The following is a 53,376-nucleotide window of genomic DNA, read 5'->3' as shown; positions in this document are numbered from 1 at the left end:
CGAAGGCGAATTTCCCATCTCCGCCTATGCCGAAGCGGCACGGCAGACCAGCAGTATCACCGCAGCCATCCGCATCCTTTCCGACGCCGCACGGGCAAAACGCGGGGAGGGGTTCTGATGCGCAACTTGACGCTGGGCGGACCGCTGGTTGCCGTCGGCCGTGAGCCCGCGCCGGCTCCCTGGCATGGCCTCTCCTATGCGCCGTTGCAGGCAGTCGCGATCCGCTATGCCGCCGCTGGCGCCGAGATCTGGAACATCCCTGGCGTCGAAACCATGCCCGCGCCGGCCGAAAGGAGGATGGCACCATGAGCGGTCGGCCTCTTCTCCAGCTCTATACCACTTTTGCCGAGTTCGAGGTCCTGCATGAACGGTACGATCGCACGCGTAGCACCAGCAAGACCGTCACCGTCGATCGCCAGGCGCTCATCCATATCCTCATGGATCACGCCCGTATGCTCGACGCGCTGCGCAAGGCTGGGCGGGTCGATGTCGCCGAGCCGCATTGAGGCCGCCGGCCTGCGCCGGCGCGGTGCCGCGAGAGGCAGAGGGGGGAGGGGAGGGTTCCTGACGGGTTTGGAGGTTCGGGGAGAGACCCTGGGCCGCCCGTCATGGAGACCCTGACCATGGCAAAAAGCGCCATTCAGAAGATCGCAATGAACCCCTCGGAGAACATCGCCTACGACAAGCTTGTGTTGTCGCAGGAGAATGTCCGCCGGGTGAAGGACGGTGTAACCATCGAGCAGCTCGCCGAGGACATCGGTCGGCGCAAGCTCTTGCAGAGCCTGAACGTCCGTCCCGTGCTCGACGCAAACGGCGAGGAGACCGGCACCTTCGAAGTGCCCGCCGGCGGCCGCCGCTATCTCGCGCTCGGCATTCTGGTCAAGCAGAAGCGTCTCGCAAAGCACGAACCGATCCCCTGCATCGTAAACCGCAGCGGAACGACGTCGGCTGAAGAGGACTCGCTTGCCGAGAACGTGCATCGCGAAAACCTTCATCCGCTCGACCAGTTCCGCGCATTCAACGCACTGAAGGAGCAGGGCCTTGACGTCGAGGAGATCGCCGCCAGGTTCTTCGTGTCGTCGGCGACCGTGAAGCAGCGGCTGAGGCTCGCCTCGGTCTCGCCAAAGCTGCTCGAGCTCTACGAACGCGATGAAATCCGTCTCGAACAGATCATGGCGTTCTCGATCTCCGACGACCATGCCCGACAGGAGCAGGTCTGGGAGCGCATCTCCGGCAACCCGAATATGCAGGAGCCTTATTACATCAGGCGCCTGCTGACGGAGACGACCGTTCGTGCCGACGATCGCCGTGCGGTCTATGTCGGCGCCGAGGCTTACGAGTCCGCCGGCGGCGTCATCCTGCGCGACCTGTTCGAGCAGGATTCCGGCGGCTGGTTCCAGGATGCGGCGCTTCTCGAGCAACTGGTCTTCGATAAGCTCAAGGTCGATGCCGAGGTCGTTCGCGCCGACGGCTGGAAGTGGGTCGAGGCGGCAATCAGCTTCCCCTATGGCCACACCTCCGGCATGCGGCGCGTGTACGCCGAGCCCGAGGAACTGAACGCCGAGGAAATCGCCCGCCATGACGCGTTGAAGGCTGAGTATGATGCGCTCGACGCCAAATATGCCGAGATGGAGGAGGCCGACCAGGAGATCGAGGACAAGCTCGATCAGCTCGGCGCCGAACTCGACGGCTTCAGTGATCGTCCCCAGGTCTATGATCCGATGCAGAAGGCCATCGCCGGAGCGTTCGTCACACTCGGCGCCAACGGCCAGCCGCAGATCGAGGCTGGCTTCGTCCGTCCCGAGGATGAGCCCCGGGCCGAGACGGACGAGGATGACGACGATGCCACCGGCGGGGATCGCGACCCGTCGCAGGCAGACGATGACGGCGCCAATCGCGTCGTCGTCAACGGCCGGCCCGTGAACGGTGCATCCGAGGGCGCCGAAGAGCCCGAGGATGAAGGCATCAAGCCGCTGCCCGAACGGCTCGTCTTCGATCTCACCGCGCAGAAGACGCTCGCGTTGCGCAACGCGCTCGCGAGCGACGTGGACATCGCCTTCGTCGCGGTTCTCCATGCTCTCGTGCTGCAGGTGTTCTACCGGTTCGCCAAGGACAACTGTCTCGAGGTCAGCATGACGAGCAACAGCTTCGGCCAGGTCCAGGGTCTCGCCGAAACTGCCTGGGCGAAGGAAATTGCCGAGCGACACGAGGCGTGGGACCGAGATATGCCGGACAGCGACAGACTGTGGGAGTTCCTGCTCGGTCTCGACGAAGCGAGCCGCAAGGCGCTGTTCGCGCACTGTGCGTCGCTCTCGCTCAACGCAGTCGTCGAGCCCTGGAACAAGCGGCCAGGCGCGCTTGCCCATGCAGATGCGCTCGCAGCAACGCTCGGCTTCGACATGGTCGAGGCTGGCTGGTCGCCCACGGTGGACAACTATCTCGGCCGCGTCACCAAGGCCCGGATCGTTCAGGCGGTGCGCGAGGCTCGCGGCGAGGACTCCGCGCAGCTGATCGACCACATGAAGAAGGACCTGATGGCACGTGAGGCCGCGCGTCTTCTCGAAGGGTCGAACTGGCTGCCCGAACCGCTGCGCCTCGATGGCGGCGACGTTGTCGACGCCGGCGAAACTGGCACGGAGGATGTGGCGGACGAGACGGCTCCCGACGGCGATGCCGCCGAGCTGCCGGCCTTCCTCGCCGACGATGCCGTCACTTCCTCCGAAGTGCCTGTGACCGTCAGCGACGAGACGACGGAAAACCTCCAGGCGGCCGAGTAATCGGCCTCCCGCTTCGCACCGGGCCCGGCATCTCCGCCGGGCCCTTTTTCGTATTCCGACATGGAGAAATACGCATGTCAGCTCATACTGTCTACGATTCCGCCCCGTTGGGGAGCCTCATCCGCTACTCCGACGGCACTCCGAAGCCGCCCGCTCGTTTCAGAAAGAAGCTCTCCGCCTGGGAGAGCCGCAACGGCACCGGTCGCCTGATCAGGAAGGAGCCGCCACGGTCGCGCGCGACCTATAGCTCGCCAGCATGCTTCACCTTGCATGAAGGTGATTTCGGGGAGGGCGGGGTCATCGTCGTCTCGGTCCGGCACACCTGGTCCGTCGAGAGCGACCTGCGTTTTGTGATCGTCGAGCGCCCCGCCATCGGCATGGTCCGCGTCCTGCAGGACCTCGGCGACAGCCCGGAACTCCTGCATCTCGCCAGGGATCGGGACGCGGCAGAACGCTGGCTCGCCAGCAATCCGTACAGCCGAGCCTATCTCAAGGAGGTCTCCGCCGACGAGGTCGGCGCCGATTTCGTCGAGGGCCGCGCGGCCGCCTGACCGTTTCACCACACAGAACCAACCGACGACAGGCCCGGGGTCGCGCGAGCGATTGTCGGGCCTGTTCCACTTCATGGAGATCGACATGTTCGACTGGAACAGAAGCTGCTCCTATGACGAGCAGCAGAAGAGACGTTTTCACACGACAGCCCGTTCGCGGCTGAAGAAACTCGCCGCCGAGCTTGCCTTGCCGCCCGGCAGCTATGACCTGCGCTCGAACAAGGCAGGTATCGCCGTTTCAGGCGAAGTCACCCTGCACCATGACCGCGCCTATATCCAGGTCGGCCAGTTCGGTCTGTCCTCCGGGCACGGCATTCTGATCCGCACCTGCAAAGGCCGTAAGGACTATACCGGTGGGCCTAACCACTTCGTCGCGCTCACCATGCTCGACGACATTCCGGCGCTCGCCGCGGCCGTTCGCGCCATCACCGGCGTCGGACGGGGTGCCACAATTCCCGCGGATCGTCGCGCCGCCTGAACCCGCCACCTCGGGCATCGGAAGCCTGCGGCGTCGCCGATGCAAACCGCATGTCGCCCAGAGCCACCCGCCACGAACACACCACACCCATCACCTTCGAAAGGACGAGGAGATGAGCACGCACAGGATCAGGATCATCCAGGTCTTCAAGACAATGCGAAGCATCGAAATTGATGTCGAGGCAGAAAATGAAGACCAGGCCTTGGAGGAGGTCTCGTCCGGCGCCGTCGACACGCCCGAATTCGACGATCCGCGCTGGCTGACCGGCTGGGATCTCCAGAACGAGGAGGTAGAGCGGGCATAAAGCGTCAGCGCAGGTCGAATACGAACCTCGGTGCCTGTCGTCACCGGGGTCTAGTCGCAATTTCTCGACAATGGCGCCGGCGATCCCGACCGCTATCTCCTTTCATTCCATCAACACCACGGAGCTCCCCGATGGCCACGCTCGAAACCCGTCGTTTCGTCGTGATCTCCACGGCGCATGTCTCGGAGACTACGGCCAAGCGGCTCGACAATACGCCGGCCAAGGAATGGCCCTGCCTCGGCGGCCCGTACGGCGAATATGGCTGGTTCCTCCACGCGCATGACGAGAACGCCGGCGTCTGGCCCGACGCCATTCCTGACGAACTCTTCAACGTCATGATTTGGGCTCGCAGACAGCGCTTCGACTACATCCTGTTCGATTGCGACGCTGACCAGATCGAAGAACTACCCGCATTCGACTGGTAGGCGCCGGCATCGTCTTCCGATCCGCGGCGCCGCTTCAGCCGTTGCGGGAGGGGGAGAGGGGGGCCGGTTGCGGGTGGGCGCTGGTGCGGCGGGGAGGCGTGCCTTGTCCGCGGCGTCTCGCATTGCGTCGATGATCGTCGATCAGCGGCGGCAATTGCGACAGGCGGCCATGCTCACAGGTCCCCCGCAGGACCAGCATCCAACATCACCATGTTCATTCATCCGAGCCCGGCCTTAGCGCCGGGCTCCTTCGTTTCAGGAGGCAAACATGCAGTCACCGCACTTCGCCTTTGGCAGTCCATCACCCGATCAGGGTGCCCTGGAGAATAGGGAAGATCAGATCATGGCGCTTCTTGGCGCTCTCGGCATCGAGGAGATCGAATTCTCACTCAATGGAGGTGGCGATTCCGGCGACACCACGCTCGAACATGTCCGCTATGCCGATGGCCACGACGAGAATCGTCTTCCGGACATCCCCATCGGCTTTCACCCCCATGGTGAGGCTTACACGCTGGAACGTTACCTCGAAAGCCTCGCATCCGATCTGCCCGAAGGTGACTGGGTCAACAATGAGGGCGGTTACGGCGAGGTCTTCCTCAGGCCAATGGCCGATGAGGACGAACGGTTCGAATGCAATATGACTTTCCGCGATGAGGATGAGTACGAGGACGAAGACGACTTCGACGAAGATCTCGATGATGCCGACGAGGCCGACACCGTCCACCCGAAGCTGACGGGCGAAGATGCCAAAGCGGAGGAGGACACCCGATGAACACCGCCTCCTCTGCCTCAAACTGGGCCGACCTGCACGCCCGTTCCGCCAAGGAGCTGTTCGCCAGTGTGCCGGCATTTGCCAAATGCGGCACGCACCCCGCCATTGCGGCGCTGACAGTCCTGTCGGCCTTGGCAAAAACGGCGATTGCGGCCAAACGTTCGGACAACAGCGTCGCTGCCCGTGTCGTCATCAGCCCAAAGCCCGATGCCGATCCTGCTGTCCTGCGCCTCATCAGACATATGGGGGCAGCAATCACCGGGAATGCATGCCATGCCCGCAACACTGTGCCCTTCGATCCCGGTACCTTGCTCGAACGATCCGGATATCTCGAACTGCTGGCCAAAGCGATCAAAGCCGGGGCGAACGAGTCCGAACTCAGCGACATGGCCGGCATGATCTCGAAAGCCATCGCGAAACTGTCATCGCAGGTCAGCCATCTGGCCGACACGCATCTCGATCGTCTCTTGCGCCGGGATCTGCCCCAGATGGACGAACGCCCGACGGGGCCTTCCTCGACGCTGGAGTGGCTGCTGGCGGTGGATCGCTCGGGCGAGATCGAGCGGCCGAACCTCTTGATGCGTCGCTGGCAGGCCCTTGGGATCTATGCAGCGCTCTCGACGGTCCTGCGCGAAAAGCCGATCACGCTCGCCATAGATGAGGGCCGACCGCTCAATCCGACCCTGATGGGTCGGCTCGGAACCTCGGCGGCTGAACTGAGAGCCCTTCGTGGCGCACGGACCTTCTCGAACGCGCTCCGGGCGGGCGTCGATCTGGAACACGCCGTCGTCGAGCTCAAGGCCCATAGTGTTCCGCTCACTGAATGGCCGGGCCGGGGTGAACCTGATCAGGCCCAGGCATGGCTCCAATCGCCCTGGGCCGGTGTTCATCGCAACACTATCATCAGGGTGGACTATGTCGGCAACCAGCATTCACGCGATGCCATCGGCGCGCTCGCCGAGGATATTCTACGGCCGCTTGCCGTCCATCGCGCTGCGATCGCAAAACGCGGCGATCTTGCTTACAGCTTCCTTCAATCGTTCGAATTCCCGGCTGGGTTGAGGAATAGCGAGGACCGACAGACGTTCCTTGCCGTCCTCAACAGCGCAATTATCGGCCCACGCGGCATCAAGGCCTTCGAGGAGGCGGTCGAAACATGGCATCGCCGCGTCGCGACAATCTCGGCGGTTCGCCACGAGCGCAGGGCCGACCGGCCCGGCTGGCCGTCGATCTGTCCACCATGGCACTGTGAGACGGGCGTCTACGAGATCGAACCCATCACTTCGGCGGCAGGGCTGGTCGAGGAGGGCAACAGGCTCGACCACTGCGTTGGTGGCTACTATCAGCAATGCCGCTCCGGAGCCGTGCAGATACTGTCGCTGAAGCGAGACGGAACGCACGCCGCGACGATCGAACTCAACCTATCCGGAACGACAGCCGACCCGCTGTCCTTCAGGGTCGGTCAGTTCAAGGCACATCGCAACAAGAGGCCGGACGACGACTTGCATGACGTCCTTCGTGCCTTTGTTGCTGCCCTGAACAGCGGTACCCATCCGATTTTCGGAACGCAGCTCGCGGCCCATCGCAAACGCATGGAGCGGGAGGGCGACTATCTCTGGAGTGCGCGCGCACTCCCGATCGCACATGCTCGGGAGGTGTTCCCGCTCTATCTGCCGCTGTTACCGCGCGGCACACCCACTGACCTCGATACCTGGGCCGAACAGACCGGCCTCACTGCCGCCCTCGATCGCGCCGTGACGCTGCTTTCACGCTCGGCCTGATCCGGCCATTTCCATTCCATTCCCATAAGGAGGACCGTACGATGCATCCGTACGACCATGCCCGCTCGTCCGCGAAAATCCACGGCGGCTGCTGGAGCGACTATTTTTCCATCCATGCCTGGTTCGACGCCAGCAAAGCCGTCCAATGCCGGTTCACGCACAGGGCGCTTCGACATCATGTCGAGGGCGTCGCGGAGGCCGTTTCGATTTTCGGGCCCTCCGTCATCAATAGTAATGGCGTGAAGGTCGCGACCGAGCAACTCGGCATGCAGCACCTTGAAGAAGACTGCACGTATCCGCCTGAAGCGACGGTCTGGCTTATAGATTTCGATCCACCGGGCTGGCTGCCGACCTCGGAACCGGACAGCGCCGAACTAGCCAATGCCAGCGCTGCCCGATTCGGCGGTGACCCGGGCGCCTATTTCGCATTGCACGCTTGGTTCCTGGAGACCCGGAACTGGTCGGACGGGCCGGAGCACCTTGCATTCAGGCACCATGCCTTCGGCATCTTCGAAGCCGAAGCGCGATTCAGCCCGGTGATCGCTTTGGATGGCGGCAAGGCCGTGCCGACGCGCGTGGTGGCCGAGCACCACGTACAGCAAGTTCTCGGTCGCGTTCCGCCCGCCAACGACTTCCTCAGGCGCATCAAGGGCGAGCGCTGGATGCTGCAAGCGACATCGCCTCGCAAGCTCGGGCTCGACTGATCCCCTGACCCACCGCGGCCGGCCAGCTCGGTCGGCTTTCACGACACCCCAGGCAGTTGCGACGACGCGGTTCACGCGGCGCGGCGTCGACCTGCGCTCAGGAGAAGCCTCATGACCACGCATCCACCCTTCAGGAAAGTGCTCGACGGCGTCGCCACGCGCGAAGAGATGTTCCAGCTGTTCAACCACCACCAAGATAACCCCGATTTCGATCCCCTTTCCGGCAAGCCGTACGCCGGCGAGTGGTTCGAGATCGAGGCGACCCAATATCACTTCATGCTCGGGCTGCTGCCACCGCTCTTCCAGAGAACCGGCATGTTCGGCATGTCCGAATACAAGGCCGGCAACGTCACGAGTGTGTTCTTCGCGATCAGGATCCGTGGGCGCGAACACTGGTTCCACGGCTTCTGCGACCTTACCGACAGACAATCCCCGGACAAGATGCGCGCCGCAATCATCGCACACGAAACGGGCGCGACCGACAGCATGACCCGCGAGGAAAAGCTCGAGGCGATCTGGAACGCGACGCACCCGGACTTCAAGGGCATCTCCGGCGAGACCAATCCCGAAGCCTGGCCGCCGGAGCATCACGGCAAGCGAACCATTCTTGCTTACGCCGTCGGGCAGGGCACGATCCTCAAGCTTCTGGAGGATCTGTCCGACGAAGAGATCGACATCCGAATGCCTGCAATCCGAGCACGATCCAGGAAAGGAGGGAAAAACGATGCGGACCCATCGTAAGCAACCGCCACAGGCGCCCAAGCACACCTATGAAGCCCACTCGACCTATACGGCCGGCCTTGGTGTGCCGGATCGTCGCCAATACCGACGCACGCCGCCAGGAGCGCCAACCGCTGCCGATCTCGTATGGCCCGGCGACACGGTTGCGACCACCTACAACACCGGTGGCGTCGTCATAGAGGTGAAAGAGTATTTCTATGCCGCACCCACCGGCGAGACCCTGTCTCACTTCACGATCGTCTATGTCCCGGCCGACCGGGCAACAAAATACCGCGATACCGACCACCACTGGATCAATGAGTGCGTCGCCGTCGACGGCCGCATCCTGATGTTGTTCGAGGCCAACGCGGATGAGGTCTTCGTTGTCGACCGTGCCCAATCGGTCGAACCGCGGCGCTCCAGGACCATCCTGATCACAGAGGGCACGCCGATGAGGACGTCGTGACCCGATCGACGGGATATCGGGATCATCCCAATTGAAAAGAAAAACTCATGATAACTCCAGGTCGCATACGCGCAGTCAGGCAGAATATCGAGTCCTTCGGGCAACACCTGTTCCAGGTGTTCGGCGACGGACCGGACCGGGCTTCACCTATACGATCGGCAACACCGACCGTGGTCTGCCCGAGCTTCTTCTGATTGGCGACTTCCCATCCCACATCGCCGCAGGACTGCTCAACGAGCTCGGCGCCAAGATGCGGGAAGACGGCAAGCCGCTTGCCACCGGCCTTGTCGATATCGGTTGGTCGATTCCGGTCAAGGTCCGCCAGGCCGGTCCGCTTGCGCGCTCGCGCTACACCATCCAGGTCGGTGAATATCTTGGCCATGACCGCTACAGCGTTCTGCAGGTCATGGTCTGCGACGAGAATGGCCGCTATCCCGGCGACGCCGGCTGCGCGCCACGCTGCGACGTAGATCGGTCGTAACCCACCGCCGCTGCCGGTTTGCCGGCGCATTCCCCACACCCATCCGCGAGGTCAAACCGATCGCCGGTCATTCGGCGGACTGCGCGCGATCTATTCCGGAAAGGAAACATCCATGGCCAGAAAAGCGTTCTTCGCCGCCTTCATCATCGATGAAGACAGCTATACACCCGAGCCCGATCCGGTTGACCACCATTTCGTTGCCGCGGACCTCGCCCAGTCGAGTTTTGGCGAGCAGTCCGGCGTTTCGAACATTATCGTCTGGAGCTCCGCCGACGAACTTGTCGCTTATCATCGTCAGCGCGGTCTCATAACGGCCGACTACCTCATTGGCGAACAACCCGGACACAGCGAGCGGTTCCTGCACACGCCGGAGGCCTGCCCCTCGAACCACTGGAACCGCAGCGACATCTGCGCTGACTGTGGCGCCGATCTTAGCACGACGGACAATGACAGCGCGACACCGCCTGCCGATGCCGCGCCATCGTTCCGCGACCAGCTTTCGTCACCGATGCGCGACACGCTGGCCTTCGAATATTACGAGGTAAGGCCCTGCATCGAGTGCGATCGTCAGGTGACCTCCTACCGTAACGAGGACGAGTTCGGCGCCGAACTTGCCAGATCCCAGAAAGCGCGCCGGGAGTTCCGTGCGTTCTGGTCGCTCTATGAGGTGGATCGGAACGCCACCACCGCGATCGGCGACTTCGTCTCGAAAGATGCCGCGCATGAGGTGATGAACGCGATCCTTGCGGTCCCTGCTGCGGTCCGCAACGCTCTTCAGGGTGCACGACCCGCAAGAAACGAGGACCGGGACGGCATCGAGCAGACTGCACGATCTGCCGCCGACTGGCTCGATGACATGATCAACCAGTCCTCGAACGATCAGCGGATCTGATCTCGCCAGGTTCCGCACTTTCCCTGAACAGCTCGTCGAAGCTCGGCATCGCCGGGCTTTCGCATTTCCAGGGCCTGCGCGAGCGGTCCTTCAACCAAGGAGAACCCCTATGTCACGCCTCAACGATCCGGAGAACTTCCGCGGCCGCGTCAACTATGCGGCCCAAGTCATTGCCTATGGGCGACGTCCGACGCGGGCCTTCGATAGTTGTTTTGAGAACTATGATGGTGACGAAGTTGCGACCGCGATCCTGCGCCGCTCGAAAAAGAACGCCCGTCTGGCCGCCAATCTCCAGCGCTATCTCAGCCTCGCGTCCATCGAGGCTGCTGCTGAACGGCTCGCCGATGTTCCAACCCGAAAGCTGCGCGAAGTGGCGCGGCAGACGCGCGCCCGCCAGAAGGCCGAATTCGACGTCTGGTTAGAACAGCAACGGAAGACCGATGCCGTAGAGACCGCAGACGAGACCACCGCCGACGCAAGGAGCCCGTCATGACCAACGATCCTGCCGTCACATTTCATCGGACACAGGAAGGCCGTCTCGCAGCGCAGCTCGACGGTTATGCCATGATCGCCTTTCCCGCCAGGGACGGTCGGATTTCGGTCTGGTCCGCTTTCAATATCGACCGGCCACCGGAGCAGTGGGTGCACGACGACTTCTTCATCTGCGGAACCAGCGTCGCCGACGAGGAAGAATTCCGAGCCTATGCTGTCGAATTCGCCGCACATATCGCCGAAAAGGCAACGCTCCCGCGCATGAGCATTCGTTCAGGCCACAGCACTCCATGGGGCATGGCAGATGCCTCGCATCGGTACGGCGAAGGCGTCATCTTCCATTCGTCGCCATCACATGGCGGGTTCGAGCTCAGCGCGGAATCCAACGCGCGTGTGCATGAGGCGTGGCGCAGTCCCGACCGGTTCTATGAGGAAGATATCGACTGGGCGAAGGTCGCCCATGCCTTCCCGCAGCTCTTTACTGCGTATGAGCGGAGGGAGGCCGACATCACGCTTCGGAACTGGGAGCCGGATGCCTATGAACAGATCCACGGTGTCACGCTTGAACCGGGCCAATTTATGTTGCGGTGAGGCGAAGCAAACATCGGTAGGCGCCGAACGACGCGACAAACTATCTCTCTACAACCTGCATATCGAACGGGCACGCGCCTGCGGACGCGCGGCATCGCAGGCCGCTGCGCGGGAGGCAGAGGGGGGCCGGGAGGAGGCCTTTGGGGTCGGGGCGCGGAAAGGCGTCCGACACAGTCGACCCTGAAGATCAACGACCGAGCTTCCCGGAACTAACTGGAGCAAGACCGATGTGTAGAGTGCTCAACAAGCACGTGAGCGGGATTCCTGCCGGAGCCCGCTATATCGGACGCGGATCGAAATGGGGCAATCGCTTCATCATCGGCCGCGACGGCGATCGCGCGACAGTGATCGCCAAGCACGAGCGATGGCTCGCCGACCAGCATGACCTGTTGCGTGCGCTGGACGAACTGCGCGCTTGCGATCTGGTTTGCTTTTGCGCACCGCAGCCCTGCCTTGGCGACCTGCTTTGCCGACTGGCGAATGCAACGCGCGACGAACGCATCGCCTGGTGGCGCATGATCAAGGCCGCCGCGTAACCGATCGTCGATCGACGAACCGCGGTCCGCTCGATCCGCGGCAACCCCGTCCATCGACACCACCGACTTCCTTTCCCTGCCCGGCACTCGCGTCTGGCATCGCTTTGTCACGACAGGAGCAAGACCATGCCGAAATTCACCATCGAAACCACCTACCGCATGCCTCACTACCGGCATACCACGTATGAAGCCCCGACAGCGGAGGAAGCATGTCGCCTCGCCATCGAGGACGACAATTGGTCGGGCGAGCTACGCGACTTTGAGTGCTGCGGGCCTACCTACGTCACGGGTATCTGGAAAGGCGACAGCTCCGCCTACGAGGGTGAATACATCGCGGTGCCCTCGCATTTCGACGAGGCGATTCAACGCAAGGCCGATCATTTCCCTGAACTGCTCGACCAGCTCGCCTTCGTCGCCCAGCCGATGGGTGTCTCGAAGGTGGACGACGAACGCTGGCTGCCGAAGGCGATGGCAGCGGTGGCTAAGGCGAGGGCGATCATCGACGAACGCCGTGATCCCGATGAGCAGAGTTGACCATCGCGCTAGCGGCGCAGGGCCTTTGGTAGCCGTCGCTTCCAACGCTGCCCACGTGGCAACGTCGGTTCATCGCGACGCCTGGCGCGTTTGCGGAATCGCCGCGAAGGCTCTTCGGCAAGTTCCTCTGTCTCGACCGCTGCATGATGCTGGTCGATCTGCGGTCCAACACCGACAGAATCTCGCGCTTTGCTATTGGAGGTCGTTTCTGGCCCAGCCTCCAAGGCGTCCACGCGATCAACCGCGAGCACGGGATCGACTTTGTGTCGCCGCGCGGCCTGTTCGGAATCGCCCGTAGGATCGCGCAGTGGATCGCTGGCAATAGCGGCAAGATCCAGGTCGCCCCAGATCGAATGCCGTTTTGCCAGATTGCCACGCTTTTTCTTCACTTCCACGACGAAAGGTCGGGCAGGCCGCCTCATAGACTGGGTCCTTGATGAGAATCGATCCGGTCAACGAATCCATGTCACGTTTACTTCGACCATGGCCAACGGTCCATCACCTCTGCGCCCGGATCGGCACGGAGGGAACCCTGCACATCGGTGTCGGGTGCAGGACCTTCCCGCTCGTCGGCCACAGTAGTGGGTTCGACCGGCAATCCTTCCGGCGTCTCGACTAGCAAGGCTCGTCACGGACCCGATGCTGGTCCGAAGCCGGACTTTCCGTTTCCAACCTGATCTCAGGAGATTCCCATGCTGATCTATCGTCTCGGATGGAGACCGCTCGTCCAAGCTCCGGGTGTCATCGCCTGGGCAATCAACGCCTTTGCATTCCCGCGCGACCGCGCCGTCGTCACGGAAACATGGCCCGGACGGCAGGAGGCGCACGCCAGGCTCCTTCTGTCTCGTGACCTTCCCTACAGGATCGAGGGCGACACCATCGTCCTCGACGTTCCGGAAACCAACGATCCAGCCGCTAAAACAAAGGCCGCCGCACTCGGGACTGCGTGCAGAACGCGGGAGGCAGGACGATGACCAAATATGTCGTCAAACTCCGGTTCTGGCTTCGCTGCTGGGACAGCATGACAATCGACGCGGGCAGCGATGCCGATGCGATCGCCATGGCGCCGCAGGTCGCACGCGAGCTGATGCTTGCGACGGGCTTTCCGGAATCGGTCGAAGCCGATGAGCGCCGCGATGGGCTCATTTCCTACATCGACCGCGTTGATGCGGAGGGGCGCAACGAGATTGCGGAGGCGATCGAGTTCGACGGCGCCCATCGGCTGTTCCCAGAGGCCGCCGCCCTGATTTCGCGTCTTGCGCAACTTCAGGTCGACGATGTGCGAACCGCGGGTGAGCTGCAGCGGATTCTGACCAATCTCATCCTTGAAGCCCGCGACATTGCACCGGACGTCCCGCCGCGGTCCGGATCGCTAGAGGCCAGCGAGAGGTAAAGGCCTGCTCGAGATCCCTTCGCAAGCTCTTCGTCCATGTCGCCGGAGGGAGGGTGGGGCCGGGAGGAGTGCGGCCTTGCCGGGGCGGAGAGTGCGCGTCGGCGGGGCGGACACTCTCTTCCGCGAAAGGACATCTCCATGAACATCGTCACGACCACATCGGCCGTCGCCCGGACGGCCGCTCCCCCTGTCGACACCATCGACACCGCCCAAGCGATCCTGCAGGCGGCCACCCAGCTTCTACTCTTCCTCGAACAGGGCAAACCCATCACCACCGGCGCACTGCGCGTTGCCATGACGGACAGCTTCGGCGGCACCGACGCTCAGGGCTTCTGGGTCTGGAAGGACGCCTATGAGGCGCTAGAAGCCGCCCAGGTCATGTTCATCCGCCGCCTTGGACCGGCGATCCTGTCCCGGTCGACCTCGCCGCAGGCGACGCTGGCGATGATCAAACGCATCGCATGGCTCGTTCCGACGCACACGCGCCGCTCGGGCGAGAGCCAGGCCATGCAGCAGCTGTCGACGCCGTTGCCGCTCTCCTTCGTCACGGCCCACGCGGCGGCGATCGCCGCGTCGGACCTCGTCCTCGAGCCCTCGGCCGGCACCGGTCTTCTCGCCGTCCATGGCGAGATCGCCCGCGCCTCGCTCGTGCTCAACGAGCTCGCCGCCACGCGCGCCGATCTGCTCGGCCTGCTGTTTCCGCGCATTCCCGTCTCCCGGCACGACGCAGCCCATATCGACGACCACCTCGATACCGGCATCGAGCCGTCCGTCGTGCTGATGAACCCGCCCTTCACCGTGGGAGCCTTTGTCGACGGCCATGTCGCCGATGCCGCATGGCGACACCTTTCCTCCGCATTAGCACGCCTGCGCTCGGGCGGCCGTCTTGTCGCCATCACCGGCAGTGGCCTGTCTCCCGAGAACCCGAAATGGCGGCCCGCCTTCGAGCGGCTGCAGCAGCAGGGCAGGGTCGTTTTCACCGCGGCGATCGACGGCCGTGTCTATACCCGCCATGGCACGACGGCGGAAACCCGCCTGACCATCATCGACAAGATCCCTGCGTCCGATCCGTCCAAATTCGCGGCCTCGCCGAGCAAGGCGAATGATGTCCAGACGCTGCTGTCGTGGATCTCCGACCTGCCGCCCCGGACACCGGGCGGATTTCCGGATTCGATCGGCGCCCTGTCGAATGACGTCCTGCGCGATGCCGCCAGGCAGATGGCGAGGCGATCTGCGGGGCGCGCCGCACCCGCCGCAGCTGCGGCGTCCGTTGCGAAGATCGCCCGGCCGGTCCGTCCGCTCGCCCGGGCGAAGCCCACTGGTCCGGCCATGCCAGCCGTCACGCCTGCCGTTCCCCTTGCCTATGAGCTGCGCGACTGGATGCCGGAGGAGGGCGGCAGGCTCACCGACACGATCTACGAGCCCTATGTGCTGCAGTCGATCCATATCCCCCGCGCCAAGCCGCATCCGACGCCGCTGGTCCAATCGGCCGCTATGGCCGCGGTCGCGCCGCCGAAGCCGTCTTACCGACCGCTCCTGCCCGACGTGATTGTCGATGAAGACCTGCTGTCGGACGCCCAGCTCGAAAGCGTGATCTATGCCGGCGAGGCGCATTCCGGCCATCTCGCCGGCAGCTGGACAGTCGACGAGACCTGCGACGTCGTCTCGGCCGCGCCAGAGGGTGCCGAGAGCGCTGTCCGTTTCCGCCGTGGATGGTTTTTGGGCGACGGTACCGGCTGCGGCAAGGGCAGGCAGGTCGCCGGCATCATCCTCGACAACTGGCTGCAGGGCCGACGCCGTGCGATCTGGATCTCGAAATCCGACAAGCTGCTCGAGGACGCCCAGCGCGACTGGGCAGCACTTGGCCAGGAGAGGCTTCTTGTCCAGCCACTCTCGCGCTATCGGCAGGGCACGCCGATCCGCCTTGCCGAAGGCATCCTGTTCACGACCTATGCGACGCTGCGCTCCCAGGAACGCGACGGCAAGAAGTCCCGCATCGCCCAGATCATCGACTGGGTAAGCCAAGAGGCGGGAAGGATCGCAGGTCCGACAGGGATTGGCGAAAACCAGGCGGGCAGGGCGGAGGGCTCGCCGGGGACAAAAAAGTCATTTGATGGCGTCATCGTCTTCGATGAGGCCCATGCCATGGCCAACGCAGCCGGCGGCAAAGGCGAGCGCGGCGACGTAGCGCCGTCGCAACAGGGCAAGGCCGGACTGCGACTGCAGCATGCGCTTCCCGACGCCCGTATCGTCTATGTTTCGGCGACCGGCGCGACCGCGGTGGAGAACCTGGCATATGCCCAGCGCCTCGGCATCTGGGGCAGCGAGGATTTTCCATTCGCCAATCGCGCCGAGTTCGTCGCGGCGATCGAGGATGGCGGCGTTGCCGCGATGGAAGTGCTCGCCCGCGATCTCAAATCGCTCGGGCTCTACACGTCGCGTTCGCTCTCCTATGACGGCGTCGAATACGACCTGCTCGAGCACGAGCTGACCGAGGAACAGATCCGCATCTACAATGCCTATGCGGACGCCTTCCAGGTCATCCACAACAATTTGACCGCCGCGCTCGAGGCGGCCAACATTACCAGCGAAACCGGCACGCTGAACCGCAACGCCAAATCGGCGGCGCGCTCGGCATTTGAGAGCACCAAGCAGCGCTTTTTCTCGCATCTGATCACGTCGATGATGACGCCGACGCTGATCGGCGCGATCGAGCAGGACCGTGCTGACGGTCATTCGGCCGTCGTGCAGATCGTCTCGACCGGCGAGGCGCTGATGGAACGTCGGCTCGCCGAGATCCCGACTGAGGAATGGTCCGATCTCCACGTTGATGTGACGCCGCGTGAGTACGTCGGCGGGTATTTGATGCACTCCTTCCCGACCCAGCTGTTCGAGGAATATTCGGACGCGGAAGGGAACGTCTATTCGCGTCCCGTGCATGACGTTGACGGCAATCCCGTGCAATGCCGCGAAGCCGTGCGCCGGCGCGACGAGATGATCGAAAAGCTAGCCTCTCTGCCGCCGGTCGGCAGCGCGCTCGACCAAATCCTCCATCATTTCGGCACCGACATCGTCGCCGAGGTCACAGGGCGTTCGCGACGCATCGTGAGGAAGATCGGCCGCGACGGCGACCGGCTCGCCGTCGAGAACCGTCCGGGTTCGGCCAATCTCGCCGAGACGCAAGCCTTCATGGATGACGACAAGGGCGTGCTGATATTTTCCGACGCCGGCGGCACCGGCCGGTCTTATCACGCCGATCTCGGGACCAGGAACCAGCGGCTGCGTAAGCACTACCTGCTGGAAGCCGGCTGGCGCGCCGACAACGCCATCCAGGGTCTCGGCCGAACCCACCGCACCAACCAGGCGCAGCCACCACTGTTCCGGCCGATGGCCGCCAACGTGAAGGCCGGCAAACGCTTCCTGTCGACGATCGCCAGACGGCTCGACACGCTCGGCGCGATCACGCGCGGCCAGCGCCAGACCGGCGGGGCAGGGCTGTTTCGGTCCGAGGACAATCTCGAAAGTCCCTATGCCCGTGCGGCGCTCCGCCAATTCTACTATCTTCTGCATCAAGGCAAGATTGACGGCTGCTCGCTCACGAGTTTCGAGGCGGTCACCGGCCTGTCGCTGACCACCGACGAAGGCGGCTTGCGCGACGAGTTGCCGCCGATCACGACCTGGTTGAACCGGCTGCTCGCGCTGCGCATCGAGACCCAGAACCTGCTGTTCGAAGTGTTCGAGCAACTGATGACGGCAAAGATCGAAGGCGCTATTGCCGCCGGCACCTACGACAAGGGTCTGGAGACGATCACGGCGGAGAGCATCGTCGTCACCGATCGCCGGACCGTCTACACGCATCCGGTCTCGGGCGCGCAATCGCATGTGCTGACCGTTGCCCGCAAGGATCGCGTCAGGCCGCTCGGGCTGGTCGACGCGCTCGGGATCGCCCGTGCGGAACCGCAGTCGGTCCTGCTCGTGAACACGCGATCAGGTCGGGCAGCACTTCAGCTTCCGACAGCGAGCCTCATGCTCGACGACGGCACGGTCGAGCACCGTGTTCGACTTCTGCGGCCGACCGACGAGCTGCGCTTCGGTCTCGACGCCCTTGCCGAAACCCACTGGCAGCCGGCCGATCGGAAACTGTTCTGCGAATTGTGGCAGGCGGAAGTCGCCTCCGTGCCGGAGTTCACCACCAGCACCTTTCACATCGTCACGGGTTTGCTTCTGCCGATCTGGCGGCGGCTTCCGGACCATGACTGTCAGGTCTACCGCATCCAGACCGATGCCGGCGAACGCATCATCGGGCGTCACATCGCGCCGACGGTGGTCCCGACCATGTTCCGCAATCTCGGTATCGACAATGTCCCGACGCTCGCGCCAGACGAAGCATGGGCAGGCCTGGTCGAAGGACGGATCGGCTTGCAGCTTGCCGACGGCCTGGTCCTGCGCCGCAGCCGCGTCATGAATGACTACCGCGTCGAACTGATCGGCTTCACCGATGCGATGGTGCCGCGGCTCAAGGCTCTCGGCCTCATCTCCGAAATCATCTCATGGAAGCTCAGGCTGTTCATTCCGACCTCTGCGCAGGGGTCGGCCATGCTGGCCTCGCTTCTCGAGCGCCATACGCTGGTCGGGGTCACCGACCGCACTGCAGCGGCTTGAACGGAGGCGATCATGACCGGCTCGGCCTCCGAGCTGGCGCGCCGTCTCGGCGACCATGCCGAAGCGGTGTGCCGCGAATATCTCTCCAACGGCCATCGCTCCGGCAACCACTGGATCGTCGGCGACGTCCGCAACACGCGAGGCCGCTCGATGCATGTGCGGCTCATGGCCAACGCCAAGGGCCCTGCGGGGAAGTGGGTCGATGAACAAAGCGGGGAACATGGCGATCTGCTCGACGTGATCGAAGCGAGCTGCGGCCTCACGGAGTTCCGCGAGGTCGCGGACGAGGCACGTCGCTTCCTCGCCATGCCGCGAACACAGTGGCCGACCACCGACGCGCAGCGTCACCCGGCCGCGGCACGCGGCTCTCCCGACGCCGCGCGTCGCCTGTTCGGCATGTCGCAGCCGATCGCCGGCACGCTTGCCGGACGCTACCTTGCCGGCCGCGGCATCATCTTGACCGCGCGCGAGCGCGCCCTGCGCTTCCATCCCGGTTGTTACTACCGGGATCTCGTGACCGGCGAGACGCAGACCCTGCCGGCGCTGATCGCTGCGGTCACCGGCGTCGACGGACGGATCACGGGGCTGCAACGCACCTGGCTGGACCCGACAGGCAACGGAAAGGCCCAACTCGTCGATCCCCGCCGCTCGCTCGGTCACCTGCTTGGCAACGCGATCTGGCTTGGCCTCGATCCCGGTGTGCCCATTCCAGTCATGGCCGCCGGCGAAGGCTTCGAGACGATGGCATCGCTCCGGACGGTGATGCCGGCGCTGCCGGTGGCCGCCGCCACTTCGGCCAATCACCTCGCCGGCCTGTCCTTCCCGCCCGGCTGCCGTCGCCTCTACATCGCGGCCGATGCGGACGCTGCCGGCCGGCATGGTATCGAGCGTCTCAGCCAGCGCGCGGGCAAGGCCGGAATCCTCGCTCTGGCGTTGCGGCCGCAGCTTGGCGACTTCAACGACGATCTGCGCCATCTCGGCGCGGCTTCGCTCGCCGCGTGGCTCAGCGATCAGCTCGCCCCGGTCGACGCCCGTCTGTTCCTGCCGTGCGGATGATCGGCTCCGGTCGGCAGGCGGGCAGGGGCGGCGTCGCCGAAAGCCTGCAGACATGGCGGCGGTCCCATCGGAGAGGCCGCGCCCGCGGCCTGCCTGAGAGGCGATCCCTGCCACCCCCCGTTCGCGGCCGCAACGGCTGCGCCGTCCTCCGCTTCGCTCCGGCCTTCGGTGCGGCCGCGCCCGGGGCGCGGCCGGGTTTCGCTGTCAGGCCGCGATGGGCGCGGCAACAACCGACGGAGACACGCCATGACCTACGGGCTTCCTTTCGAACACGGCTACGAGCCCTACCACGCCTCCTCGCCGACCGATCGCGTCATCCTCGAACTGCAGATGTACGGCCATCGTCCGCATCAGGATGAGCCCGATCCCCGGCCGCTGCCCGACGACGAGGTGATCCGGGCCGGCCTCGCCGGGATCGTCGAGACCTTCGCCGGCATGTTCGGCGACACCAGGCTCGAACCCGACCTCGACGACCTGCTCTGGTCCTTCACCAACGTCTTCCATCGCGCCGCCGAGCGCGTCGCCCGCAGCCTGGACCGTAACGAAGACGCCCAGCGCTCGAGCCAGAACGAGCAGGACGGCTCCGAGGTGAAGTCCGTCGAGCTGGAACGGCTCACGGCCGAAGGCATCACCTATATCGAGCGCCGCAACGTGCTGGAAATCATGCGCGACGAGGCCGCTGACCTCTACGAGGCGCAGACGGGATCGGCCTGGCGGCCGCGCACCGGCTCCAAGGTCAGTCACCAGGCGATGACCGCGTCAGTGATCGATAGTCGCGACTTCCTCGCCGCTCGCCGCCGGGCCGAGACCGAGGTGCTGGTACCGGCCGGCACCAAGATCGCCTTCGCCGGCGGCCTCGAGTGCAACGAGCACGACAGGATCTGGGACGCGCTAGACAAGGCCCGCGACAAACATCCCGACATGGTCCTGCTGCACGGTGGCAGCCCGCGCGGCGCGGAACGCATCGCCGCCTGCTGGGCCGAGAACCGCAAAGTCACGCAGATCGCCTTCAAGCCGGACTGGAACCGGCACGCTAAGGCCGCCCCGTTCCGTCGCAACGATCAGCTGCTCTCGGTGATGCCCTACGGCTTGATCGTCTTTCCCGGCTCCGGAATCACCGAGAACCTGGCCGACAAGGCCCGCCGCCTCGGCATCCCGGTCTGGCGCTTCACGGAGGGTGGCGCGTGAGCGCCCCTTCATTTCCCACGTCGAAGAACCGACCGTCCGCGGTCGGGTTCTTCGTGTGTTCCCACCCGTTCCGACCTGCCGAAGTCAGCGCGGCGGCCAGGCTGTAGGTGCGCCAGTTGCGCCCGGGGCTCAATTCTCCTTCGATCCGTCCTGGCGCGCCGGCCTGCGGCCGGCCGGGCTCTACTCGCGGCGTGCCGCCGCTCCCCCGAGCCGGCTCCGCCGTCTCGGCCTTCAGTGACGATCCCTCGCGCAAGAGGGAGAGAAGAGCCGGGGCGGGGCGGTTGATTTGAGAGAAAGGAAAGCGACCATGGCGATGATATTTCTTGGCGGCTCCCGTGATATCTTCGAACTGCCAATCCCCGCTGTCGAACGGATCGGCGCGATCGTCTCGGCCGAGCACGGCGTGCTGATCGGTGACGCGCCTGGAGCCGATGCGGAGATGCAGGGCCTGCTCGCCGGCTACACCTACGAGCATGTCGGCGTCTTTCATGCCGGGCCGCAACCACGAAACAATCTCGGTGACTGGGCCGCCTATTGCATCCCGCCGCCGCACGGCGCAAAAGGCTTTGCAGTTCACGTCGGGAAGGACCGAGAAATGGCCCGGCGCGCCGATTTCGGCCTGATGGTCTGGGACGGCGCATCGCCGGGCACCTGCCTCAACGTGTTGCGCCTTGCCGTGATCGGCAGCCCCTGCGTCATCTACGACACCTTGCGCGGCAGGGTAGCGACCGTCCACCACATCCCAGATTGGCGCGCCATGGTCCACCATGCCGGCCCTGGCGTCCGTCGCGACGTGGAAGCCCGCATGACTGCGGACGAGCGCCTTGCACTGAAGGGGTGATCGCCACGAGCCAACTTGACTGATCGCGACCGGGCGGCGCGGGCCGGCGAGGACGATCGTCTGCGGGCCTCCTGTCGAAGCCGACCCCATGCGAAACCGCCTCTCGCGACCCGCGGCAATCCTCAGGGACATGCTGCCCGTCCGTCACGCCAAGCGCAAGGCGGTTTCGGATCAGGCAGCGCAAACCCGGCTACCGTTCCTGATCGCGGACCACCTCGCCGGCCTCGGCACCAAGCATCACCAGCCTGCCGCGACGGCGAAACTGGGCGCGTGACGGAAGATGGGGCAGGGATCTCCGCGCGGGACAGTCGGGTTCGGACGGTGATGGAGAGGCAGATCCGCAGGCGAGGCAAACGCATACCCGCGGCCGCCGCGGCGGGCGTTGGGGATCTGCGATGGTGGCCGGAGGCATCGCCTTCGCTCACATCCGGACCATTCCCGTGGTTATGTCGCCTTTGTAGTGGACCGCCTGCTTTTGCGGTCAACCCCCGTTGGGGGTACGCTCGACAAAAATTCAGGAAAATTCGATTTCGGTTTTTGTTTGCGGGCCAGGCACTTTCCTTCCCGCAAGCGGGGCCCTTTGAAAGTGCGGCCCGCTGTCTGCGGCAAATAGAATTTTCCAGAATTTGTGCCGAGTGACCGCAGCAGGACGGCCCTCTCCAGCGGCGCCATCGGGAATGGTCCCGATGCAACCGAAGGAGAAGTACCATGGCCACCACAATCGCAAACCTCACCGCCAAGGCCGACGGCTCGATGGAAGGCGTGTTCGCCACGCTCAGGGTCAACGCCCCGATCACCCTGATCCCGAACACCAACAAGTCCCGCGAGGATGCTCCCGACTACCGCATCGTCAACAAGCGCACGGGCTTCGAGATCGGAGCCGGCTGGCACCGCATCTCCCAGCGTTCGGGCGAGGAGTACCTCTCGGTCAAGCTCGAAGCCCCCGAGATCGGCGTGATCTTCGGCAACCTCGCCCCCGCCCCGGGCGGCGACGAGAACAAGAAGGTGATCCTCTGGAACAACCCGCAGTGAACGCAGCGAGCCGGCCCCGCAAGGGGCCGGCTCTCTTTGTGTTCTACACGATCAGGAGGCTTCCATGAGCCGCTACACCATCACCGTCACCAGCGACGGCAGCTCCGATCCAGATGCCGTCATGGCTACGGTCCGCCGCTGCGCACCTTCTTCCTGCAGGCGTTCCCCGACGAGAGCGGCGACGACCTCGCTCTGTGGCTCGGCACAAGCGACCGCGAATATGAGACCATCAACGCCCTGAAGGCGGCGGCACGGGCCAAAGGCTTCGACATCATGCCGCTGCCCGACGACATTGTTGCCCGACTCGCAAGCGATCAGGCGCAGGATCTCGGCCGGCCGGCCCATGTCGGCCCGCTCGCCGCGTTGCTGCGGCATCTGCAGTCCGACTAGCCGTTCGCCCAGAAAAAAGGCCCGCGCCGGATGGAAATCCGGCGCGGGCCTTTTTCATGCTTGTCTGGACGCCTGACGAACTTCAGTCGATCCCGGGCGCATCGTGATAACCGCGTCGTCTCTTCGCCTGTTCCAGCACAAGATGGGCAGCGGCGGCGTCGGCCTCCTGCGCGTAGAGATCGATGCGGGTTCGACCACGCCTGCCGATCCGACCCCATTCGCGCACGAGGCAGATGTCGCCGAACAGGCCCGGTGAGGCCGACAGACGATAAAACCGCGCCATATTGCGGGCAGGGTCGATGCGGTGAAGATGGACAACGTCGTGCTTTGGCATGTGGCGATTGTCGCCAAGCCATCGGTCTCGGTCCAACGCCTTTTGTGAATCGGTCGCCCGCTATCGATTCACACGGCTGATGAATCGTCAACCGGTCTTCACTGACATCATCGTAGACCATCCGGTGCGTCGCAATGCTGGGTCGGTCGCGGCCAAGGGATGGGCGAACCGCCTGCGGCGGCCGGGCTCTATTCGCGTCGCGTCGCGCCGCTCACGGAGCCCGCTGCGGCGGTCTCCGCCTTCGGCAACGATCCCTTTCGCAATGCCCAAGGAACCGGATCGACCGGTCCTTGCACAACGAGGGCTTGCCCTCGCACACCCTGCCGGCTGGTCGCCGGATATGGTCGCGTCCCTTGGCGGGACGCGGGTCTATCTCTCTGACGTCCCAGTCTACTGGCCGCTCCCATCGCCTCAAGGACTGCGCGGCCCCTCCAATTTTCAGCCGTCGCCCTGAAGGAGGGCGCCGTCAGAAAATCGGTTCCTCCGCTTGCCGCCTCCGGCGGTCGCTAAAGCGATCCTTGACCCGATGCTCGACTTGCCCGTCGCCGGCCTCCGTCATCAAGATAAGGAGACCATGACATGGCACACAACAATCTCATGCTTGTCGCGCAGCTCGCGGGCTTGCGCATCCTCGTTCTCGCCAATCGTCTCGGCTGCGACACGGATCTGGCCCGAAGCGTCCACGATACGCTTGCTGCGAAGCTCGCCGAAATGATCGATGCGCAGCGCAAGATCCTCGCCGCCGACCGGGTGCTCGCCGCAGCGCGCGGCACCGCAGAGGAAGAGGATGCGTTCTACGACCAACACCACTACCAGACCGCCTGGTACGAGACATGGCTGGTCGAGTCGGTCGCGCTTCTCGACGATTACCTGGTTGACGATCTCAGCCGTGAATACTTCGACTTCCGCACCGGACATTGGCATCACCGTGACGGTGATGTGCCGATCGCGGTGCCGGTTCCGGCCGAAAAACTCTGCGGTCTCGCCAAGATCATTGCCGAGATCGAGAATATCAGCGGTGCGCGGTTCAGCGTCGACAATGTCTTCTACAGCGAGGCCGAAGCCGAGGCCGCGTGGTGGGAAAGCACCGGCGAGGGGCCGGACGAGTTCTTCGCAATGAAAGGAGCTGGTCGCGACTGACGGCCTGAGATCGAGGCGGTGCGAGCCGCCTCGATCTTTTCATGTCTCGCAATCGTCACGCCCCACGGTACATGAGGTTTCGCTCTTGATGCCCGAAAGCGCCGGATCGACCGACCCATGACGCAAAGCAAGCGGCATGCCCCTCGCTCCCAGCCGGCCCGTCACCTCTTCGCCGATTTCGACGGCGCGTCATTCGAATCGTCAGGCGACAATTCCTCGACAAGCATGAGCAGGTTCTGCGCCGTAGCGGCCGGCAGGTCGAGGATGCGCTTCACGAGCTTGTTCTTGACCGCCGCCTCCTCCTGGCTGTCGCCAAAAAACTGCGGAGCGGCCGCATAGATCGCCTCGACTGGCGAGAAGTCAAGGAGTTCGGCGAGATGCAGCAGCCGCGTCACCCTGAGCTTGGCGCCCGCGCGCTCATGCCGCGCATAGATCTCCTGATGAATGCCGATCATCATACCGACCTGTTCGCGGTTGAGGTTTTGCGCGTCGCGATGCTCGCGCAGAAAACGGCTCAGCTCCTCCTCCATCTCCAGAAGGCTGCGAACACCGTTGAAGCCCGGCTTGCGCCAGATCGGCTTGTCGACCTCGGAGTCGGTCGTTTCGACAAGCCCGTGCCTGTCGATGTAAGTCTGTACGTCCTTGATGGCCATCTGCCTGGCTCGTCTCGAATCCGCTGCCCCATCCCGTCAAAAAAGACGGGAAACACCCCAAATTGACTCAAAGCTGCCCAAAAACAGAGCCAAAACTGTTGTGTTCTTAGCAGGGAAGCGGACTCGATTTCAACTCGCCCATCGATCCAGCCGCGCTCGCTGTCGCTTCAATAACCGTTCACGTCGAGATACTGCCGGATGGCCTTTTCCATGATCGCCTGCATTGAGGTGTCCGTATTAAAGGAGGCCAGCTTCAGCCGCCGCTTGGTGTCACGATCCAGGTTGACGTTGACGAAATGGCTCGCCCCTTTCATTCGTGCCCGCTTTATCTGGCGCAACGCCTTGCTCGCCCCCGTCCGTACCGTCCCCTCTTCCAAGCTTTCGTTGCTCGTCGAATCCGGTGTCGCGGCAGGTTCGCGCGGCTGTTCCGCGCCCTCTCTTGAGGGACCTTCTGATGTCGCCACTCGCTGCCTGCGCGGCGCGGTGGCGAATTCATCGAGCGACAAGGTTTCCTTGCCGCTCATGCCGCGCGCCCCGCCGCCACGTCGCCCGTGAGCAATGCGTCGACTTCCTGCACCAGCGCCTGCGTCTCCCGCCGCGCCTTGGCGATCGCCTCCGTCACCTCCTGCATCTGCAGCGTGCCGATACCGTTGTGGATGTCCTTGTAGACGTTGCGCTCGAACACCTCGGTGCGAAACAGATAGGTCCCTACCTTGTCCTCGATGATCGGCCTGATCTTCCGGTAGAGTTCCGTGTGCCGGACGGTCACGGTGATGCGCGTACGCAGCACACCGTGCCGGCATTCCCACCCGAGTGCGTCGTTGACGCGCACCACGTTTTCAAAACTGTCGATGGCGCCCAGCACCTCGCGCTTCGACGGCTGGATCGGCGAGATGACGAGATCGGCCGCGGCGATCACAGGGTCAACGATGGACGTGTCTTCGCCTGGCGTATCGATCAGCACGTGATCGAACATACCGGCGTTTTCTTCCATCCAGCGTTCAAGCCCTCGTGCTGTCTTGTGGCTATAGACCTCGATGCTCTCAGGCTGAGCGTCCTTCTCCTGGCAGTCCGTCCACCACTTCATCAGATTGTTGCGGGCATCCATGTCGATCATGGCGACGCGGCCGCTTCGGAGCGCATATTCGCCGGCGATGTTCATCAGCGCGGTGGTCTTGCCCGCACCTCCCTTGCCGTTGATGGCGGCGATCACGACGGTCATCGGCTGACTCCCTAGAAAAATGTGTTTCTACTCACACACGAATCCATTTCCGTGTGGACGTGGATTCACATCGATATAGAAGCACACCAACATGGAAAAACACAATTATATAGATATGGGAAAATGCGCTCACGTTGGATTAGTCGCTAAAATCACTATCTTATAGGTTGGCAGGATACGGAAAAATGTGATACATTTTTCCTGACGATCGAGGGACGGGCCCTCGATCCGCGGCCTGTGGCCGCAACCATGATCCAGGCCGAGAAATCCCCATGGCTCGTAGCCGTTCAGAAGGGTCGAGACGGAGAGACAGGCTGGCGCATATCCGCTTCTCGCCGGCCGAGTTCGACGCGCTGGAGGCAGCCGCGAGCGCAGCCGGCATGACCGTTTCCGCCTTCGTCCGGTCACTTGCCATGGAAGGCGCCGGCGTGCGTCCGTTCTTGGGACAGGGTGATCATGCCGTGCTTAGCCTGCTTGCCGACGGCATGCGGGCAATCAGCGGCAACCTCAACCAGATCGCGCGCGCCATGAACACCGGCAGGGTGCCGGCTGAGGAGGATATCACGGGGAGCATCAGGGACGCGCATGTCGTCGCAACCACGGTAGCTTCCGAGCTCGCAGAGATGACCAGGCGGGTGGCAGCACTTCGACGCGGGGAGGGCGCCTGATGGAGTTCTTTCCCGGCGCCTTCGAGCGGGAATGGGAGCGCCGGCGCGCCACGCTGCTCCACGAAATGCAGATGGGCCAGACCGGTCAGACCGACTGGGACGAGCCGCGAAGGGGAGGGATGGCGCGGCTGGCGGAGGAGGGGGTTGGCGGCCTTGGCCGGGCGCGGCGGCTTGGCGGGAGCCGACCGGGATGGTCGCGTGGCAGCGCAGATTCGGCCGGCCGATCGATGCGAACGCGCTTCTCGGCGCTGGCGCGCGGCAGCCAGCCGGCGGTGGTCAAGCTCGCCTCCTATGGCGGCGGCGCGCGCGCGGCCGCCATGATGAGCTACACCTCGCGGGCAGGAGAGCTCGCCGTCGAGAACGAGCGCGGCGAGCGCGTGATCGGCAGGGATGCGCTCTCCGAACAGCGGGCCGAGTGGGGACATCTTTTCGACAATCGCGCCGCCAGCCGGGATCTCGGCGTCTTCCATGTCTCGATAGAGGAGGCTTCGCTCTCTTCCGGCGTCGATCAGGACGATCAGCTGCGCGAGATCCTGCGATCGGGTTTTGGCGATCGTCGGTTCGTCTATGCGGCGCGCGAGCGATCGAACGGAGAGCTCCATGTGAGTGGCGTCGTCGTCCTGCGCGACGGGGCCGGAGAGCGGCTGACTGGGGATCGGAAAGCCGCGGACATCGTTCAGCAGCGCTACGACGACACAGAGGCCGGCCGGGATGTCGAGGCACGGTTCCGCTTTCATGGCTACGGCAACGGCGTGGAATGGGGCACCGCACGGGTTCGGGAACTGGTCGCGTCATCTGACGGGGAGGTCCGCGACGACACCGGCCGGCTGATCGGTGATGCGACGCAGGCCGGCGATCTCGTGCAGAAGGAATGGCGCAAGGAACTGCACAGCCGCAAGGGCAGGGACGTCATGCACCTGATCGTCTCGGCGCGCGCCGGCACGAACGCGACCGCGTTTGAGGGAGCGGTCCGCGAATTCCTGGGCGAGCAGTTCGGGGGGCACCGCTATGTGTTCGCTGTCCACGATCCGGCGCTCGACCCCAAGGAAATGGCGGAGGGCGGGAAGCGTCCGCATATCCATGCGCATGCCATCGTGACCATGCGATCCGAGACGGGCGAGCGCATCGTCACCAGTCCGCAAGTGTTTCGGGAATGGCGTTCCGTGATGGCCGAAAAGGCACGCGAGCAGGGCATCGACATGGAGCTGACCGATCGGCGGGAGTTTGCCAGCGCGCCGGCGTACACGCGCAACCAGGTACGGCCCGTCAGCTATCACGGCCGCACCGAGCACGAGGGCACGAGCCAGGCCGCAGACGCTCGATATCAGGCGAAGCGCTCGAATGAGATGAACCTTGGAGCCTCGGACCTCAGCAGGCAGTACGCGGCAACGGCCGCCCAAGTCTGGGCGGACGTCAAAAACGAAGAGCAAGGTACCATGGAAGGCAATTTTGCAGCGCTTCAGAAAGCCCGTCTCGAAGGTGCTGCCGACATCAACCAAACTGACCTTGTTTTTTATGGATCGAAGCAAGAGACTGTCAAAAAGACAGCCAATCTGATAGAGTTGCATCAACTCGTGAACGGTGAGGATGGACAGATGCGCGAGATGACGCGTCCGGAATTCGAAGCCTACGAAAAACGCGTGGAGGCGGTTCTTTCCTCTGTCGAGCAGACTCTGGACGCAGCAGAGCGGGACGAGTTCGACGAGGTTGCCGCCACGGCTCGGGAAGTGGTGGATATCCGCCGCGAGTATCTCGCGTTGACAGAACAACAGTCCGAGCTGGCTCGGGAGGACTCGCAAAGGGGAGCCCGAGATGAGCAGCGCGACGATACCAACGCCCAATGGGACGCCGCGGTCGCGCGATATGGCCGGGAGGCGGTCGAGACCGCGAACGAGGTTCTTGTCGAGGTCGAGCACTATCGTGAGGGATTGTCCCGGATCGAGGCTGGCGAACTGCCCCGGTCCTACGGCGCCAGCTATCAGGACGGCCTGGCACGGGAAGTACAGCGAGCGGCCGAGATGGCTGTCGACGGAGACAACCAGTATGTGCGCGAGATTGCGAAATCTGACCCGGAGCTGCAGCATGCGATCGAGTTGATCGAACGCGCACAGAACGATGTGCGCCGCGATGCGGACCGTGACCAGCGTGGCGCCAATCAGGCTGCCGGAGAGAGCGAGACCAAGGCTCCTGCTGGAGGCGCGCCAGGTATGGCCGAGGCCGAACAGACACCCGAAGCGAACCGTGAAAGCCAGCCGAAGCCCGAACAGGACCTGCACGGCAATGACCGACAGAATTCGACGGCGCCAGGTCAAGAAAATCCACGCGACACCGATAGACGACCTGACGATGCCTCGAGGACTCCTGTCGAAGTAGGCCGGTCCGATCCACCGCAGCAGCACGTGCCGCGACTGCATCAGATCGAGCTGGAGATTGAAGAGCGTCACGAGCGTGATCGCGACGACCGTGAACGGTAGGACCCGATCAATGAAAGATGAACGGCCTCACACGCAGCTTCCTCCTCCGGACGGCTCCGAAGATCGACCGGATGGATTCATATCGCTCGCGATCCTGGCGTTCGCCGTAGTTGGCCCGTTGATTTACTTCGGCCCTCAGCTCGGTGCGATCGAAGCTTGGCTCATTGACGGCTATCGCATGATTGACAGCTGGGCGGCTCCGATCAGAGAGTTGGTGTTCGGGTAGCGAACGGTCCTAATAAGACCACGCAGTAAATCCACTCTCGAAAATACGTGTCCTGAAGCCATGAGATTGAGCCGCCTTCAGTTGCATGATCTTGTCTGGTCCAAGCCGATGACGGAGATCGCCCGACAGTTCGGCCTGCGCGATCAACACATCGCGAAGGCGTGCGATGGGGTGGACATTGCGCGTCCTCGAGCAGGCCATTGGCAAAAGATCGAGCACGGAAAATCTGTGTCGCGCTCGGCGCTCAATAATGATCGCTTCGGGGCAGGCGATATCGTAGCCATTGATGCATCAGGCTGGTCGATTTCCCGGGCATAGCTGAGCCGTTTGCGAGATTCTTTCCGTCGTCGCTTGCGCCGGTGGCCCAGATCCGGATTGCGGGATCTTCAAGGACCTTGCTACACCGCCATCGCCGACCAAGACCGGCGGGCCATGCTGTTAGCGGGCAGCGGTGATCCAGTTGTGAGCGACCACAACTCACAAGCGGGTTCGCCCTATGAACCGGCGCAACAGTTCGCTGATGAGCCGCCGCGCCGCGCCGCCTGGATCGGCGGGCATGGGACCGAACCATAGGAGCAATACACGCAGCAATCACCCGCTTTCGGGCGCAGCAATGCTCCACAGCCTTTGCAATCATAGAAAAACTGGCACGCGTCGGTCGGCATGGTTTCGGTTTCCCGCTGCCCGCATTGTGGACACGTGATGGTGCTTTGCCGGCTTGTCATGTCGCCTGTTGCTTTCTCCAACTCGTAACCGTCAGCCGCGTCCGCCAGAACAGGACCGAAGATCGCTCTACCGACCTGAAGCGCTTCTTCCACCGACAGACGCCGTCCGCCACGTGCGACTGGACCGCGCAGCCAATCGTTCAAATGCTCGTCTGAACAGAAGAAGGCGATTCTTGTACAGCAGGAGCTGGCCGCGCTGCTTTCATATGAGGTGTCGTACCAGACAATCGTCTCCGGCGGAGAAACGCTGCCCAAGCTTCTTCCCACATTCGCCGTGGCGACGCGGATCGCCGCGCCGCAAGCACGGCAGCGAGAGTCGATGACTGCATCCTGCTGGTACATCGCGCCAGCGCCGAGCGCGTCAACGGCACAAAGCGCGTTGATGCTGTGAGCACCGAGTTTGACGGTGTGTCCCGTCGTCCGCTCGGTGAACGGATAAGCGTCGACGATGTTCTCGTCGCTGTCCGAGAGCCCTACCAGATCGTGATTCTGCAGAATCTTTAGACTGCGCTTGACTCCCTCTTGTTCGAGCCCGGCGTCGGCCGCGATTTCGTCGGTGCGGGGCGCACGGCCGAGACCAGCGAAAAGCACCAGGGCGCGACGCCAGATGAGGTCTTCCGCAGGCTTCAGCGCCACCTGCCAACAATCGATCAGGCTCGAGCGCGCCGACGAGCGCGCGCGCAGCGCGTCATCGGCTGCCGCCAGGGTGACCACCGACCAGTCCGGCCTCAGGACGCACGGCCTGAGTTCGACTTCAGGGTTTGTCTCAGCACTGAGAGCGATGCTCATTGGAAAGCTCCTTGACCAGATGCGTAGTCTTCTACAATCTGTAGTCGCTACAGGTGCAAGGAGTTTTTTTGGCCGCCTCTCACGAATTTGGCATCGGTGAATTGTCACAGCACACGGGCGTCAATATCGAGACGGTGCGCTACTATGAGAAGATCGGCCTTTTGCCGCGGCCACCGCGCACCGAGGGTAGGCACCGGATCTATGCCGATGCTCAGTTAAAGCGTCTTATTTTCATCCGGCGTAGTCGGGAACTGGGCTTTACCCTTGACGAAATTCGCAACCTCCTGGGCATGGTCGAAGGCGGATGCGCCTGCGGCGAGGTTCAGAAAGCCGCGCTGGCGCACCTGAAGACCATCCGACGCAAGATTGCCGACCTGCGGCGCATGGAGCGGACGCTCGCCGACACAGCAGCGCGCTGCGAAGGCGGAACTGCGCCCGAGTGCCCGATTATCGATGTTCTCAGCCGAGGATGAGCGATCTTACCTTGCAAGCGGCTATCGAGGTTTCACGATGAACACCCTTCGCGCATTTCTGACTCTCCTCGATCCGCACGAGCGGGAGGGCAATCTCCCCCCTTGAGATTTTTCGTACCAACTTGGGGCGTCAGGTGGAAGAAGTAGTCTCGGCAAACGTCATCGATTGCGACGGCCGGATACCACGGATCGGTCGAAAAACATGCGTTCACCGCCTGAGACTCGGGAGCCGGAACAGGTTCCGTGCCTCATATAAATCGCTCACAAATTCGTTGACGAGCCGAGAAGCCGACACCCCGGGCGGGCGCAGCAGTAAGGCCCGGAAGTTGAGCTGCGGCTCGAACGGCAAGATCGCTACACGATCCGCCGTACCGGGTTCGAGGGCAAACGGATTGGCGATACCCAATCCAGTTCCTTCGGCGACAAGGGCAATCACCGTCGCCGAGAACGGAGTGTCCGCGACGATGCGCGGCTCGATGCCATCTGCCGCGAGCATCCGGTCGAGCGATCTGCGCACCGTGTCTTCCGGCGACAGCGCAACAAACCGCTCGTTGTGCAGATCGGCCAGTTGGATCGTCCGGCGCATGGCCAGCCGGTGATCCGGGGGCAGTACGCAGATTGCGCGCGGTGTAGCGAAGACGCTGACATGGACGCCCGTCCCACCAATCTCGTCGGCGGCAAGCCCGATGTCGGCCTGGCCCGTCACCACCAGATCGCGGACCTGCGAGGAGGTCCGTACCTGCAGCGAGACATGCACCATCGGATGACGTTGCAAGAACCGCCCTACGGCGCGCGGCACCAGCCCCATTCCCAGAGCCGCCAGCGATGCGACGCGGATCGTGCCTTCCCCGACCTCACGTATGCGCTGCGCGGCTTGGCGCAAATTGTCTAGGCCGATGAAATTCCGCATGACTTCCAGGTGGAAGAGCCGGCCTTCCGCGGTCGCGACCAGCCTTCCTTTCACCCGGTCGAACAGCGCAAAGCCGATTGACCGTTCGAGATTCGCCAAGGCACGGCTGACCGATGGCTGCGAGGTTCCCAAGAGCTCCGCGGCGCTGCTTGCCCCTTGGCTGACCATCACCGCGTGAAAGACTTCGACGTCCCGGAGGTTCACGTCAGGTCATATCCAAATTGAATGATCTTACTGTATTCTCGCCATAGCGCGGATAAGTCAACTGTGGTGCGGTGCGTTTGAAGTAAGGGAACCGCATGCGTCACGAAACTCTCCACGTCCACCCGCCTCTGCCCGAGGACGCCGAGTTCGACGGTCTGTCACTGCCCATTCACCGGGCGTCGACCGTCGTTTTCCCGACCGCCGACGCTTTCAATTCGCGGCACGAGCGTATCTATGATGGCTACTCCTATGGTCTTTAAGGCTGCTGCTCGATCTGTCGATCAGTCCTGATAGAGACTGCACTGAGACCCGTAACATAGCCCAAGTCCACCTCGACGAGGTGCGTACGAAGTTGAACGAGCTTCGCGCACTCGAAAGTCGATTGGAGAACTTCGTCACGCGATGCAACGTCGCCTGTGCTGGCGGACCTGGACAGGACTGCGTGATCTTCAAGGACCTCGCGGCGTCCGGCAAGGGCGGCTCATGCTGCTAGTCGTAGAAGACATAGGACGCGTTGGGAGGCTCCTCGGCCGAGGATGCTGCTGGATCATGTTGCTTGCCGCAGCACTCGTCTTGTGCACCGCATTTCCGGCAGCCGCAGCCGAGCAGTCTCCCATCGGCGCCTATCTCTGGTATCCAGACCCTGCCGGACCGCAGTCGGACCAGAACTGCCGCGATCTGGTCGCGCGCGTGAAGCCGACCAAAGAGAAAGCCGAGATGTCGCTTTGGGGTACTATCCCGCAGAACGACCCTGCAGCCGGGACCTTTTACCTGCTCCTGTCGAAGTCGAGGATGGAGCCGACCTACGCAGCCGAAGGCGACTACGATTTCGGCAGCGTCCAACTCGGCGAGACGAGGAACGGTGAAACATCCTTCAAACTCGTTCCGGACGACCATCCGGACGTGACCATCGAAGGAACGGTCGCGGCGAGCCCGAGAGCCAGATCGTGACCGTGACCTGGCGAGGAATCCCCCTTGACGACAGCACGACGGATCGGACGGTGAAATTCTGCCGCTTCGAGGACTTGGGAACGGAGACGTGATCGGCCGAACCGCAATTGGCGGCCTTCTGCCACATGCCGTCCGCCGCGCATGTATTGAGAACGGACGCATCGAGTAGATCACGCAACGAGAGTCGTAGACTCGATCAAGACGTTTCGTGGCCATGATGCCCCCCAACAGAATTGGGTATTAGTATCGTCTCCACAAGCTTCGCCGTCTAGGCCGATACTTCTGACTCTTGCAGTACGATTAGCTGTTCGAAATATTGCGCAGCCGACACTGTGAACCTGTCACGCTCTGGATGCCTTGCGCGGCCCCTATCTGCTTGAGGGCTCACGTTGGCGACAGCGCTTGCGTTGCTAACCCAGGGGGCAATGCCCGAAGAAATGGGCAAGTGCCGAGTTCCTCGAATCTCGATCGAGCGCATAGGAGTATGGCTCAAGGGGACGCCAGCAGGTCCCTAACTTCATTTACGTGTTGGCCGCTACTGGCAACGCCCGTTTATGCGCCGTCGCAGTGTAGAATTGGAGGATGCGGGCGCGTGCGGCGGCGTCGATGGATTTACCTTCGAGGAAGTCGTCGATCTGCTCGTAGGTGACACCATAGACATCCTCGTCGGCTCGCTGCGGAGCATTGTTCTCGAGGTCGGCTGTGGGCACCTTGCGGACGAGCGCGACCGGAGCGCCCAAGTGCGCCGCAATTGCCCGGACTCGTCGCTTGTTAAGACCGGCGAGAGGCAAGATGTCGGCCGCTCCATCGCCGTACTTGGTGAAAAAGCCCATGACGGCTTCGGCGGCATGATCGGTACCGATGACAAGGCCACGAATGGCACCTGCGATAGCGAACTGCGCAATCATGCGTTGCCTGGCCTTGATGTTGCCGAGCAGGAAGTCCTCTTGCGCGGCGTCGGCAAAAGGAACGGCGCCGGCTTTGAGCGTGGCGAGCATTGCGTCAGCAGCGGGCTTGATATTGACGGTGTAAGTTACGTCGGGTGCGATAGCCGCAAGGGCTTCCCGAGCGTCGCGCTCGTCCGCCTGTACGCCATAAGGCAAGCGGACGGCGGCGAAGCGGGCATTGTGGCCCCTCTCTCTGAGTTCGCGGACTGCCTGCATGGCTAGCAGGGCTGTGGTGAGGGAATCTACTCCGCCGCTGATCCCGAGCACAAAGGCGGCAAGGCCGGAAGCTTCGAGGTAATGCTTTAGGAAGTCGACACGTCGGCGTGTTTCGATCGCCGCGCTGAACTCGGCTCCTACGCCCAGCGCCGCAATAATTTCGGTCTGATCGCTCATCGTGTCCCGTGTCATCCTATCTCGAACGTGAGGTTGCATCGTATTGCCTTGCGGAGCCCGCCGAGAGGGGCCGTGCAAGACCGAAAACGCGTCGCGCGGATTGAACTAGCGGGTGTTGGGCTCCGATCGGACCTTCTGGATCGCCTGCTGACGCTCCGGCCAAGTGCTCTTGATGTAATCCAGCACGGCACGGTAGAGCTGCCAACAGCTCAATTGGCTCTGCGCGGCCGATGATGACGCCACGATCGCGACTCCCCAGGAGAAGCCAGACTAGTTGCTCAGGGCCTCGATCACGCGGCATTCGGCGACAATTCCTTTCCTGCATTCGCTCACCATGCGGAACAACTCGGCCTTGAGCTTGAGCAGTAGCCTAATGCGGCTTTCAACCTCATCGAGTTGCGCTTGTGCGATTCGGCTCGCCTCCTCGCACGAGGCCTCCGGCTGTTCCTGCAGGGCAAGCAGCGTCCGCACGTCGGTCAGGTCAAAGCCAAGGTCGCGGGCGTGGCGGATGAAGCCAAGGCGCCGGGCATCATCCTCGGCGTAGGTGCGCCTCCCATTCACCTCGCGAGAAGGCTTGGGCAGCACGCCGATCCGCTCGTAATAGCGGATGGTTTCGATATTCACGCCGGCCGCGCGAGATAGGTCTCCGATCTGCATTTAGGTCTTGCTCCTGTAGTCGCTACAGGTTGTAGACTCCTGGGACAATTCACTGCAAGGGCGCGTTCGTATCAGTCGGAAAGGAGGCCTTCGCATGGGTGAAAACCTCCTTGGGCTCGTGCTCGACAATCGACGCGCGAAGAAGGAAGGACCCGAGGGCATCGCCCGCCGGCAGCGTGAACGGCTGGCCGCGATGGTTGCTTTTGCCCGGGCCAATTCGCCTTTTTACAAGCGGCTCTATGCCGACCTGCCTGACGGACCTCTCAAGCTCGAGCACCTGCCGATCACCACCAAGAAGTGGCTGATGGGCGAGTTCGAGGATTGGGTCACCGATCCTAGCGTGAGGTTTTCCGAAGCGCAGGCCTTTGCTGATGATCCCGCTAAGGTCGGCGAGAAACTCCACGGCTACACTTTGGCCACCACGTCGGGCACGAGCGGGACTAAGGGCATATTCGTCTATGACGATCATGCCATGGCGGTCACGCAGTCGATCGCCTTTCGCATGCTCACGAGTTGGCTGTCCATCGGCGATTTTGCGCGGATCATTGCGGGCTCCGGTCGCATGGCAATGGTGATGGCCAATGGCGGGCATTTTGCCTCGGCCGTGGCGGCCGCGGCCTTGAAAAGGCGCCGCGAGGGCAAGCTGCTGCAGCTCTCGGTACACGATCCGATTCCGGAGATCGTCGCCGCTCTCAACGATTTTCAGCCGGTCCTGGTAGCGCCCTATGCGAGCGTTGCATCGCTTCTTGCCACCGAACAGGAGCAAGGGCGGTTGCATATCCGCCCTGTTTTGCTGGCGCTCGCGGCCGAAGGCCTTGCGCCGGAGGAATACGGGCGCATCGCGCACGCGTTCAACGCCAAGGTGGGCAATAGCTACGCCTCAACGGAAGTGCCGTTCCTGAGCTTTAGCTGCCGGCACGGGTGGCTGCACGTCAACACCGACTGGGCTACACTCGAGCCGGTCGATGCGAGCTACAAGCCGGTGCCCAAGGGCCAAGTGTCGCACACGGTGCTGGTGAGCAATCTCGCGAATCGCCTGCAGCCGGTACTGCGCTACGATCTTGGCGACAGCATCCTCGAGCACCCCGACCCCTGTCCATGCGGCAGTCCCTTTCCAGCAATTCGCGTGCAGGGTCGCGCGTCCGATCTGGTGCGTTTCGCCGGCGGGGACGGCCGCGACGTGACGATGCCGCCGATGGTGTTTAATGCCCTGCTCGATCCAGTCCCGGGCGTAGACCTCTACCAAGTGGAGCAAACGGCACCCGATGCGTTGCGTGTGCGCCTGAATATCTCCGGCGATCCGGGCACGGTGTGGCCCCGGGTAGAGGCCGACATGCGCTCTCTACTTGAGCGCCATGGCCTCGCGCATGTGCGCATCGAACGCGGCGATGAGCCGCCGGAACAAACTCAGGGCGGCAAAGTCCGCCCAATTATTCCCTTCAAGTCCAAAGGATCCAACCCATGAGTGCTGTTGCTACAGCCCGCTATCACGTCACCGGAATGGACTGCGCTTCCTGCGCGGCCAAGATTGAAGGCGCAGCCCGCAAGGTCTCCGGCGTTTCCGATGTGAAGGTGTCGATCGCCTCGCAGATCATGACGCTCGAGGTCGATGATCCGGCCAAGCGCCTGCCCGTGGTGGAATCTGCCATCACTGATCTTGGCTATCAACTCGACCGCATGGACAAGCCAATGGCGTCCGGCTCGGAACACGACCACGACGAGGATGGTGATGACGACGACGATCGCATCCCGGACCTGTCACACGTGACGCCGGCCTACAAGCGGGCGCTTTGGATCGTCGTTCTGCTGAACCTCGGTTACGGCATCGTCCAGATCTTCGGTAGCTTTGTCGCCGGCTCCCAAGCAGTGCAGGCCGATTCCCTCGACTTCATCGGTGACGGCATGATCTCGTTCCTCGGCCTGATTGCCATAGGTTGGGGGCTGGCAGCGCGTGCCCGTACGGCTCTGCTGCAGGGCATCTTCCTAGCGCTGCTCGGCTTCGGCGTCATCGGCTCAACAGTATATCGGGTCTTCGTCGAGAATGAGCCGCAGACCTTGTTGATGGCCGGCTTTGGGCTCGTGGCCTTCATCGTCAACGTGCTCGCGGCGGTGGTGCTAATCCCGCACCGCAAGGGCGATGCGAATATGCGCGCCGTCTGGCTGTTCTCGCGCAATGATGCGATCGGCAATCTGGCCGTGGTCGTTGCTGCCGGACTAGTTTGGGCGCTGAATTCACCCTGGCCGGATCTGATCGTAGCGTTTGCCGTGGCGGGCCTCTTCCTGCAATCCGCCTGGTCAATTATCCGCGATGCTCGCTCTGATCTCAAGACAGCGCGCAGGGGCGCATGACAGCGCGGCTACTACTGATCCTGATTGGTTTGGTCGTCGTACTCGATCTCGTTACAAAGGCTTGGGCGCTGATGCTACCGGCGTCGGGGCTGCCCATTCTGCCCTTTTTCGACCTGCGGTTAGGCTTCAATACTGGCATAAGCTTCGGCCTGCTCGCGGCTGAGGGCGTGAACGGCTATGTGGTGCTTATCCTCCTTACCCTTGGGATCGTGTCCGTCTTCTTGCGGCTGGCCTGGATCAGCCGCAGTTCCCTTGAGCGCGCCGGGTATGGTGCAATAGTCGGGGGCGCATTGGGCAATCTGCTCGATCGTCTGCCGGATGGTGCTGTCACTGATTTTCTGGACCTGCACGCCGGGGGGTGGCATTTCCCGACCTTCAATCTAGCGGACGTGGCGATTTCCACCGGCGTGGGATTGCTGTTGCTGGCGGCCGATCGGCTGCCGCCAGCAAAGGGAAAGGGCTGAAGCCGCCCTGGGGATGGCGTGGTACTGGCTCATGACCTCCAAGGGGTGCGTCTCAGCCACCTATACGTCCGCTTTGGATGCGAACTCTCGCATCCTGGCCCGCGCAGCCGACGACGGCTGGCCGCCAAGCAGGCGATGGCATGCAGCGCTCCTTCACAATCTTCCGGGTACCGGAATACATCGCGGCGCGAGCTTTTCAATGGCGGAGGCGGTGTCAACGAGTTGTCAGCCCGCCTCGGCTTCAGCGATCTCCAATTCGTCAGGAACAGTTTCGTCGAAAACCCGTGCCCAGCTGTTTCCCTTTCCACGCTGGCTCCCAGGCTTGGCCGGTGCCCTTGCAAGTGTTTTCAATCGTCGGGCGGCTTTTGCGAAGCGCGCATCGAGTATGTCTGGCGTTGGTCTCGCGGAGATGCCCACCCGCGGTGACGTCGCTCCGGCCACAGACGCTAACCTTTGGTTGTCGAGCCGGCCCGTCTGAGTGTTTGGCATCTTCAACGGTTTTTCTGGACGCTTCGCCTTCTCCGGTCTGACTTTCAGGCCATCGACATCTTCGCCAGTATAAGCGGGCATCGTCGCTGGCACCGGTCGTTGCGGGAGGAACTCTGTCGCCGGCACGTCCGGCAAGTTTACCTGGGAGAACTTCTCCATCTCCCTGAACGGCGCTGTTGCGAAGAATCGCAGCTTGTCGGCGAAGATCGGATTCTGACCTTCGGCCAGGATGATCATCTTGTCCTCTGGCATCTGCCGCACTTCCTGTGGCATCAGCAGGTCGCGCTCCCGCAGCTGCTCGACCTTGGTCCGGCGATGCAGGCCCATCAACTCGATTGTGCGGGATTCGGTCTTGTAACGGATCGTGCGTTTGCCAAGGCCTTTCGAGAAAGTCTCTGCGGTTACCTGGTCGTTGGCGCCCAACACTAGCTGATAGCCGCAATTGCCCATCAATGAATGCCGCGACGTCTCGCCGTAGATCTCATCCAGGTTCTTCAGGTCCTGGATCACAAACGCCATCTTGATGTTGTAGCCGGCGACATAGGGCAGCTTGGTCGTGATTTCGCTCATCTTCTTCAACTGCCGGAACTCGTCGAGCAGAAAGTACACCGGCACCGATCGCTCGGTGTGCTCGAGCAAGAGCGTATCGAGAGTCTGTTGAACGAAAAGAGCCAGTAGTGGCCGCAGCAGCGTGATGTCGGTGACGCTGGGAGCGAGATAAATCGAGACAGGCCGGTGCTTCAGGGCACGCAGGTCCATGTCGGTCACCGAGGTTGCCGCGACCACGCGCTCGTTGCGAAACGGTCGGAGCGCCTTTTGGATGTCGAGCAGGGCAGATGCCGCAGCGCGTTCCGACAGGGCGATGTAGGCGTTGAAGCTCTCCACAGTGAAGCGGGATAGATTTGGCTCGCGTTCCTTGATTAGGGTCATAACCGCCTGGAGATTGGCTCCGCTGTTGAAGAATGCTGTGACCTCGCCGAGATTACGATGCCCCTCGTAGTACACGCTTTCGTTGATGTAGCTGATCGCGCCTGCCATGACCTGCTGGGCAGTCGCCTGCCAGACCGAGTTTTCGGACTCAGTCACTTCCGGGACGAGGATGGCGGCCATATTCTGGATATCGGTGGTTCGATCGCCGCGATCCGGGCGGATGAAGTCGAGCGGATTGTAGCGATGAGTCCTTTCCGATCCAGGTGCAAAGAGGAAGACCTGGTTGCCCTTTGATTTTCGGTAGCCTGCAGTGCTGCGAAAAATCTCGCCCTTGAGGTCGGTGACGATCATTGAGCCTTCATGCGAAAGCGCGTTTGGAACGACGTAGCAAGCCCCCTTCCCAGAGCGTGTAGGCCCGATAATCAGGTGATGTCTATCATCCTCTACACGAAGAATCTGGCGTCCAAAGCGACCGAGGATTTTGCCCTTCTTTCTGAACCAACCGTCCCGTCGAAGCGACATCACGGTCTGGAAGCGTGCCTCTCCTAAGGGGCTCGAATTCGGGCGAAGGCCGGCATAGGCGATAATGCCGGCGACGAGGATCGCCGGGAGAACAGCACCAAGGGCAATTGTACGCAGGACGGTGCTGTCGCCATAGGTGACAAGCTGCTGCAAGGGTGCAAAGGGATTTGTAGTGATGGTCGCGTGCAGGATCCGGCCGTCGCCGTAGATAAACTGCAGCGCGAGGCCATAGGCCAGCAGCCAAGCCGCAAAGGCGATAGTCAGGCAGAAGCCGAGATAGAAGACGCGAAGCGACCCGGTCATGACGCGTCCATCCGTTCGCGCGCGAAAAAGATCTCGGAAACGCCACGCCGGCCCCCTTCCCTGCGCAACTGGATGACGATCGGAATGACGCTCTGGATGTAGGAGATGAGATCGGCCTTCGGGTAGGCGGCCGACAAGCCCGACTGCATAACCATCATGGCGAGCTGTTCATAGGCGCCGAGCGGCGTGTCGGCATGAACCGTCGACATCGAGCCCGGATGGCCAGTGTTGATCGCGCGCAGAAAGGCGAAGGCCTCCGATCCCCTCACCTCGCCTACGAACAGCCGGTCCGGACGCATGCGTAGCGAGGCCTCGAGCAGCGACTGGATCGTCACGCTCGCCGTTCCCTGATCGCCGCGGGATGCGAGCAGATGCACCGCGTTCTTCTGGGGCGGGAAAAGCTCGCGCGTATCCTCCAGCGTGATGATGCGTTCATGCGGGTCGACCGACTTGAGACATGCATTCAGGAAGGTCGTCTTGCCACTAGAAGTGCCACCGCTGATCAAGATCGAGACGCGGTTGATGATCGCCGTGCGGATGAAGCCAAAGATATCCCTGGCCGAGAGTTGGTCGACCAAAGCCTGCTCGGTCTCGCTGAGACCACCAACGGCAATCGTCACCTGGTCGAGCGATCCCTGGTCGCGATAGTCCTCCAGCGTGAAATTGCTGATGACCTGCTTGCGGATCGACAGCGTGCCGCCATCGGCGGCCGCGGGTGGCAAAACGACCTGGATGCGTTCGCCGGAGGGCAGCGCTGCGCTGAGAATCGGGTTCGCCGGGCTGACGAACTGGTTGGTGCTGGCGGCGACGCGCTCGCCGATGTTGACGATCTCCGCGGTGGTCAGCTCCGGAACCTCGTAAGATTCCATGTGGGCGGAGCCGAGACGCTCGATATAGATCTGCCCTGGCCGATTGACGGAGATTTCGACAACGTCGCGGTCGTCGAGGAACGCCTTCAGCGGTGCGAGCGCACGGTAGAGGAAGTAGTGGCGATTGTCGGAGGCAAGTTCAGGGGAGGCCGCGTTCACGACGAATCTCCCTCAGCGCTTCGGTGACGGGATCCTCATACATCGCCGAGAAGTCGAGATCCTGACGAACGAAGACGAAGATGCGCTCACCTTGGCTCACGCTGATTGTCGGGGGAATGCGCAGACTGTCGCTGAGTGCCTGATTGGCCATGTCGGAGAAGGTCTGAGCGATTGTCTCCCGGGCAAGCTCCTCCGCCTCCTGTGCGTCATCGTTGTCACCAGCGGCGGCCTCGCTGCCGTAACCGGTCAGGTAACTGGCGCCGGCGCCCACGATCGAGAGCAGAATTGCCGCTCCAAAGCGTTCGCGGAACTTTTTGTCGACGCGCCCGGTCACGCCGGCACGTCCCAGGCTGTCGGCGCCGATCGAGTTCAGCCGGACTGTTACACCGTCATCGCGCAGCATTCGGGTCCAGACGACGAAGATGCGCGTCTGACCGCGCGTGATTTCGGACTGGTACTCGCCGATCAGCCTTGTGCCGGTGGGGATCAGCACGCGCCGACCGTCGAAGGAGTAAACATCCTGCGAGACGATCGCCCTCACCTGCCCCGGAAGGTCGCTGACGATCGCCGTCTCCAGAATGCCCGGGATCAGGGTGCCCTCTGGAACGAGCGCGTCGATCCGCTCGATTTGCCTGGCCTTGGCGCTGCGGTCACCGATGCTGGCGGCGGCGGCCAGAAACTTGCTGCTACGGTCCTCGCCGGCGACGGTAAGCCCCTCCCCGTCTCCGCCGCTGAGGCTCCCCGGCCCGCTGGATGCCGGATTGTCGACCACGACCAGTTTCGACCGGAAGCGGGCCGGGAATTCATCCGGTGGCGCCTCGGCTGCTTCCGGCGGCGGAGGGGCGGCACCGGGTACGGGCGGCGGCGGCACGTCGAACTGCGTGGTATCGACCTCTTCGGCAGGAGGTGGTGGGGGTGGTGGAGGTATCTCGACCACTTCGGGGGGCGGCGGCTCCGGTTCCGGCTCACCCTCGCGGACGAAGGATGGTGGACGAAACGTCGTGGTGGTGAACTCCTCGTCTCCGTCGAGCATGTCGCGCACAGGCGTCTGTCTGCTGGAGAGAACCATATAGCCGGCGGCGAGACCGAGTAGGACGAGAACGGCGCCACCGGCCAACTGCTTGCGGCGGACCGAATTGTCCGCGACGACGGGATCGTCATTTTGACCTAGGGCTTCAAGTTCGGGAGAGCGTTTCATCCGTTGCCGCTCCGACGCCGGCGTTTGGCCTGCTCATCCTCGACCGGCCCGAGAATGGCCGGATCAGGCGCCCCGAAATCCGACTTCTTCAGATTGAAGATGCAAATCCACTGGTTGCCGTCGCGCAGGGTGAACTGAGTGGCCGTTCCGTCGACGACGATGTATTCGCCCTCCCTGCGGAAATTTCGAAGCGTCTCCGAGAAGTCGGAGTTCACGGCGAAAATGGCCGGCATGCGCCGGTCGAACTTGAAGAACGTCTTGTTGCCGTCGTCGAAGACCATCAGCGGCTTCAGCCGCGCGTCACCGGAGAACGAATAGTCGATGTTGACGTTGGCCTTGTCGATGCCGGAGATGTTCGGCCATGCCGCACGCCGCTCCGCCTCCTGCCGCAGGGCGGCGTTGAGGTTCTTCTCGGGATAGTGGAAGCGGATCCCAAAAACCTTGCGGCCGGCTTCAGGGGCAAAATCGTGCAGCTCGAGATAGTAGATGCGTTTGTCAGTGACGACGTTCATGTTCGTCACCACGTCCTCGGCGATCGGCTTGACGAACAGGATGTTGCCCTTCTCGGCAGGGACGACCTGCCAGCTTTCCGTGTCGCCGAGCGAGATCGTCTCGAATTTCTCCTCCTCGTCGAAAATGATCATGGTGGAGATGCCATAGGTCGCGAAGACCTGGACGACATTGTTTTCCTGATAGGTGACGCTGGTCACACGCGCGTCGAGAGAGCCGCCCTTTGGGGTCTGTGCCGCACGCGTCGATGCGATGGATGCGAATAGCAACACCGCCACCGCAAAAGAGCGGCCGGTCATCTCGCGTCTCCTGGCGTCACCGTCTCCTGGTCGCGGCGATAGGCATAGACCTGGAAGCCGAGCGGGTTCTCGAAGCGCCATTCGTTGCGGACGGGGGTGTCGGTGTAACGGAACCGCACCACCGAGATCCAATGACGGACGATCGATTCCGTGTCGCTGCGTTCGTTGGTCGAGAAGCGGACGATCGCCGTGCTGGTGTTCGGGAAGGTCACCGACTTGATTTCGACCAGAACCCGCTTCAGTCGCCCATAGACCTTCGTGGGGTTTTGCGCATTGGCGGCGCTGTAGAGCGTCTGCAGCTCGCGCGCGGCCTCGTCGGCGGACAAGAGCGCCGCGATGCCGAAATTCTCGGTAATGGCGTAGGGATCGTAGCCTTCGCGGGCGCGAATGTAGCGGACGACATTCGCCTGGGTGATCGCCTGCTGTTCGGTGAGGTTTGCAGGCCGTGTCAGACCCGACTTGACCTCGATATAGCCCGTCGTCTGGTCGACTGTGACGACATAGGGCTCGAAGCTCTTCAGCGGCAGCATCAGCACCACGGCGAGCAGGCTGAGAACCGCAATGCCGGCGAAGACGATCGAGAAGAACCAGGCGACCCGCGCCGAGCGCTTGGCCCGCTTGATGATCTCCTGCTCCCAGATGTCGCCCTGCTGGAAGTAGGACCGCAGTGCGGTTTCGGATTTTTCGACCATCCCTGCTCATTTCCTGTCGTTCAAGATCCAACATCGGCTTGCCGTCATTTTTGCCGTGGCGTTCCGTTGGATGTGATCGCACGCTGCATGGAGGCGCCTGCGCCGTCCTGCCGTGGTGAGTGAAGTCGTGCCTGGACCCGGTGGACCGCAGCCTGGGTCTGTCGTGCTGATTGGCCGATCACCTCCCGGCCCCAGAAAATGCTCCGGCCGGTCATCTGCCGTGAGCGCGGACCGACTGGCGTGGCCAGACCGCCAGCTATGCCCTGGGCGAGGGATTGCACCTGCAGAAGAACGAAACTGCCGGCGAGACAAAGCATGATGAAGGCAGCGAAATCGCTAAGCTTCAACTCGCGATCGCCTGAGATGCTGTCGATGGCGGTTAGTTCTGGTTCCATCGCCGCGATCAGGAACGCGGCGATTACATAAACGAACAAGGGAATGATCGCGTAGAGCAGAGACTGGTTCAGCCACCCCATCGCATAGCTGCGTGTCGCATCGAAGAAGAAGCAGGCGATGAAGATAGGCGCGGTGCCGAGCAACACCCACAGCACGACCTTGGCAAGCACGAGAATGCCGAGTGCGATGGCGACGAACAACCCGGCGAAGACCATGATGATCATGCCGATCAACGCCGGCAGCACGGACAGATAGCCGGCCTGCTCCGAAAAGGCTGCGGCGGCAGTGTTCGCCGTCTTCCAGATCTGCGATAGCCCATTGGTGGGTTCGGTGACTCCGGTGCCGGATGCCGCCAGAATGGCGCGGCCGGCCGCCTCCGGGACCGTCGTCAGCCAGTCATAGACGAGGTCGTTGAAGTTCGACCATGTGCCGACCAGAATAAGGATCACGAAGACGCGCACCAGCCTTCCGATGATCTCGGCAACGCTCAGACGCGACGTTCCGAGAAAGAGCTGTATGCCGTAGAACAGGACGGCCATGATGAAGAGCAAGCGCAGCAGCGGCTCGAGATCTTGGCTGAGAGTCTCGTAGGCGCTTTGGGAGAAATTTTGTCCCGAAGCGTCGATCCGATCCAGCAGTTCGCCAATGAAGTCGTCCACTGCCCTGCCCTATTCTTCGTCGCCGGCCGCGAGGTTCTGGATCGCAGCCAATGCCGCCGCCCTGTCCGCATTGACCGACATCATCGGTCCGCATTCGCCTGCGAGGCTGGCGTAGTTCGACAGATTGGCAGGCCGCTTGCACGGCGCGGTCTTCTCGCGCGGCGTGCCGCACCCGCTGGCAAGAACGGCCAAGGCGAATGCGAGGACGGTCGCGGCGCATCGATGGATTCTCATTCGTACCGCAGTGCTTTTTTGGTATTCGACATGTCGGTGAGCTTGCGCTGGTTCTCCGCATGCAGCGATTGCACGCCGGCGTTCAACACGCCGATCATCTCGTTGAGCGTGAGACCGGTCTGCACCTGAAGCTGCGTGTTCTGGTCGATCGAGCCTTTGATATCTTCGGCCTTACCGATCTCGCCGCCAGCGGTTTCGAGGGCGGAGCGACGCGTTTCGACCGCAGCTTGAGATCCCGTGATCAGCGCCGAGACGCCCATGACCGTCTTCATCAGTTCCTCATAGGATTTGTCGCTGGCAAGCGAGCTGTCGCTTTTCCCGGACAACGATCGCACTAGCTGAAGACCATTGATGAAGAGCGTGGCGGCTTCCACCACCTTGGGATCGAGCGAGCCAAAGTCGGCGATCCCGCCCTTCAAAATGCTGTCGAAGGAAGGCATCGACGAGACGCTAAAACCGTTGCTGATCGCGATATCCTTCAGCGGACCTGCATCGCCGCCGCGGTCGCCGGTCACGGCCTTCAGGGTATCCTCAACGGTGGTGAGGATCTCCTTGTTGGTGTCGAGGATCTTGCCGGTCTTCTCAGCGGTGTCACGCGCCACTGCATAGTTGGTTTTGTCGATGACCGGGATGTCGGCCGCGGCTGGCGCGATACCCGCACCGATGATCGCCAGCATTGCCAATTTTCGTTTCATGTCGATCTCCATCATTGTGTCTCGAGAAGCAGCTCCGCCTGAGCATCGATGCGCATGGCGCAAGCCTTGGCTTCGGCATCCCAGACGAACCTTTCCCGCTCGTCGCAGAAGCCGGCGACCGGCCGATCGTCATTGTTGTTCCCATCGTAGCGGGTCGAACGGTTGGCGCCGGAGATCTCGCCAAGCGTGATCGCATTGCTCGAATTGGCGAGGTCAGCGAAGGCCGTGCCAAGCAGGAGCATCCGGTTCACGAGCTCGATGTTGGCGTTGCGCACCCCGGAATTGTGATCCCAGCTATCCTGGATGGTGCCCGACCCCATCCCACCGAGTTGCGTGAGCCAGGAGACAACGTCGCCGGAGCCCTCTCCGATCGCCGCGGTCAGGCCCATAGCGTTCATGGTGCTGGTTCGGGCGCTCTCATAGGCGCCGCCACCGCCATAGTTCAGCGGAATGCCAGACTTGTCGGAGCCGCCGAAGGCCGGGAGCCATTTTTGGGTTATGTTGGCGACATAGCCTTGCGTTTCCTTGAACGGCGGAATTCCGCCATATTTGTTCACGTTGCCCGCACCGGCATTGTATGCCGCAAGCGCCAGGGAGACATTGCCGTTATACTTTCGGAGCTGCTGCTTGTAGTAGCGCGCGCCACCTCGCAGGTTCTGCTCGATATTGTAGGGATCGACGCCGAGGTCGCCTGCCGTCCCCGGCATCAGCTGCGCGAGCCCGATCGCGCCCGCCGGAGATTTGGCGCAAGGGTTGAAGCGGCTCTCCTGATAGACAAGCGCCAGGAACTGGTTCTCGTCGACGCCTTCCTCTCGCGCGATCCTGCGGACGAGGCCGGCTATTGCCGGATTGGCGTTTGCCGCGGCGACCGGGTCATCCTTGCGGCCGGGCCGGTACATCGAGCATGTCACGCTCTGGTTGTTGACATAGCGCTCCTCGTCGACCGTTTCGATCTCGCCGGTTTTTCGGTCTCGATCCTCGCGTTCGTCGAGGACCGTCCCGTCGATGGTCGGGATGTCGGCGAAAGCCGGTGACGCAGCGAAAGCCGGCAGAAAGGCCAGCGAGAGGAAATATCGCCTGGTCATGCTGCACGCTCCCAACCGCAGAATTCGGGCAACCAGTTCTTTGGTTCGTCGCCAAGCCGCGCGCGCAACGCTGCGCACTGCTCGATCGTCTCCTTGCGTCCGGACATCACCCGCACGAGATCCGGCATGGAGGAGAGATCGAGCCGGGCGATGACGGAATCGTTGCCGTGCTTGATCAGGAAGGTCCGCCGCTCCGGCGGCGTATTGCGGATGAAAGAGTATTCCTTTGCCGTCAGTCCGAAGCGCCGGATGTAGCTCTCCTCGTCCGCGCGCGGATTGGGGAAATGCAGATTGGTCGCGGACTGCTCGATCAGCGTGTGCGACTGCGGCGAGCGTGCGATATCGGCCGCCGACTGAGTCCCAAACCCAACGATACCGTTGAGCTTGCGGATCGTCTTCATCTTGTCGACGATGTAGTTGGAAAAGACTGGGTCCTGCAAAAGCTTCCAGCCCTCGTCCATGAAGATGAGGACCGGTTCGCCGGTGAGCAGCTCGTCCAACCGGTGATAAAGGTACATCAGCGCCGGCGTGCGCACATCCTGGTTGTCGAGGATGTGCGTCATGTCAAAGCCGAAGATCCGGCGACCGGAGAAGGACAGCGCGTCGCTTGGTGCGTTGAAGAGCCAGGCCTTCTCGCCCTCGAACCAGGGGCGTAGACGCGACTGGAGATCGTTGGCGTCGGATCGCGCCCTGCCCATCAGCAGACCGGACAGATTGGCGAGCGTGCGTTGCTCGACCGGCTCCTGGCAAATTCGGCCAATCGCCCGCTCCAGCGTGTCCTCTTCTTCCTGTGAGAATCCGGTGCCATCCGCAGGGTCGAGCATGGCCTTGAGTAGGCGGTGAAGGAATTCGCGGTTTGCCGCGGTGTTCTCCATCTGCAGCGGATTGAAGCCGGTGGAGACGCCTGGCTGCAGCACCTCGTACTCGCCGCCGACCGCGCGGATGAAGATCTCGGCGCCGCGGTCCTTGTCGAAGAATACGGCGCGCGGCTCCGGTGAAATCCGGAAAGCCTGTGCAAGCAGGAAGGTGAGCGCCACGGTCTTTCCCGAACCGGTCGGGCCGGTCACGAGAAAATGGCCGATATCGCGCTGGTGGAAATTGAACCAATATGGCGTCTGCGACGTCGTCTCGAGGATCGAGATCGGCAGACCCCAGTGGACATCCAAAGCCTTGCCTGTCGCAAAATTGTGCAGCGACGAAAACCCGGAAAAGTTCGCGCTCGACAGCATGCAGGAGCGCGCGATGTAGGGGTGGTTGCCCGGAAGCTGCGCCCAAAAAGAGGCCTCCATGTTGAGGTCTTCGCGCAGCCAGTTGATGTTCATGTCGGTGAGACAGGAACCGAGCTCTGCGACGGCCTTGTCCAGACCGGCAAGGTCGCGCGACAGGCACAGAAGGCTGAAATGGTGGTAGCCAAACACAGCCTCCTGATTGAGCAGGCTGTTGAGCGCGAAGTCGATATCCGTCTCAACCGTGCTGCCCGATTCATCCGATGCGCGAATCTGGCGCTGCAGGCGGGAGATCCGCTCCTGCGCGATCGGCTTGTCGGCGAGCGTGAACGACTGCGTGCAGATGAACTCGTGGTTCATCTGCAGGAGCCCGTCGAGCATCCCGGGTCCCGAGAAGGGCGGATATTCCTTGATCGACAGCATTGCGCCGAAACGGTTCTCGGTTTCGACCGGTCCCTGCGCCTGCAATGTCCGCTTGGAGAAGTGCAGTCGAGAGGTGGCCACATAGCTGCGGATACCCATGCGCGGCAGACGCATCTCCCGAGAAATGCCGCATGTGAGGATCGTGTTGAAGAAGGCGCAAGGTTCGGAATAGGGTTGGCCGTCCCTGTGGACGATGCCCAGCGGCCGCGCGCCGTACTTCTGCAGCTCGCGCGTGATGTTGCCGACGACCTCCTCGAGCTCGTTGATCCGTTCGTGCACTCGCTGTTGCTGGATCTCGGTGCCGGAGGAGCGATCGATCAGCCGGGAAAACATCTCGGCCGCTCCCAGCGCGCCGCGCATGCCCGAGCGAACGATCGTCAAATAGAGTTCGTTGGTGAACATGCGCTTGTCGCGCAGTGACGCCATGTAGCGCGTGTTCAACAGGTCGCAGAGCGGATCCGAATAGGCGCCGCCGATCGAAGGCCTGACCTCCTTGCGGATCACCGTCGACCAAAGCGAAAAGCGGCTCGATCCAAGCGCGCGGACCATCGTGTTCTGGACGGCAGCGCGCATATTGAGCTCGGCCTGGTCCTCCGTCTGGAAGAACAAGCCGTCCAGCTTGATCACCGACAGGATCGCACCGCTTTCGAGACCGATGACGGTGTCGGCGACATGCCGCAGGTAGGGAATATGGGTCGACATGCCGCGCTCGCGGCGCTGCTCGCGGCCAAACCCCAGCTCTTCGACGACGACGTTCAGCATGGTCATGGCCCGTAGGAGTTGGTGCGCCAGAACAGCCGGTTTGGCGTGCGCGGCGTTCGCCGGCCGACCACCTGAGCAAGGTCGAGGATACGGATGTCGCGGCTGCAGAGCGCAAAAAGCGCGAGATAGATCAGCGGCGCGATCAACGCCGACCAGAAGCTTGTGCTCACTAGGAAGGCGATCAGCGTGAAGCCGACGATGATGTAGAAGGCGTTTAGCGGAATGCCCCACATCATCGGGGGCCGTGTCAGGCCAATCACCAGCGGCGTCAGCTGGGGTTTTTCGTCGGTGAACTCGACCATCGCTCAGTTCCCCACCGCCGCGATCATCTCATCGACGATCGCCGGCGCGCCGAAAACCAGTCCGATGCCGAGCACGACCGCGCCGGCGGTGAACCAGGACAGCCGGCCGGCGAAGGCGAGAAAACCGAGCGCGATGACTGCGATGATGGCGAGCAGTCGGCCGAACGGCCCCGTGATGAAGTCCACGATCATCTGGACCGCGGTCTCGAGCGGCGCGAACGCCCCGGAAGACTGGGCAAGGGCGGGCTCAGCGAGAACCAGGCAGATGAACAGGATCGCGCCAAATGCGATCGGCTGTTTCACGGGGCGTACAGCGGGCGAGTGCGAGAATTCGTTCATGGTGGCCTCCGGCTAGAAATGCATGACACCGCCGACCCACTGGCGGCGCTCGCGGGAAGTAATCACCCCACTGACTTTGGAAGGACTCTGCGAACCATCGGCCGAGGCATCGCGTTCGCGCGCGGTAGAACCGGTTCCCTGAAGACCCATCTGGATGTTGAGGACTTCGGCGACGTAGCCCAGCGTCTCCTTGAAGGGAGGAATGCCGCCGTGCTCTCGCACGCGACCCTCGCCCGCATTGTAGGCGGCAGCGACCAGCATCGGGTTGCCAAATTCATCGCTCAGTTCGCGGAGGTAACGGACACCGCCGTCGATGTTCTCGTCGGGATCGCAGATGTCGACGACGCCGAACCGTTCCGCGGTGTCGGGCATCAGCTGCATCGGTCCGCGCGCGCCCTTGGGTGAGTTGCGCAGCCGGTCAAGCTGGCTTTCTGCCGTTACGACCGCGACGGCGAATCCGACATCGACCTTGTGTCGTTGCGCGGCCTCGATGACGATCTGGGTGATCTCGGCAGGCGTCGCTGGCGATGGACCACACTCGGCGGCGTTGCTTGGGGTATCAATATCAAAATGATGGTCCTTCTCGCCATCTCCATGCGCATTTGGAGCTGGCGCTGTAGTGATCTCGGATGGCCTAGGCTGGGCACTGATCTGGCCGCCCTCACCCAGGACAAAATCGTCGTCTGACTTCGCCCAGCGAGCCTCAGCGACGGCGTCGGCCGATGGCGAAACCGTGTCGGATGATCGATCTTGGCCGGTCGTAATGAGCGGCAAGTCCAGCTTTGCGGATAGCTCGGATGCCGGCGCTTCGGCTGGCGCGATCACGTATATGCTCGCGAGAAGTGTCGCCGTTAGCAGCCGCCGGATAGAGGGTAGTGTCGTGTGCGTTGCCATCGTTCCGCATCCAAAGCCTTGTAACGACGAATACCGGCATGGTTAGGCGAGACGAAAAACAATGTCAATTTGATTGTGATTTTTCTTGCAATCCCGACGGAGGCACGTCAATGTCGAGCAAGATGACAACCTGGAGGCGACTGCCGATGAGACTAGCTGCGGGTTGCCTGGCTGCGCTCGGCGCGTGCCTGCCGGCGTATGCGGCGGAGCCGGTCGACCAAGCCTACGTCCGATCACTGGCGGCGCCAGGCAAGACTGTGCTCGTCGTCGAGTATTATGATGGGCAAGGCAAAGTCGCGGAACGCAAGGGCTTTGCTTCGGCCTCAGGGTTCAAGGCGGTTTCGGCAACCGATTTCCGGGTTGGTTCCAATCTGACAATTCACCTCTACGGCATCGAGCCATGCCAGGGTGACATGGTCAACCGCAAGGAGGGCTTTGCAGGGTCCTGCGACGACTATGCTCGCCAGGGTCTGGCAACGCTCCTCCAGTCACCGCGGGTCATCTACTGCAGAGCCTTTGTCAGCGAGGCGGGCGCGCAGGCTCAGGACGCCACCTGCTACGGCTACTACAATTATCCGGGCAGTCTCGACTCGATCGACATGTTCGAGGAGCAACTGGTTTCGCTCGGCACCCACCGCATTGCCAAGCGGCCGGACGGCACGCCGGCGCGGAACGATCTGGCGGAGGCTGAGGCGATCGGCCGCCGCGGCTACGGCATGTGGGCCGATCCGAGGATCGCTGGACAATGAAATCCCCTGCCCTGCTCCTGGTATTGGCATTCGGCTCAGTGCCAGCCGTCGCCACACCGCCCGACGGCTATTTTGAACTCAGGACTGGCGTGACGCTCGAAAGCGGCGACAGTTGGAGCGACGGCGGCCAGCACTTTCGCCTGTTCGGCATGCAGGCCTGTGTGCGCGGAACCTTCTACACGGATAGAACCGGCGCCCGGCGCGATTGCGGGGAAGCATCGCTTGCCGTCCTTTCCGCCTACATCGCCGACACGAAGCCGCTTTGCGCACAGATCGCGCGATCAGCCGAAACTGCCTTCGTGTCCTGCTACGCGACGATCGGATCCGACCGTCTGGATCTCGCCAATCTGATGATCTCCTCGGGCTTTGCCTTCGCCTCCCTCGACGCGCGCGGCCTGCCCCACCACGCCCCTTACGCTGTCGTGGAACAGGCCGCGCGCGAGAAAAAGATCGGGCTCTGGCAGTTCGACGATGTCCAGCATCCAGCGGTCCTGCTTGGCCAGGCGGCGCGCGATGGAAGGAGCGGGCCGTGAATCGAGCGCTGGTTCACGCGAGCATGCTCGCGCTGCTGATGACCGCCCTGCCCTACCCCGCCCGTGCAGCCGACCTATTGCACGATCGGGGCACGTCCACCGCCGACGCGGAACTAATTCCCGATGGGACCGGCACCCTCAAAATCTCCGGGCGCACATCCGTCATCGATGGGCAAACGCTGTGGTTCCCCATAGGGGCCCATAGGGTACGTCTCGCTTCGATCGATTCCTGCGAACTGCCCCAATGGTCGTACGACCCCCTCCGGCATGGCGACAGTGCGATCCCGAAGCCCGTGCCATGCGGCCCGCTGGCGAAGGCCTGGCTGAAACGAACGGTGGGCAGCGCCCATGTTACCTGCACGGTTCAAGCGCCCGATATTGACGGCGCCCTTCTCGGCCGCTGCTCGGTCCGCGGCCGAGACCTCGCCCTGGAAATGCTGCGAGTCGGCTGGGCAAAAACAAT

The 53,376-nt window shown here is 62.8% G+C and carries 64 protein-coding genes and 2 pseudogenes (2 of these 66 running past the window's edge); 41 read left to right on the top strand and 25 right to left on the bottom strand.

Annotated elements, in window-relative coordinates:
* From ABGN05_RS24265 to ABGN05_RS24175, 19 genes are all read left to right on the top strand, one after another.
* Positions 1-118, top strand: the final stretch of a protein-coding gene (locus ABGN05_RS24265; protein WP_367956745.1) for a DUF2958 domain-containing protein. The gene continues 257 nt to the left of window position 1, outside the view; only the last 118 of its 375 coding nucleotides appear in the window; its start codon lies beyond the left edge, outside the window; it ends in the stop codon at positions 116-118.
* On the top strand, positions 118-309 hold the full coding sequence (locus ABGN05_RS24260) for a hypothetical protein (protein ID WP_367956617.1): 192 nt from the start codon (positions 118-120) through the stop codon (positions 307-309). The genes ABGN05_RS24265 and ABGN05_RS24260 overlap by 1 nt, the downstream gene beginning before the upstream one ends.
* A complete protein-coding gene (locus ABGN05_RS24255; protein ID WP_367956616.1) occupies positions 306-506 on the top strand; it encodes a hypothetical protein in 201 nt (66 codons plus the stop codon). Before ABGN05_RS24260 ends, ABGN05_RS24255 begins: the two co-directional genes overlap by 4 nt.
* A 117-nt stretch (positions 507-623) precedes the next feature.
* Positions 624-2,777, top strand: a complete 2,154-nt coding sequence (locus tag ABGN05_RS24250; RefSeq protein ID WP_367956615.1) for a ParB/RepB/Spo0J family partition protein — start codon at positions 624-626, stop codon at positions 2,775-2,777.
* 74 nt (positions 2,778-2,851) lie between these two features.
* Entirely contained in the window at positions 2,852-3,328 is a 477-nt protein-coding gene (locus ABGN05_RS24245) for a UCP036055 family protein (RefSeq protein ID WP_367956614.1), read from the top strand.
* An 85-nt stretch (positions 3,329-3,413) separates the two neighbouring features.
* Positions 3,414-3,806, top strand: coding sequence for a hypothetical protein (locus ABGN05_RS24240; RefSeq protein ID WP_367956613.1), 393 nt, complete (start codon positions 3,414-3,416; stop codon positions 3,804-3,806).
* Positions 3,807-3,918: 112 nt separating this feature from the next.
* Positions 3,919-4,110, top strand: a complete 192-nt coding sequence (locus ABGN05_RS24235; RefSeq protein ID WP_367956612.1) for a hypothetical protein — start codon at positions 3,919-3,921, stop codon at positions 4,108-4,110.
* A 131-nt stretch (positions 4,111-4,241) separates the two neighbouring features.
* Positions 4,242-4,535 carry a DUF5983 family protein gene (locus tag ABGN05_RS24230; protein ID WP_367956611.1) on the top strand — a complete coding sequence of 98 codons (294 nt, stop codon included), beginning with the start codon at positions 4,242-4,244 and terminating at the stop codon, positions 4,533-4,535.
* 268 nt (positions 4,536-4,803) lie between these two features.
* Positions 4,804-5,307, top strand: a complete 504-nt coding sequence (locus ABGN05_RS24225; protein WP_367956610.1) for a DUF6878 family protein — start codon at positions 4,804-4,806, stop codon at positions 5,305-5,307.
* Complete coding sequence (locus ABGN05_RS24220; RefSeq protein ID WP_367956609.1) at positions 5,304-7,088, top strand: PcfJ domain-containing protein; 1,785 nt, start codon at positions 5,304-5,306, stop codon at positions 7,086-7,088. Before ABGN05_RS24225 ends, ABGN05_RS24220 begins: the two co-directional genes overlap by 4 nt.
* A 41-nt stretch (positions 7,089-7,129) precedes the next feature.
* Positions 7,130-7,792 (top strand): DUF6915 family protein, encoded by a 663-nt coding sequence (locus tag ABGN05_RS24215; RefSeq protein WP_367956608.1) that lies wholly within the window; start codon positions 7,130-7,132, stop codon positions 7,790-7,792.
* 111 nt (positions 7,793-7,903) lie between these two features.
* Positions 7,904-8,533 (top strand): DUF1419 domain-containing protein, encoded by a 630-nt coding sequence (locus tag ABGN05_RS24210; protein ID WP_367956607.1) that lies wholly within the window; start codon positions 7,904-7,906, stop codon positions 8,531-8,533.
* On the top strand, positions 8,517-8,978 hold the full coding sequence (locus ABGN05_RS24205) for a hypothetical protein (RefSeq protein WP_367956606.1): 462 nt from the start codon (positions 8,517-8,519) through the stop codon (positions 8,976-8,978). The genes ABGN05_RS24210 and ABGN05_RS24205 overlap by 17 nt, the downstream gene beginning before the upstream one ends.
* Positions 8,979-9,009: 31 nt before the next feature.
* Entirely contained in the window at positions 9,010-9,459 is a 450-nt protein-coding gene (locus tag ABGN05_RS24200) for a DUF4262 domain-containing protein (RefSeq protein ID WP_367956605.1), read from the top strand.
* A 112-nt stretch (positions 9,460-9,571) separates the two neighbouring features.
* The gene (locus ABGN05_RS24195) at positions 9,572-10,351 is read left to right on the top strand and encodes a hypothetical protein (RefSeq protein ID WP_367956604.1); all 780 of its coding nucleotides are present in this window, start codon (positions 9,572-9,574) and stop codon (positions 10,349-10,351) included.
* A gap of 109 nt (positions 10,352-10,460) precedes the next feature.
* Positions 10,461-10,844 (top strand): hypothetical protein, encoded by a 384-nt coding sequence (locus ABGN05_RS24190; RefSeq protein ID WP_367956603.1) that lies wholly within the window; start codon positions 10,461-10,463, stop codon positions 10,842-10,844.
* Positions 10,841-11,434, top strand: a complete 594-nt coding sequence (locus tag ABGN05_RS24185; RefSeq protein WP_367956602.1) for a DUF7007 domain-containing protein — start codon at positions 10,841-10,843, stop codon at positions 11,432-11,434. Before ABGN05_RS24190 ends, ABGN05_RS24185 begins: the two co-directional genes overlap by 4 nt.
* Positions 11,435-11,661: 227 nt before the next feature.
* The gene (locus ABGN05_RS24180; RefSeq protein ID WP_367956601.1) at positions 11,662-11,970 is read left to right on the top strand and encodes a DUF4326 domain-containing protein; all 309 of its coding nucleotides are present in this window, start codon (positions 11,662-11,664) and stop codon (positions 11,968-11,970) included.
* A gap of 126 nt (positions 11,971-12,096) precedes the next feature.
* A complete protein-coding gene (locus tag ABGN05_RS24175; RefSeq protein WP_367956600.1) occupies positions 12,097-12,504 on the top strand; it encodes a hypothetical protein in 408 nt (135 codons plus the stop codon).
* Between the two features lie 8 nt (positions 12,505-12,512).
* On the opposite strand, the gene ABGN05_RS24170 is transcribed toward ABGN05_RS24175, so the two are convergent.
* Entirely contained in the window at positions 12,513-12,899 is a 387-nt protein-coding gene (locus ABGN05_RS24170) for a hypothetical protein (RefSeq protein ID WP_367956599.1), read from the bottom strand.
* Between the two features lie 297 nt (positions 12,900-13,196).
* Between ABGN05_RS24170 and ABGN05_RS24165 the strand changes: the two genes are divergently transcribed.
* The 8 genes from ABGN05_RS24165 (at position 13,197) to ABGN05_RS24130 (ending at position 22,676) form a co-directional block, all read left to right on the top strand.
* The gene (locus ABGN05_RS24165; RefSeq protein ID WP_367956598.1) at positions 13,197-13,478 is read left to right on the top strand and encodes a hypothetical protein; all 282 of its coding nucleotides are present in this window, start codon (positions 13,197-13,199) and stop codon (positions 13,476-13,478) included.
* Positions 13,475-13,897 (top strand): hypothetical protein, encoded by a 423-nt coding sequence (locus ABGN05_RS24160; RefSeq protein WP_367956597.1) that lies wholly within the window; start codon positions 13,475-13,477, stop codon positions 13,895-13,897. Before ABGN05_RS24165 ends, ABGN05_RS24160 begins: the two co-directional genes overlap by 4 nt.
* Positions 13,898-14,035: 138 nt before the next feature.
* On the top strand, positions 14,036-18,559 hold the full coding sequence (locus ABGN05_RS24155) for a strawberry notch-like NTP hydrolase domain-containing protein (RefSeq protein WP_367956596.1): 4,524 nt from the start codon (positions 14,036-14,038) through the stop codon (positions 18,557-18,559).
* A 12-nt stretch (positions 18,560-18,571) separates the two neighbouring features.
* Complete coding sequence (locus ABGN05_RS24150; protein ID WP_367956595.1) at positions 18,572-19,615, top strand: DUF7146 domain-containing protein; 1,044 nt, start codon at positions 18,572-18,574, stop codon at positions 19,613-19,615.
* 246 nt (positions 19,616-19,861) lie between these two features.
* The gene (locus ABGN05_RS24145; protein ID WP_367956594.1) at positions 19,862-20,803 is read left to right on the top strand and encodes a DUF2493 domain-containing protein; all 942 of its coding nucleotides are present in this window, start codon (positions 19,862-19,864) and stop codon (positions 20,801-20,803) included.
* Positions 20,804-21,110: 307 nt separating this feature from the next.
* Positions 21,111-21,644, top strand: coding sequence for a hypothetical protein (locus ABGN05_RS24140; RefSeq protein ID WP_367956593.1), 534 nt, complete (start codon positions 21,111-21,113; stop codon positions 21,642-21,644).
* Between the two features lie 88 nt (positions 21,645-21,732).
* Positions 21,733-21,918 (top strand): hypothetical protein, encoded by a 186-nt coding sequence (locus ABGN05_RS24135; RefSeq protein ID WP_367956592.1) that lies wholly within the window; start codon positions 21,733-21,735, stop codon positions 21,916-21,918.
* Between the two features lie 434 nt (positions 21,919-22,352).
* Positions 22,353-22,676 carry a DUF736 domain-containing protein gene (locus ABGN05_RS24130; protein ID WP_059187678.1) on the top strand — a complete coding sequence of 108 codons (324 nt, stop codon included), beginning with the start codon at positions 22,353-22,355 and terminating at the stop codon, positions 22,674-22,676.
* A 72-nt stretch (positions 22,677-22,748) separates the two neighbouring features.
* Here the strand turns inward: ABGN05_RS24130 and ABGN05_RS24125 are convergent, their stop codons facing one another.
* Both ABGN05_RS24125 and ABGN05_RS24120 read right to left on the bottom strand, forming a co-directional pair.
* Positions 22,749-23,051 carry a hypothetical protein gene (locus ABGN05_RS24125; RefSeq protein WP_367956591.1) on the bottom strand — a complete coding sequence of 101 codons (303 nt, stop codon included), beginning with the start codon at positions 23,049-23,051 and terminating at the stop codon, positions 22,749-22,751.
* Positions 23,052-23,148: 97 nt separating this feature from the next.
* A complete protein-coding gene (locus ABGN05_RS24120; protein WP_367956590.1) occupies positions 23,149-23,400 on the bottom strand; it encodes a WGR domain-containing protein in 252 nt (83 codons plus the stop codon).
* Positions 23,401-23,997: 597 nt separating this feature from the next.
* On the opposite strand from ABGN05_RS24120, the gene ABGN05_RS24115 reads away from it, so the two are divergent.
* Entirely contained in the window at positions 23,998-24,540 is a 543-nt protein-coding gene (locus ABGN05_RS24115) for a hypothetical protein (RefSeq protein ID WP_367956589.1), read from the top strand.
* Positions 24,541-24,701: 161 nt separating this feature from the next.
* Here ABGN05_RS24115 and ABGN05_RS24110 read toward each other — a convergent pair whose 3' ends face one another.
* From ABGN05_RS24110 to ABGN05_RS24100, 3 genes are all read right to left on the bottom strand, one after another.
* Entirely contained in the window at positions 24,702-25,193 is a 492-nt protein-coding gene (locus ABGN05_RS24110) for a helix-turn-helix domain-containing protein (RefSeq protein WP_367956588.1), read from the bottom strand.
* A gap of 167 nt (positions 25,194-25,360) precedes the next feature.
* Positions 25,361-25,717 carry a hypothetical protein gene (locus tag ABGN05_RS24105; RefSeq protein WP_367956587.1) on the bottom strand — a complete coding sequence of 119 codons (357 nt, stop codon included), beginning with the start codon at positions 25,715-25,717 and terminating at the stop codon, positions 25,361-25,363.
* Positions 25,714-26,415, bottom strand: a complete 702-nt coding sequence (locus ABGN05_RS24100) for a ParA family protein (protein ID WP_367956586.1) — start codon at positions 26,413-26,415, stop codon at positions 25,714-25,716. The genes ABGN05_RS24105 and ABGN05_RS24100 overlap by 4 nt, the downstream gene beginning before the upstream one ends.
* Before the next feature lie 272 nt (positions 26,416-26,687).
* On the opposite strand from ABGN05_RS24100, the gene ABGN05_RS24095 reads away from it, so the two are divergent.
* The 4 genes from ABGN05_RS24095 to ABGN05_RS24080 all read left to right on the top strand — a co-directional run bounded on the left by ABGN05_RS24095 (position 26,688) and on the right by ABGN05_RS24080 (position 30,101).
* Positions 26,688-27,083 (top strand): plasmid mobilization protein, encoded by a 396-nt coding sequence (locus tag ABGN05_RS24095; protein WP_367956585.1) that lies wholly within the window; start codon positions 26,688-26,690, stop codon positions 27,081-27,083.
* Positions 27,083-29,557 (top strand): relaxase/mobilization nuclease domain-containing protein, encoded by a 2,475-nt coding sequence (locus tag ABGN05_RS24090; RefSeq protein ID WP_367956584.1) that lies wholly within the window; start codon positions 27,083-27,085, stop codon positions 29,555-29,557. The genes ABGN05_RS24095 and ABGN05_RS24090 overlap by 1 nt, the downstream gene beginning before the upstream one ends.
* A 10-nt stretch (positions 29,558-29,567) precedes the next feature.
* The gene (locus ABGN05_RS24085; protein ID WP_367956583.1) at positions 29,568-29,783 is read left to right on the top strand and encodes a hypothetical protein; all 216 of its coding nucleotides are present in this window, start codon (positions 29,568-29,570) and stop codon (positions 29,781-29,783) included.
* A gap of 66 nt (positions 29,784-29,849) precedes the next feature.
* Complete coding sequence (locus ABGN05_RS24080; RefSeq protein ID WP_367956582.1) at positions 29,850-30,101, top strand: hypothetical protein; 252 nt, start codon at positions 29,850-29,852, stop codon at positions 30,099-30,101.
* A 176-nt stretch (positions 30,102-30,277) separates the two neighbouring features.
* Here the strand turns inward: ABGN05_RS24080 and ABGN05_RS24075 are convergent, their stop codons facing one another.
* Together ABGN05_RS24075 and merB are read right to left on the bottom strand one after the other, a co-directional pair.
* Complete coding sequence (locus ABGN05_RS24075) at positions 30,278-30,508, bottom strand: GDCCVxC domain-containing (seleno)protein (protein ID WP_367956744.1); 231 nt, start codon at positions 30,506-30,508, stop codon at positions 30,278-30,280.
* Between the two features lie 66 nt (positions 30,509-30,574).
* A pseudogene (merB, locus tag ABGN05_RS24070) lies at positions 30,575-31,297 on the bottom strand (organomercurial lyase); the annotation flags it as partial.
* A gap of 68 nt (positions 31,298-31,365) precedes the next feature.
* Here merB and ABGN05_RS24065 point away from each other — a divergent pair.
* Entirely contained in the window at positions 31,366-31,770 is a 405-nt protein-coding gene (locus ABGN05_RS24065) for a MerR family transcriptional regulator (RefSeq protein WP_367956581.1), read from the top strand.
* A 37-nt stretch (positions 31,771-31,807) separates the two neighbouring features.
* Here ABGN05_RS24065 and ABGN05_RS24060 read toward each other — a convergent pair.
* Together ABGN05_RS24060 and ABGN05_RS24055 are read right to left on the bottom strand one after the other, a co-directional pair.
* A pseudogene (locus ABGN05_RS24060) lies at positions 31,808-31,937 on the bottom strand (pyocin activator PrtN family protein); the annotation flags it as partial.
* A gap of 41 nt (positions 31,938-31,978) precedes the next feature.
* Positions 31,979-32,884 carry a LysR substrate-binding domain-containing protein gene (locus ABGN05_RS24055; protein ID WP_367956580.1) on the bottom strand — a complete coding sequence of 302 codons (906 nt, stop codon included), beginning with the start codon at positions 32,882-32,884 and terminating at the stop codon, positions 31,979-31,981.
* Positions 32,885-33,146: 262 nt separating this feature from the next.
* On the opposite strand from ABGN05_RS24055, the gene ABGN05_RS24050 reads away from it, so the two are divergent.
* A complete protein-coding gene (locus ABGN05_RS24050) occupies positions 33,147-33,377 on the top strand; it encodes a MerR family DNA-binding protein (protein WP_367956743.1) in 231 nt (76 codons plus the stop codon).
* A 56-nt stretch (positions 33,378-33,433) separates the two neighbouring features.
* Positions 33,434-33,835: a hypothetical protein gene (locus ABGN05_RS24045; protein ID WP_367956579.1), complete on the top strand. Its 402-nt coding sequence runs from the start codon at positions 33,434-33,436 to the stop codon at positions 33,833-33,835.
* Between the two features lie 521 nt (positions 33,836-34,356).
* Here ABGN05_RS24045 and nadE read toward each other — a convergent pair.
* On the bottom strand, positions 34,357-35,175 hold the full coding sequence (gene nadE / locus ABGN05_RS24040) for an NAD(+) synthase (protein ID WP_367956578.1): 819 nt from the start codon (positions 35,173-35,175) through the stop codon (positions 34,357-34,359).
* A gap of 270 nt (positions 35,176-35,445) precedes the next feature.
* Positions 35,446-35,832 carry a MerR family transcriptional regulator gene (locus ABGN05_RS24035; RefSeq protein ID WP_367956577.1) on the bottom strand — a complete coding sequence of 129 codons (387 nt, stop codon included), beginning with the start codon at positions 35,830-35,832 and terminating at the stop codon, positions 35,446-35,448.
* Between the two features lie 94 nt (positions 35,833-35,926).
* Between ABGN05_RS24035 and ABGN05_RS24030 the strand changes: the two genes are divergently transcribed.
* Genes ABGN05_RS24030 through lspA form a run of 3 tightly spaced genes read left to right on the top strand, consistent with a single transcriptional unit; the run spans position 35,927 to position 38,645 of the window.
* On the top strand, positions 35,927-37,297 hold the full coding sequence (locus tag ABGN05_RS24030) for a phenylacetate--CoA ligase family protein (RefSeq protein ID WP_367956576.1): 1,371 nt from the start codon (positions 35,927-35,929) through the stop codon (positions 37,295-37,297).
* A complete protein-coding gene (locus ABGN05_RS24025; protein ID WP_367956575.1) occupies positions 37,294-38,181 on the top strand; it encodes a cation efflux transmembrane domain-containing protein in 888 nt (295 codons plus the stop codon). The genes ABGN05_RS24030 and ABGN05_RS24025 overlap by 4 nt, the downstream gene beginning before the upstream one ends.
* Entirely contained in the window at positions 38,178-38,645 is a 468-nt protein-coding gene (lspA, locus tag ABGN05_RS24020) for a signal peptidase II (protein ID WP_367956574.1), read from the top strand. Before ABGN05_RS24025 ends, lspA begins: the two co-directional genes overlap by 4 nt.
* 225 nt (positions 38,646-38,870) lie before the next feature.
* Here lspA and ABGN05_RS24015 read toward each other — a convergent pair whose 3' ends face one another.
* From ABGN05_RS24015 to ABGN05_RS23955, 13 genes are read right to left on the bottom strand one after another with little or no spacing between them, the layout of a single operon-like run.
* On the bottom strand, positions 38,871-40,889 hold the full coding sequence (locus ABGN05_RS24015) for a type IV secretory system conjugative DNA transfer family protein (protein ID WP_367956573.1): 2,019 nt from the start codon (positions 40,887-40,889) through the stop codon (positions 38,871-38,873).
* The gene (gene virB11, locus ABGN05_RS24010) at positions 40,886-41,917 is read right to left on the bottom strand and encodes a P-type DNA transfer ATPase VirB11 (RefSeq protein WP_367956572.1); all 1,032 of its coding nucleotides are present in this window, start codon (positions 41,915-41,917) and stop codon (positions 40,886-40,888) included. The genes ABGN05_RS24015 and virB11 overlap by 4 nt, the downstream gene beginning before the upstream one ends.
* Complete coding sequence (virB10, locus tag ABGN05_RS24005) at positions 41,898-43,115, bottom strand: type IV secretion system protein VirB10 (RefSeq protein WP_367956571.1); 1,218 nt, start codon at positions 43,113-43,115, stop codon at positions 41,898-41,900. Before virB10 ends, virB11 begins: the two co-directional genes overlap by 20 nt.
* Complete coding sequence (locus ABGN05_RS24000) at positions 43,112-43,924, bottom strand: TrbG/VirB9 family P-type conjugative transfer protein (RefSeq protein ID WP_367956570.1); 813 nt, start codon at positions 43,922-43,924, stop codon at positions 43,112-43,114. Before ABGN05_RS24000 ends, virB10 begins: the two co-directional genes overlap by 4 nt.
* Positions 43,921-44,616: a VirB8 family type IV secretion system protein gene (locus ABGN05_RS23995; protein WP_367956569.1), complete on the bottom strand. Its 696-nt coding sequence runs from the start codon at positions 44,614-44,616 to the stop codon at positions 43,921-43,923. Before ABGN05_RS23995 ends, ABGN05_RS24000 begins: the two co-directional genes overlap by 4 nt.
* 44 nt (positions 44,617-44,660) lie before the next feature.
* Positions 44,661-45,671, bottom strand: a complete 1,011-nt coding sequence (locus tag ABGN05_RS23990) for a TrbL/VirB6 family protein (RefSeq protein WP_367956568.1) — start codon at positions 45,669-45,671, stop codon at positions 44,661-44,663.
* Between the two features lie 9 nt (positions 45,672-45,680).
* Positions 45,681-45,905 carry a hypothetical protein gene (locus tag ABGN05_RS23985; protein WP_367956567.1) on the bottom strand — a complete coding sequence of 75 codons (225 nt, stop codon included), beginning with the start codon at positions 45,903-45,905 and terminating at the stop codon, positions 45,681-45,683.
* The gene (locus ABGN05_RS23980; RefSeq protein WP_373695977.1) at positions 45,902-46,615 is read right to left on the bottom strand and encodes a type IV secretion system protein; all 714 of its coding nucleotides are present in this window, start codon (positions 46,613-46,615) and stop codon (positions 45,902-45,904) included. The genes ABGN05_RS23985 and ABGN05_RS23980 overlap by 4 nt, the downstream gene beginning before the upstream one ends.
* Complete coding sequence (locus tag ABGN05_RS23975) at positions 46,612-47,685, bottom strand: lytic transglycosylase domain-containing protein (protein WP_367956566.1); 1,074 nt, start codon at positions 47,683-47,685, stop codon at positions 46,612-46,614. The genes ABGN05_RS23980 and ABGN05_RS23975 overlap by 4 nt, the downstream gene beginning before the upstream one ends.
* Positions 47,682-50,096: a VirB4 family type IV secretion/conjugal transfer ATPase gene (locus ABGN05_RS23970; RefSeq protein ID WP_367956565.1), complete on the bottom strand. Its 2,415-nt coding sequence runs from the start codon at positions 50,094-50,096 to the stop codon at positions 47,682-47,684. The genes ABGN05_RS23975 and ABGN05_RS23970 overlap by 4 nt, the downstream gene beginning before the upstream one ends.
* Positions 50,097-50,098: 2 nt before the next feature.
* Positions 50,099-50,398: a VirB3 family type IV secretion system protein gene (locus ABGN05_RS23965; protein WP_367956564.1), complete on the bottom strand. Its 300-nt coding sequence runs from the start codon at positions 50,396-50,398 to the stop codon at positions 50,099-50,101.
* A gap of 3 nt (positions 50,399-50,401) precedes the next feature.
* Positions 50,402-50,737, bottom strand: a complete 336-nt coding sequence (locus tag ABGN05_RS23960; RefSeq protein ID WP_367956563.1) for a TrbC/VirB2 family type IV secretion system protein — start codon at positions 50,735-50,737, stop codon at positions 50,402-50,404.
* 12 nt (positions 50,738-50,749) lie between these two features.
* Positions 50,750-51,631 (bottom strand): lytic transglycosylase domain-containing protein, encoded by an 882-nt coding sequence (locus ABGN05_RS23955; RefSeq protein WP_367956562.1) that lies wholly within the window; start codon positions 51,629-51,631, stop codon positions 50,750-50,752.
* Positions 51,632-51,777: 146 nt separating this feature from the next.
* Here ABGN05_RS23955 and ABGN05_RS23950 point away from each other — a divergent pair, with 146 nt between their 5' ends.
* The 3 genes in view from ABGN05_RS23950 to ABGN05_RS23940 are tightly spaced (each overlapping or abutting the next) and all read left to right on the top strand, a layout consistent with a single transcriptional unit that may run on beyond the window.
* Positions 51,778-52,380 carry a hypothetical protein gene (locus ABGN05_RS23950; protein WP_367956561.1) on the top strand — a complete coding sequence of 201 codons (603 nt, stop codon included), beginning with the start codon at positions 51,778-51,780 and terminating at the stop codon, positions 52,378-52,380.
* On the top strand, positions 52,377-52,913 hold the full coding sequence (locus ABGN05_RS23945) for a thermonuclease family protein (protein ID WP_367956560.1): 537 nt from the start codon (positions 52,377-52,379) through the stop codon (positions 52,911-52,913). The genes ABGN05_RS23950 and ABGN05_RS23945 overlap by 4 nt, the downstream gene beginning before the upstream one ends.
* Positions 52,910-53,376 carry the 5' portion of a thermonuclease family protein gene (locus tag ABGN05_RS23940; RefSeq protein WP_367956559.1) on the top strand. It continues 229 nt past the right edge of the window, so 467 of the gene's 696 nt are visible here — the first part of the coding sequence; its start codon is at positions 52,910-52,912; its stop codon lies off the right edge, out of view. The genes ABGN05_RS23945 and ABGN05_RS23940 overlap by 4 nt, the downstream gene beginning before the upstream one ends.

The sequence above is a fragment of the Aquibium pacificum genome (assembly GCF_040839445.1).
GTDB classification, from domain to species: Bacteria; Pseudomonadota; Alphaproteobacteria; order Rhizobiales; family Rhizobiaceae; genus Aquibium; species Aquibium pacificus.
The sequence above is the reverse complement of the archived record's forward strand: the minus strand, read 5'-3'. Positions and strand labels throughout refer to the sequence as shown.

What these genes read in the sequence shown, in the direction of transcription:
- ABGN05_RS24260 (WP_367956617.1), top strand. Translation starts at nt 118, where the DNA reads ATGCGCAACTTGACGCTGGGCGGACCGCTGGTTGCCGTCGGCCGTGAG.
- ABGN05_RS24255 (WP_367956616.1), top strand. Translation starts at nt 306, where the DNA reads ATGAGCGGTCGGCCTCTTCTCCAGCTCTATACCACTTTTGCCGAGTTC.
- ABGN05_RS24250 (WP_367956615.1), top strand. Translation starts at nt 624, where the DNA reads ATGGCAAAAAGCGCCATTCAGAAGATCGCAATGAACCCCTCGGAGAAC.
- ABGN05_RS24245 (WP_367956614.1), top strand. Translation starts at nt 2,852, where the DNA reads ATGTCAGCTCATACTGTCTACGATTCCGCCCCGTTGGGGAGCCTCATC.
- ABGN05_RS24240 (WP_367956613.1), top strand. Translation starts at nt 3,414, where the DNA reads ATGTTCGACTGGAACAGAAGCTGCTCCTATGACGAGCAGCAGAAGAGA.
- ABGN05_RS24235 (WP_367956612.1), top strand. Translation starts at nt 3,919, where the DNA reads ATGAGCACGCACAGGATCAGGATCATCCAGGTCTTCAAGACAATGCGA.
- ABGN05_RS24230 (WP_367956611.1), top strand. Translation starts at nt 4,242, where the DNA reads ATGGCCACGCTCGAAACCCGTCGTTTCGTCGTGATCTCCACGGCGCAT.
- ABGN05_RS24225 (WP_367956610.1), top strand. Translation starts at nt 4,804, where the DNA reads ATGCAGTCACCGCACTTCGCCTTTGGCAGTCCATCACCCGATCAGGGT.
- ABGN05_RS24220 (WP_367956609.1), top strand. Translation starts at nt 5,304, where the DNA reads ATGAACACCGCCTCCTCTGCCTCAAACTGGGCCGACCTGCACGCCCGT.
- ABGN05_RS24215 (WP_367956608.1), top strand. Translation starts at nt 7,130, where the DNA reads ATGCATCCGTACGACCATGCCCGCTCGTCCGCGAAAATCCACGGCGGC.
- ABGN05_RS24210 (WP_367956607.1), top strand. Translation starts at nt 7,904, where the DNA reads ATGACCACGCATCCACCCTTCAGGAAAGTGCTCGACGGCGTCGCCACG.
- ABGN05_RS24205 (WP_367956606.1), top strand. Translation starts at nt 8,517, where the DNA reads ATGCGGACCCATCGTAAGCAACCGCCACAGGCGCCCAAGCACACCTAT.
- ABGN05_RS24195 (WP_367956604.1), top strand. Translation starts at nt 9,572, where the DNA reads ATGGCCAGAAAAGCGTTCTTCGCCGCCTTCATCATCGATGAAGACAGC.
- ABGN05_RS24190 (WP_367956603.1), top strand. Translation starts at nt 10,461, where the DNA reads ATGTCACGCCTCAACGATCCGGAGAACTTCCGCGGCCGCGTCAACTAT.
- ABGN05_RS24185 (WP_367956602.1), top strand. Translation starts at nt 10,841, where the DNA reads ATGACCAACGATCCTGCCGTCACATTTCATCGGACACAGGAAGGCCGT.
- ABGN05_RS24180 (WP_367956601.1), top strand. Translation starts at nt 11,662, where the DNA reads ATGTGTAGAGTGCTCAACAAGCACGTGAGCGGGATTCCTGCCGGAGCC.
- ABGN05_RS24175 (WP_367956600.1), top strand. Translation starts at nt 12,097, where the DNA reads ATGCCGAAATTCACCATCGAAACCACCTACCGCATGCCTCACTACCGG.
- ABGN05_RS24165 (WP_367956598.1), top strand. Translation starts at nt 13,197, where the DNA reads ATGCTGATCTATCGTCTCGGATGGAGACCGCTCGTCCAAGCTCCGGGT.
- ABGN05_RS24160 (WP_367956597.1), top strand. Translation starts at nt 13,475, where the DNA reads ATGACCAAATATGTCGTCAAACTCCGGTTCTGGCTTCGCTGCTGGGAC.
- ABGN05_RS24155 (WP_367956596.1), top strand. Translation starts at nt 14,036, where the DNA reads ATGAACATCGTCACGACCACATCGGCCGTCGCCCGGACGGCCGCTCCC.
- ABGN05_RS24150 (WP_367956595.1), top strand. Translation starts at nt 18,572, where the DNA reads ATGACCGGCTCGGCCTCCGAGCTGGCGCGCCGTCTCGGCGACCATGCC.
- ABGN05_RS24145 (WP_367956594.1), top strand. Translation starts at nt 19,862, where the DNA reads ATGACCTACGGGCTTCCTTTCGAACACGGCTACGAGCCCTACCACGCC.
- ABGN05_RS24140 (WP_367956593.1), top strand. Translation starts at nt 21,111, where the DNA reads ATGGCGATGATATTTCTTGGCGGCTCCCGTGATATCTTCGAACTGCCA.
- ABGN05_RS24135 (WP_367956592.1), top strand. Translation starts at nt 21,733, where the DNA reads ATGCGAAACCGCCTCTCGCGACCCGCGGCAATCCTCAGGGACATGCTG.
- ABGN05_RS24130 (WP_059187678.1), top strand. Translation starts at nt 22,353, where the DNA reads ATGGCCACCACAATCGCAAACCTCACCGCCAAGGCCGACGGCTCGATG.
- ABGN05_RS24125 (WP_367956591.1), bottom strand. Translation starts at nt 23,051, where the DNA reads ATGCCGCAGCAACGCGGCGAGCGGGCCGACATGGGCCGGCCGGCCGAG.
- ABGN05_RS24120 (WP_367956590.1), bottom strand. Translation starts at nt 23,400, where the DNA reads ATGCCAAAGCACGACGTTGTCCATCTTCACCGCATCGACCCTGCCCGC.
- ABGN05_RS24115 (WP_367956589.1), top strand. Translation starts at nt 23,998, where the DNA reads ATGCTTGTCGCGCAGCTCGCGGGCTTGCGCATCCTCGTTCTCGCCAAT.
- ABGN05_RS24110 (WP_367956588.1), bottom strand. Translation starts at nt 25,193, where the DNA reads ATGGCCATCAAGGACGTACAGACTTACATCGACAGGCACGGGCTTGTC.
- ABGN05_RS24105 (WP_367956587.1), bottom strand. Translation starts at nt 25,717, where the DNA reads ATGAGCGGCAAGGAAACCTTGTCGCTCGATGAATTCGCCACCGCGCCG.
- ABGN05_RS24100 (WP_367956586.1), bottom strand. Translation starts at nt 26,415, where the DNA reads ATGACCGTCGTGATCGCCGCCATCAACGGCAAGGGAGGTGCGGGCAAG.
- ABGN05_RS24095 (WP_367956585.1), top strand. Translation starts at nt 26,688, where the DNA reads ATGGCTCGTAGCCGTTCAGAAGGGTCGAGACGGAGAGACAGGCTGGCG.
- ABGN05_RS24090 (WP_367956584.1), top strand. Translation starts at nt 27,083, where the DNA reads ATGGAGTTCTTTCCCGGCGCCTTCGAGCGGGAATGGGAGCGCCGGCGC.
- ABGN05_RS24085 (WP_367956583.1), top strand. Translation starts at nt 29,568, where the DNA reads ATGAAAGATGAACGGCCTCACACGCAGCTTCCTCCTCCGGACGGCTCC.
- ABGN05_RS24075 (WP_367956744.1), bottom strand. Translation starts at nt 30,508, where the DNA reads ATGACAAGCCGGCAAAGCACCATCACGTGTCCACAATGCGGGCAGCGG.
- ABGN05_RS24045 (WP_367956579.1), top strand. Translation starts at nt 33,434, where the DNA reads ATGTTGCTTGCCGCAGCACTCGTCTTGTGCACCGCATTTCCGGCAGCC.
- nadE (WP_367956578.1), bottom strand. Translation starts at nt 35,175, where the DNA reads ATGAGCGATCAGACCGAAATTATTGCGGCGCTGGGCGTAGGAGCCGAG.
- ABGN05_RS24035 (WP_367956577.1), bottom strand. Translation starts at nt 35,832, where the DNA reads ATGCAGATCGGAGACCTATCTCGCGCGGCCGGCGTGAATATCGAAACC.
- ABGN05_RS24030 (WP_367956576.1), top strand. Translation starts at nt 35,927, where the DNA reads ATGGGTGAAAACCTCCTTGGGCTCGTGCTCGACAATCGACGCGCGAAG.
- ABGN05_RS24025 (WP_367956575.1), top strand. Translation starts at nt 37,294, where the DNA reads ATGAGTGCTGTTGCTACAGCCCGCTATCACGTCACCGGAATGGACTGC.
- lspA (WP_367956574.1), top strand. Translation starts at nt 38,178, where the DNA reads ATGACAGCGCGGCTACTACTGATCCTGATTGGTTTGGTCGTCGTACTC.
- ABGN05_RS24015 (WP_367956573.1), bottom strand. Translation starts at nt 40,889, where the DNA reads ATGACCGGGTCGCTTCGCGTCTTCTATCTCGGCTTCTGCCTGACTATC.
- virB10 (WP_367956571.1), bottom strand. Translation starts at nt 43,115, where the DNA reads ATGAAACGCTCTCCCGAACTTGAAGCCCTAGGTCAAAATGACGATCCC.
- ABGN05_RS24000 (WP_367956570.1), bottom strand. Translation starts at nt 43,924, where the DNA reads ATGACCGGCCGCTCTTTTGCGGTGGCGGTGTTGCTATTCGCATCCATC.
- ABGN05_RS23995 (WP_367956569.1), bottom strand. Translation starts at nt 44,616, where the DNA reads ATGGTCGAAAAATCCGAAACCGCACTGCGGTCCTACTTCCAGCAGGGC.
- ABGN05_RS23985 (WP_367956567.1), bottom strand. Translation starts at nt 45,905, where the DNA reads ATGAGAATCCATCGATGCGCCGCGACCGTCCTCGCATTCGCCTTGGCC.
- ABGN05_RS23980 (WP_373695977.1), bottom strand. Translation starts at nt 46,615, where the DNA reads ATGATGGAGATCGACATGAAACGAAAATTGGCAATGCTGGCGATCATC.
- ABGN05_RS23975 (WP_367956566.1), bottom strand. Translation starts at nt 47,685, where the DNA reads ATGACCAGGCGATATTTCCTCTCGCTGGCCTTTCTGCCGGCTTTCGCT.
- ABGN05_RS23970 (WP_367956565.1), bottom strand. Translation starts at nt 50,096, where the DNA reads ATGCTGAACGTCGTCGTCGAAGAGCTGGGGTTTGGCCGCGAGCAGCGC.
- ABGN05_RS23965 (WP_367956564.1), bottom strand. Translation starts at nt 50,398, where the DNA reads ATGGTCGAGTTCACCGACGAAAAACCCCAGCTGACGCCGCTGGTGATT.
- ABGN05_RS23960 (WP_367956563.1), bottom strand. Translation starts at nt 50,737, where the DNA reads ATGAACGAATTCTCGCACTCGCCCGCTGTACGCCCCGTGAAACAGCCG.
- ABGN05_RS23955 (WP_367956562.1), bottom strand. Translation starts at nt 51,631, where the DNA reads ATGGCAACGCACACGACACTACCCTCTATCCGGCGGCTGCTAACGGCG.
- ABGN05_RS23950 (WP_367956561.1), top strand. Translation starts at nt 51,778, where the DNA reads ATGAGACTAGCTGCGGGTTGCCTGGCTGCGCTCGGCGCGTGCCTGCCG.
- ABGN05_RS23945 (WP_367956560.1), top strand. Translation starts at nt 52,377, where the DNA reads ATGAAATCCCCTGCCCTGCTCCTGGTATTGGCATTCGGCTCAGTGCCA.